Annotated in this window: 47 protein-coding genes, 1 tRNA gene and 2 pseudogenes (1 of these 50 cut by a window edge); 27 read left to right on the plus strand and 23 right to left on the minus strand. The window is 46.2% G+C overall.

Annotated elements, in window-relative coordinates; genetic code table 11:
- The 17 genes and pseudogenes from DXB83_RS12770 to udk all read left to right on the plus strand — a co-directional run.
- Positions 1–621: the 3' portion of a sensor histidine kinase gene (locus DXB83_RS12770; protein ID WP_118640522.1), read on the plus strand. It extends 423 nt beyond the left edge of the window; only the last 621 of its 1,044 coding nucleotides appear in the window; its start codon lies beyond the left edge, outside the window; its stop codon occupies positions 619–621.
- A 31-nt stretch (positions 622–652) separates the two neighbouring features.
- Positions 653–1,717: an FUSC family protein gene (locus tag DXB83_RS12775; protein WP_118697719.1), complete on the plus strand. Its 1,065-nt coding sequence runs from the start codon at positions 653–655 to the stop codon at positions 1,715–1,717.
- Positions 1,707–1,877 (plus strand): annotated as a pseudogene (locus tag DXB83_RS12780) (CDP-alcohol phosphatidyltransferase family protein); the annotation flags it as partial. The gene DXB83_RS12775 and the pseudogene DXB83_RS12780, both read left to right, overlap by 11 nt.
- Before the next feature lie 353 nt (positions 1,878–2,230).
- The gene (locus DXB83_RS12785) at positions 2,231–2,410 is read left to right on the plus strand and encodes a hypothetical protein (protein WP_055225919.1); all 180 of its coding nucleotides are present in this window, start codon (positions 2,231–2,233) and stop codon (positions 2,408–2,410) included.
- Positions 2,394–3,077, plus strand: a complete 684-nt coding sequence (locus DXB83_RS12790; protein ID WP_117510613.1) for a Crp/Fnr family transcriptional regulator — start codon at positions 2,394–2,396, stop codon at positions 3,075–3,077. Before DXB83_RS12785 ends, DXB83_RS12790 begins: the two co-directional genes overlap by 17 nt.
- A gap of 216 nt (positions 3,078–3,293) precedes the next feature.
- Positions 3,294–4,928, plus strand: coding sequence for a hydroxylamine reductase (gene hcp, locus DXB83_RS12795; protein WP_118697720.1), 1,635 nt, complete (start codon positions 3,294–3,296; stop codon positions 4,926–4,928).
- A gap of 215 nt (positions 4,929–5,143) precedes the next feature.
- Complete coding sequence (locus DXB83_RS12800; RefSeq protein WP_022462474.1) at positions 5,144–5,473, plus strand: cupin domain-containing protein; 330 nt, start codon at positions 5,144–5,146, stop codon at positions 5,471–5,473.
- Positions 5,474–5,706: 233 nt separating this feature from the next.
- Positions 5,707–5,970, plus strand: a complete 264-nt coding sequence (locus DXB83_RS16530) for a hypothetical protein (protein ID WP_118595968.1) — start codon at positions 5,707–5,709, stop codon at positions 5,968–5,970.
- Between the two features lie 432 nt (positions 5,971–6,402).
- Positions 6,403–7,056, plus strand: a complete 654-nt coding sequence (locus tag DXB83_RS12810; RefSeq protein ID WP_118697723.1) for a YczE/YyaS/YitT family protein — start codon at positions 6,403–6,405, stop codon at positions 7,054–7,056.
- A gap of 174 nt (positions 7,057–7,230) precedes the next feature.
- Positions 7,231–8,076: a purine-nucleoside phosphorylase gene (locus DXB83_RS12815; RefSeq protein ID WP_118697724.1), complete on the plus strand. Its 846-nt coding sequence runs from the start codon at positions 7,231–7,233 to the stop codon at positions 8,074–8,076.
- 80 nt (positions 8,077–8,156) lie between these two features.
- Positions 8,157–9,467 carry an amidohydrolase family protein gene (locus DXB83_RS12820; RefSeq protein WP_118697725.1) on the plus strand — a complete coding sequence of 437 codons (1,311 nt, stop codon included), beginning with the start codon at positions 8,157–8,159 and terminating at the stop codon, positions 9,465–9,467.
- A gap of 105 nt (positions 9,468–9,572) precedes the next feature.
- Positions 9,573–10,745, plus strand: a complete 1,173-nt coding sequence (locus DXB83_RS12825; RefSeq protein WP_055225931.1) for a BMP family lipoprotein — start codon at positions 9,573–9,575, stop codon at positions 10,743–10,745.
- Positions 10,746–10,913: 168 nt separating this feature from the next.
- Entirely contained in the window at positions 10,914–12,461 is a 1,548-nt protein-coding gene (locus tag DXB83_RS12830) for an ABC transporter ATP-binding protein (RefSeq protein ID WP_442857935.1), read from the plus strand.
- A gap of 18 nt (positions 12,462–12,479) precedes the next feature.
- On the plus strand, positions 12,480–13,601 hold the full coding sequence (locus DXB83_RS12835; protein WP_022461586.1) for an ABC transporter permease: 1,122 nt from the start codon (positions 12,480–12,482) through the stop codon (positions 13,599–13,601).
- The gene (locus tag DXB83_RS12840) at positions 13,601–14,536 is read left to right on the plus strand and encodes an ABC transporter permease (protein ID WP_055225933.1); all 936 of its coding nucleotides are present in this window, start codon (positions 13,601–13,603) and stop codon (positions 14,534–14,536) included. The genes DXB83_RS12835 and DXB83_RS12840 overlap by 1 nt, the downstream gene beginning before the upstream one ends.
- A 248-nt stretch (positions 14,537–14,784) precedes the next feature.
- Entirely contained in the window at positions 14,785–15,426 is a 642-nt protein-coding gene (deoC, locus tag DXB83_RS12845; RefSeq protein WP_022461750.1) for a deoxyribose-phosphate aldolase, read from the plus strand.
- A gap of 13 nt (positions 15,427–15,439) precedes the next feature.
- Positions 15,440–16,068, plus strand: a pseudogene (gene udk / locus DXB83_RS12850) (uridine kinase).
- An 87-nt stretch (positions 16,069–16,155) separates the two neighbouring features.
- Here udk and DXB83_RS12855 read toward each other — a convergent pair.
- The 5 genes from DXB83_RS12855 to DXB83_RS12875 form a co-directional block, all read right to left on the minus strand.
- Positions 16,156–17,034: a DUF3881 family protein gene (locus tag DXB83_RS12855; protein WP_055225936.1), complete on the minus strand. Its 879-nt coding sequence runs from the start codon at positions 17,032–17,034 to the stop codon at positions 16,156–16,158.
- A 39-nt stretch (positions 17,035–17,073) separates the two neighbouring features.
- The gene (gene serS, locus DXB83_RS12860) at positions 17,074–18,363 is read right to left on the minus strand and encodes a serine--tRNA ligase (RefSeq protein WP_022461753.1); all 1,290 of its coding nucleotides are present in this window, start codon (positions 18,361–18,363) and stop codon (positions 17,074–17,076) included.
- A gap of 179 nt (positions 18,364–18,542) precedes the next feature.
- Positions 18,543–19,058: a DUF4446 family protein gene (locus DXB83_RS12865; protein ID WP_055225938.1), complete on the minus strand. Its 516-nt coding sequence runs from the start codon at positions 19,056–19,058 to the stop codon at positions 18,543–18,545.
- Positions 19,059–19,069: 11 nt separating this feature from the next.
- The gene (locus DXB83_RS12870) at positions 19,070–20,002 is read right to left on the minus strand and encodes a ParB/RepB/Spo0J family partition protein (protein ID WP_118697727.1); all 933 of its coding nucleotides are present in this window, start codon (positions 20,000–20,002) and stop codon (positions 19,070–19,072) included.
- On the minus strand, positions 20,002–20,772 hold the full coding sequence (locus tag DXB83_RS12875; protein WP_022461756.1) for a ParA family protein: 771 nt from the start codon (positions 20,770–20,772) through the stop codon (positions 20,002–20,004). Before DXB83_RS12875 ends, DXB83_RS12870 begins: the two co-directional genes overlap by 1 nt.
- 2,007 nt (positions 20,773–22,779) lie before the next feature.
- On the opposite strand from DXB83_RS12875, the gene DXB83_RS12885 reads away from it, so the two are divergent.
- A complete protein-coding gene (locus tag DXB83_RS12885) occupies positions 22,780–23,742 on the plus strand; it encodes an alpha/beta fold hydrolase (protein ID WP_117814430.1) in 963 nt (320 codons plus the stop codon).
- Between the two features lie 120 nt (positions 23,743–23,862).
- On the opposite strand, the gene DXB83_RS12890 is transcribed toward DXB83_RS12885, so the two are convergent.
- Genes DXB83_RS12890 through DXB83_RS12905 form a run of 4 tightly spaced genes read right to left on the minus strand, consistent with a single transcriptional unit; the run spans position 23,863 to position 28,948 of the window.
- On the minus strand, positions 23,863–25,449 hold the full coding sequence (locus DXB83_RS12890; protein WP_118697729.1) for a DUF4340 domain-containing protein: 1,587 nt from the start codon (positions 25,447–25,449) through the stop codon (positions 23,863–23,865).
- A complete protein-coding gene (locus DXB83_RS12895; protein WP_243108929.1) occupies positions 25,449–26,966 on the minus strand; it encodes a GldG family protein in 1,518 nt (505 codons plus the stop codon). Before DXB83_RS12895 ends, DXB83_RS12890 begins: the two co-directional genes overlap by 1 nt.
- 12 nt (positions 26,967–26,978) lie before the next feature.
- Complete coding sequence (locus DXB83_RS12900; RefSeq protein WP_022462025.1) at positions 26,979–27,842, minus strand: ABC transporter permease subunit; 864 nt, start codon at positions 27,840–27,842, stop codon at positions 26,979–26,981.
- Positions 27,839–28,948 (minus strand): ABC transporter ATP-binding protein, encoded by a 1,110-nt coding sequence (locus tag DXB83_RS12905; protein WP_118697730.1) that lies wholly within the window; start codon positions 28,946–28,948, stop codon positions 27,839–27,841. The genes DXB83_RS12900 and DXB83_RS12905 overlap by 4 nt, the downstream gene beginning before the upstream one ends.
- A 310-nt stretch (positions 28,949–29,258) precedes the next feature.
- Between DXB83_RS12905 and DXB83_RS12910 the strand changes: the two genes are divergently transcribed.
- Positions 29,259–30,599 carry an ArnT family glycosyltransferase gene (locus DXB83_RS12910; RefSeq protein WP_158581114.1) on the plus strand — a complete coding sequence of 447 codons (1,341 nt, stop codon included), beginning with the start codon at positions 29,259–29,261 and terminating at the stop codon, positions 30,597–30,599.
- A 415-nt stretch (positions 30,600–31,014) separates the two neighbouring features.
- Here DXB83_RS12910 and DXB83_RS12915 read toward each other — a convergent pair whose 3' ends face one another.
- The 14 genes from DXB83_RS12915 to rpmH form a co-directional block, all read right to left on the minus strand.
- Positions 31,015–33,417 carry a hypothetical protein gene (locus tag DXB83_RS12915; RefSeq protein WP_118697732.1) on the minus strand — a complete coding sequence of 801 codons (2,403 nt, stop codon included), beginning with the start codon at positions 33,415–33,417 and terminating at the stop codon, positions 31,015–31,017.
- A gap of 67 nt (positions 33,418–33,484) precedes the next feature.
- Positions 33,485–34,090 (minus strand): zinc ribbon domain-containing protein, encoded by a 606-nt coding sequence (locus DXB83_RS12920; RefSeq protein ID WP_117805245.1) that lies wholly within the window; start codon positions 34,088–34,090, stop codon positions 33,485–33,487.
- Between the two features lie 43 nt (positions 34,091–34,133).
- Positions 34,134–34,616, minus strand: a complete 483-nt coding sequence (locus tag DXB83_RS12925; protein ID WP_117814435.1) for a hypothetical protein — start codon at positions 34,614–34,616, stop codon at positions 34,134–34,136.
- A gap of 32 nt (positions 34,617–34,648) precedes the next feature.
- Positions 34,649–34,990, minus strand: a complete 342-nt coding sequence (locus DXB83_RS12930; protein ID WP_117805247.1) for a hypothetical protein — start codon at positions 34,988–34,990, stop codon at positions 34,649–34,651.
- Positions 34,991–35,027: 37 nt separating this feature from the next.
- On the minus strand, positions 35,028–35,387 hold the full coding sequence (locus tag DXB83_RS12935; RefSeq protein ID WP_117805248.1) for a hypothetical protein: 360 nt from the start codon (positions 35,385–35,387) through the stop codon (positions 35,028–35,030).
- 221 nt (positions 35,388–35,608) lie between these two features.
- Positions 35,609–36,232 carry a recombinase family protein gene (locus DXB83_RS12940; RefSeq protein WP_117805249.1) on the minus strand — a complete coding sequence of 208 codons (624 nt, stop codon included), beginning with the start codon at positions 36,230–36,232 and terminating at the stop codon, positions 35,609–35,611.
- A 317-nt stretch (positions 36,233–36,549) separates the two neighbouring features.
- Positions 36,550–37,275 carry a 16S rRNA (guanine(527)-N(7))-methyltransferase RsmG gene (gene rsmG / locus DXB83_RS12945; protein WP_118697733.1) on the minus strand — a complete coding sequence of 242 codons (726 nt, stop codon included), beginning with the start codon at positions 37,273–37,275 and terminating at the stop codon, positions 36,550–36,552.
- Between the two features lie 124 nt (positions 37,276–37,399).
- The gene (gene mnmG, locus DXB83_RS12950; RefSeq protein WP_118697734.1) at positions 37,400–39,271 is read right to left on the minus strand and encodes a tRNA uridine-5-carboxymethylaminomethyl(34) synthesis enzyme MnmG; all 1,872 of its coding nucleotides are present in this window, start codon (positions 39,269–39,271) and stop codon (positions 37,400–37,402) included.
- Positions 39,272–39,401: 130 nt separating this feature from the next.
- Positions 39,402–40,790, minus strand: coding sequence for a tRNA uridine-5-carboxymethylaminomethyl(34) synthesis GTPase MnmE (gene mnmE, locus DXB83_RS12955; protein WP_118697735.1), 1,389 nt, complete (start codon positions 40,788–40,790; stop codon positions 39,402–39,404).
- Positions 40,791–40,961: 171 nt separating this feature from the next.
- Positions 40,962–41,786, minus strand: coding sequence for an RNA-binding cell elongation regulator Jag/EloR (gene jag / locus DXB83_RS12960; RefSeq protein WP_118697736.1), 825 nt, complete (start codon positions 41,784–41,786; stop codon positions 40,962–40,964).
- 13 nt (positions 41,787–41,799) lie between these two features.
- A complete protein-coding gene (yidC, locus tag DXB83_RS12965; protein WP_117802685.1) occupies positions 41,800–43,095 on the minus strand; it encodes a YidC/Oxa1 family membrane protein insertase in 1,296 nt (431 codons plus the stop codon).
- Between the two features lie 23 nt (positions 43,096–43,118).
- Positions 43,119–43,328, minus strand: a complete 210-nt coding sequence (yidD, locus tag DXB83_RS12970; protein ID WP_022462271.1) for a membrane protein insertion efficiency factor YidD — start codon at positions 43,326–43,328, stop codon at positions 43,119–43,121.
- Entirely contained in the window at positions 43,325–43,672 is a 348-nt protein-coding gene (rnpA, locus tag DXB83_RS12975) for a ribonuclease P protein component (RefSeq protein WP_022462272.1), read from the minus strand. Before rnpA ends, yidD begins: the two co-directional genes overlap by 4 nt.
- Before the next feature lie 98 nt (positions 43,673–43,770).
- The gene (rpmH, locus tag DXB83_RS12980) at positions 43,771–43,905 is read right to left on the minus strand and encodes a 50S ribosomal protein L34 (RefSeq protein ID WP_005952426.1); all 135 of its coding nucleotides are present in this window, start codon (positions 43,903–43,905) and stop codon (positions 43,771–43,773) included.
- A gap of 707 nt (positions 43,906–44,612) precedes the next feature.
- On the opposite strand from rpmH, the gene dnaA reads away from it, so the two are divergent.
- The 8 genes from dnaA to DXB83_RS13020 all read left to right on the plus strand — a co-directional run bounded on the left by dnaA (position 44,613) and on the right by DXB83_RS13020 (position 54,412).
- On the plus strand, positions 44,613–45,953 hold the full coding sequence (gene dnaA / locus DXB83_RS12985; protein WP_118697737.1) for a chromosomal replication initiator protein DnaA: 1,341 nt from the start codon (positions 44,613–44,615) through the stop codon (positions 45,951–45,953).
- Between the two features lie 342 nt (positions 45,954–46,295).
- Positions 46,296–47,405 (plus strand): DNA polymerase III subunit beta, encoded by a 1,110-nt coding sequence (gene dnaN, locus DXB83_RS12990; RefSeq protein ID WP_022462274.1) that lies wholly within the window; start codon positions 46,296–46,298, stop codon positions 47,403–47,405.
- Between the two features lie 122 nt (positions 47,406–47,527).
- Positions 47,528–47,737 carry an RNA-binding S4 domain-containing protein gene (locus DXB83_RS12995; RefSeq protein ID WP_022462275.1) on the plus strand — a complete coding sequence of 70 codons (210 nt, stop codon included), beginning with the start codon at positions 47,528–47,530 and terminating at the stop codon, positions 47,735–47,737.
- A gap of 40 nt (positions 47,738–47,777) precedes the next feature.
- Positions 47,778–48,875 (plus strand): DNA replication/repair protein RecF, encoded by a 1,098-nt coding sequence (gene recF, locus DXB83_RS13000; RefSeq protein ID WP_118697738.1) that lies wholly within the window; start codon positions 47,778–47,780, stop codon positions 48,873–48,875.
- Positions 48,876–50,807: a DNA topoisomerase (ATP-hydrolyzing) subunit B gene (gene gyrB, locus DXB83_RS13005; protein WP_022462277.1), complete on the plus strand. Its 1,932-nt coding sequence runs from the start codon at positions 48,876–48,878 to the stop codon at positions 50,805–50,807. It abuts the gene before it with no gap.
- A 30-nt stretch (positions 50,808–50,837) separates the two neighbouring features.
- Positions 50,838–53,345 carry a DNA gyrase subunit A gene (gyrA, locus tag DXB83_RS13010; RefSeq protein WP_118595954.1) on the plus strand — a complete coding sequence of 836 codons (2,508 nt, stop codon included), beginning with the start codon at positions 50,838–50,840 and terminating at the stop codon, positions 53,343–53,345.
- A gap of 74 nt (positions 53,346–53,419) precedes the next feature.
- Positions 53,420–54,124 carry a lysophospholipid acyltransferase family protein gene (locus DXB83_RS13015; protein ID WP_118697739.1) on the plus strand — a complete coding sequence of 235 codons (705 nt, stop codon included), beginning with the start codon at positions 53,420–53,422 and terminating at the stop codon, positions 54,122–54,124.
- 200 nt (positions 54,125–54,324) lie between these two features.
- Positions 54,325–54,412, plus strand: a tRNA-Ser gene (locus DXB83_RS13020).
- Positions 54,413–54,878 lie beyond the last annotated feature (466 nt).

Here is a 54,878-nt window from a genome sequence, read left to right on the forward strand (position 1 = left end):
GCCATTGAAGGATATACAATGCTGCTTCAGGGAGAAGAACTGTCTCCGGATCAAGAGGAATATGTAGAAAAAATCTTATTTAACACCCAAAGACTTTCCGGATTGGTTGGTAATATTTTGCTGTTATCCAAGTTAGAGAATCAGAATATACCAATGAAAAAAACAGAATATCGTCTGGATGAACAGATCCGCCAGGCATTTCTTTCATTGGAAACAAAATGGACAGAAAAAGAAATTGGTTTTCAGGTAGAATTGGAGGAAGTTAAATATACTGGGAATGAAGGACTTTTTATGCATATCTGGATAAATCTTTTGGATAATGCGATTAAGTTCAGCCCTTCAAAGGGGACAATTACGATGTTTCTGAAACAAGAACAGGATTCTGTTAAGTTCATTCTGGAAGATGAAGGACCAGGAATAGAGGATGATGTAAAATCCAGAATATTTGACAAGTTCTATCAGGTAGATGGATCTCATAAAGCAGAAGGAAATGGCCTAGGTCTTGCACTTGTAAAACGGATTGTAGATAGTGCCGGAGGAACAATCAAAGCAGAAAACCGTGAATATGGTGGATGCAGATTTGTTGTAGAGCTTCCAATACAGAAAGATGAGGCCATATAAGTTTAAGAAAAACAGATAGAGGAGGAATTACATGACATTTTATCAGGAGTTGCAGTTAAATCAGGCAGGTTCTAAAAACCTGTTGAAAAAGAGTGAAACACTAAAAGAAAAATCATATCATATGTGGGTATATCTGGTGAAGATAGCTGCTACAATGGCATTTTGTTTTTGCTTTGTTAGTATTTTCAGTATCCTATTTGGAAATGAGAACAGCATTGTAGGTGTAGTAGTCTTATTATGTCTCATGGTGTTTAGAAATGCGGATCTGGGGATCCACACCGGACAATCTACGATGCTTTTGGCTTTGTTCTTTGTAATTATGACTGTATGTCCGCATTTAGCAAATCAGTTTTCACCGGTATTGGGAATGCTGTTAAATATTGCGGCACTGGCTGTGTTGATTCTGTTCGGATGCCATAATCCATTCATGTTTAATCAATCTACATTGGTTCTTGGGTATCTGCTGCTATATGGTTATGATGTTACGGGAAAAAGCTATCAGATGCGATTAGTCGGAATGGCTTTAGGTGCAGCACTTACCTGCCTCGTATTTTATCGAAATCATAAAAACAGAACTTATAAAAGAAATCTGAAAGATCTGATACAAGAATTTGATATCACTTCTTCCAGAACAAAATGGCAGATATGTCAGATTTTATGCGTACCGATTGTCCTTTGCATTGCAGAACTTTGTAATATGCCACGTGCAATGTGGGCTGGTATTGCGGCCATGTCCACGATTTTGCCGTTTATGGAAGATATGCACTACAGAGTCCGTAAAAGGATTGTCGGAAATATTGCAGGTGTTATATGTTTTACAGTATTATATTTTCTGCTTCCTTCGTCAATCTATGCATATATAGGAATTCTTGGTGGAATCGGTGTAGGATTTTCAGCACAATATGGCTGGCAGGCAGTATTTAACACATTTGGTGCTTTAGCCATTGCAGCAGAGACTTATGGACTACAAGGAGCGGTTAGTCTTAGAGTGATTCAAAATGTTTTTGGTGTTGTGTTTGCTTTAGCATTTTGTGTTATATTTTATTGGTTTATGTCTAAAAAAAAAGAAAGTAAGGTGACCGTACATGCAAAGTGAAGTGAATCAGGAAGAAAATTTGAATAGAATTATTACGGTTCCTAATCTTCTTTCTTTTTTTCGGCTTTGTCTGATTCCGGTAATTATATGGAGTTATTGTGTAAAGAAAAATCCTCTGTTAGCTGGTGAAATCTTATTGCTGTCTGAGCTTCCCGATATGTTCTGGTAAAGACTTGGACCATGGCAGAAGCTCTGTTAGAAAATCAGTTTTTTTATCCTCCACATGTTTAGGGATTTCTCTGAGCAGATGTCGAACTTTCCTATTATATAAGAAAATTCCGCATAGCCGCTGATGATAATGAGCTACATATCTTCCCGGATTTTTCTCAGCACCGAGCAGACTTCCAGTTCAAGTTCTTCCCCCAGGATCCTACCTTCCATCCTTTCTTTTCTGTCATACCCTGCTGTAAGTATAGCATAGACTTTTGTTTCCGACATTAAAAATTCCATCGACATCCGTTTCTGCACACGGTATAATAGGTATCATGTAAAGAAAAAGGAGGTTGTTTTCTTATGTTATCCTGCACCTACGAAGTAGTCGCCATCGATGGTGATTACGCGCATTTACGCCGCAATGACATCGAACCGGAGGACAATGAAATGAAACTGGTTGCCCGCGCACTGCTGCCGCCGGAAATTATGGAGGGCAGTATTTTGAAATACGAGATGCTGCAGTATGAAATCATTGGCTGATGCTGTTTTTCCGGCCGAGGTGTTTTCTCTCCCGCTCTTTCATGGCATCTCGGAAACCGGGCGGACGGCTCTTGTTTCGAGCGGGTGGCTGCGGACGTGTTCGTTTGAGAAAAACCAGACCATTTATCACATGGGTGACCGCGTGTCCGAACTGGGGATTGTGCTGTCCGGCAGCGTTTTCGTGGAGAATACGGATCTCTGGGGCAACCGCAGTATCTTAAGCAAGATCACCCCCGGCCAGGTATTTGCCGAAACGTATGCCTTCTGTCGGGAGCCGATGATGGTGAATGTCACGGCAGCCGAAGCCTCGACGGTTCTCTTTTTCAATCTTCGAAACCTCGACCAGACCGCCGATGGTGATGATGCATGGCTGTCCCAGCTTCGCAGTAACATGCTCCGCATCTCCATGCAGAAAAATCTTACCCTCTCCAAACGCATTTTCTGCACTACACCAAAGACGATCCGCGAGCGCGTGCTGGTCTACCTCGCCGCGCAGTCTGCCAAAACCGGCGCCGACACCTTTACGATCCCCTTCGACCGCCAGGGCCTCGCCGACTACCTGAACCTCGACCGGAGCGCCCTCTCCAAAGAACTCGGAAAAATGCAGAAAGAGGGAATCCTCGAATTTCATAAAAACAAATTTACGCTGCGTCATCCGTCTCTCTAGGCGGTACCGCAGCGTAAATTTTTTACCGTTTCATCGTTTCAAATGCTTATTTTTCATAAACGAATATACACAAAAAGTATTTTTCCGTGGTTATAACCACATACTTTTCCTGTTATATCCGATATTCTGTACGTGTAAATTATGAAACTCCGCGCAGATCTGTTTTTCCCTCTGCGCTTAACCCCTCGGAAATACCCTACAGGAGGAACTATTTTTATGGAACAGAATATGTTTTGCTACCAGTGTCAGGAAACTGCCGGCTGCTCCGGCTGTACAAAATCCGGTGTCTGTGGAAAGCGCCCGGAGACAGCGGCGCTGCAGGATCTGCTGATCTGGACGACGAAAGGACTTTCCGCCGTGACGACACAGCTCCGCCGCGAAGGAAAAACCGTCGATGCCAGCGTCAATCATCTCATCACCGAAAACCTGTTTACGACCATCACAAACGTGAACTTTGATGATGATACGATCCGCGCACGAATTGAGGCAACGCTTGAGACCAAAGCGCTTCTCGCTCAGCTTGCCGACTGCTCCGCTCTGCCGGAAGCCGCCCTCTGGAACGGCACAACCGATGAGTTTACCGCAAAAGCGGTTACCGTCGGCGTACTTTCCACGGAAAATGAGGACATCCGCTCTTTACGCGAGCTCATCACCTACGGTCTGAAAGGACTTGCCGCGTACACCAGCCATGCCAATGTTCTCTTAAAAGAAAACGAGGAAATCGATGCCTTCCTGCAGCGTGCTCTCGCCGCAACGCTCGACGATTCCCTCTCCGCAGAGGAACTGACGGCTCTCGCACTCGAGACCGGCTCCTACGGCGTGCAGGGAATGGCACTGCTCGATGAGGCCAATACTTCCGCTTACGGCAATCCGGAGATCACCACCGTCGATCTCAGTGTCGGCACCCGCCCGGGTATTCTCGTCTCCGGCCACGATCTGCGCGACCTCGAGATGCTGCTCGAGCAGACCGTGAACACCGGCATCGATGTTTACACCCACTCTGAAATGCTGCCTGCACACTACTATCCGGCGTTCAAAAAATATGAACATTTTAAGGGAAATTATGGTAACGCCTGGTGGAAGCAGAAAGAAGAATTTGAAGCCTTCAACGGCCCGATTCTGATGACGACGAACTGTATCGTGCCGCCGAAGGACAGCTACAAAAACCGTATTTACACAACCGGAGCGGTTCGTTATCCGGGATGCCCGCACATCGACGGCGTCATCGGTGAGACAAAAGATTTCTCTCTGCTCATCGAACAGGCAAAGCACTGCGCACCGCCGACGGAACTCGAGCAGGGAACCATCGTCGGAGGCTTCGCCCATGCACAGGTACTCGCCCTGGCAGACCAGATCGTCGATGCCGTGAAATCCGGCGCGATCAAAAAATTTGTTGTCATGGCTGGATGTGACGGCCGTGCAAAAAGCCGCAGCTATTACTCTGATTTTGCACAGGCACTGCCGAAAGACACCGTGATTCTGACCGCCGGCTGTGCAAAATACAAATACAACAAGCTGAACCTCGGCGACATCAACGGCATTCCGCGCGTCCTCGATGCCGGCCAGTGCAATGATTCCTACTCTCTTGCCGTGATTGCACTGAAATTAAAGGAGGTCTTCGGCCTCGACGATATCAACGATCTGCCGATCATCTACAATATTTCCTGGTACGAGCAGAAAGCTGTGATTGTTCTTCTGGCGCTGCTGTCTCTTGGTGTCAAGAACATCCACCTCGGCCCGACACTCCCGGCATTTTTAAGTCCGAATGTCGCAGCTCTTCTCGTTGAAAACTTCGGCATCGCCGGAATCGATACCGTTGAAAACGATATGGAATTGTTTTTCGGGAAATAAAGAAAACCCCTTGCTTTCTTTCATTTTTCCACGTATACTGTATATGTTCAGACAAAAATATCTTTGAATTTGGGCATATCAGAAAACGGACCTCAGATTCCATTTCTATACATGCCCGACACCGATGAGTCATCTCATCTTAATCACACATTTTTAGAACGTGCCTGGGATTTTTTTCAGACACGTTCTCATTCTATCACGGAGATTTATAAATTATGAGCATCATGAAAAATATCAATAAAGCCAAGGTTATGGTCTTAAAAGATCAGGTTTCCTACCAGGAAGGCCAGATCGTCAGCAAAACACTGGTACAGAATGAATCCGTCAGCATCACCTTATTTGCCTTCGACAAAGGCGAAGAAATCAGCACCCACGAGTCCGGCGGCGACGCCTTCGTCACCTGCCTCGACGGAACCGGTGAAATCACCATCGACGGCGTAAAATACGAACTCCACGAAGGCGAATCCATCGTCATGCCGGCAAAACATCCGCATGCAGTGTATGGCAAAGAGCAGTATAAGATGCTTCTGGTAGTGGTATTCTAACGTATCCTTTTTGAACCAATTATTGATATGCCTGGCAAAATAAGGCAGCATGCCTCAGGATTTCCTGTGATATGCTGCCTTGCCTTTTTATTCATTTACGCCTTTTCTATTAGGCATTCATTCTTTTTGGTCTTTTTATCATAATTAATTCCAACCAGTAGAATATCTCCAATATACGGTTCCAATGATGCAATGTACTTTTTCTCTTTGATCTGATCCGTCTCCACCCACAGATGGGCTATGAGCTCCTCAGCAAATGGGATTCCACAAGACCATACGCCGAGGCGGCGCTCTACCACCATCTCTGGTACGACGAAAAAGGCGGCTATCCGCGCGAGTATACCCATAAAGGCAACGACAACGCCATTCTCTACCAGATCCTCACCTGCGCCGATTGTCTCGGTGCGGCAACCGATTCCGTCGGGCGGCTGATCACCGTGGAACGCGAACAGTTATACCGCGAAGTCTTCGGTAAAAACGTGGAGCTGGTTCTATAACTTTGGTTTCTGTTTATGGCGTTAATTCGTATATCCGTATATTGTAGTTCTTTTCAAGCTTCTGTCCGTCTCGCGTGGACACATTGTAGAATGCACAAATTTCATTCAGCCCACATGTTCATTTCGTTAATTTATTAATGAACGTATTTTTTCAGCTTTATGTTTTATGTTAATTTGTGTTCCTTTATCGTTCATCGTTTTGTGAACATCAAGTTGACATCATTAAAAGAAAATAGTTTACATTTTGGGAAAAATATACTAAAATAACAGAAACGGTCAAATCTCCGCCGAAAAAAAACGGCGGAGATTTTTCTGGAAAGAAGGGCGAAAAACGTGTTTGAAAGACGATCGAAAAATTTCGAAGAAAATGCGTAGAAAATCCGCCCGAAAAGGTGAAAAACCAAGCATAAATCACAGGGAGGAACTCATACTATGAAAGAAATCATCCAGGGCTTCTACCAGAAGAAACATTTCTGGACCCGCCTGATTCTGGTCATCGCTGCCGTCATCCTGATGGGCTTTGCGCTCTCATGGCTGCTTCTCGTCGATCTCGGCACCGATCCGTGTACCTTGTTAAACCAGACCATCTCCACCCGCCTCGGCATCAGCATCGGAAACTGGCAGGCGCTCTTCAATACCGTCCTGCTCATCTTCGTTATCATTTTCGGCGGCAGAAACTTAGGCTTCGGAACCTTCGCAAACATGTTTCTCGTGGGATATTCCATCGACTTTTTCTCCTGGATCTGGGCGAAAGTCCTTCCGGCAGACCTCTTCACCTCGATGGGTGTGCGAATCGCCGTGCTGATCCCGGCGCTGATCCTGTTTATCCTTGCCGCATCCTTCTATATGGATGTTGATATGGGAACTGCACCATACGACGCAGTATCCTTCATTATCTCCACCCACCTGCCGAACGTTTCGTTCCGTGTGATCCGCATCGTCTACGACTTCGTTGTCACCGCGATCGCCGTTCTGCTCGGCGGAAAACTCGGCATTGTCACCGTGCTGATGGTTATTACCCTCGGTCCGGTCATTGAATGGCTGGGAAATATCATGAAACAGCATCTGAATATTTTTGATGACTGAAATCATTGCTTTTCCGCGCTTTCTATACTACAATAGAACCACCAGATGATCTTTTTTCTAAAAGAAAAGCCTGCCTCCGGGACTCACATCTCTGTGGCAGGCTTTTCTTCCCTGAAAATAGCCGAAAAAAGACTCAAAAAGCAGAAAATCATTTATATTAAGGAGGTTTTTCCTATGAGCAACACCCCAAACCCTGTTTACGAAAAACTGATGAAATGCTACGAGAGCTTCCGCTCCCAGATCGATTTCCAGCCGGAAGTCGCACTGATTCTCGGTTCCGGCCTCGGTGATTTTGCGAATGATATCCGCGTTACCGCAACCCTCGATTACCATGATATCGAAGGCTTCCCGGTTTCCACTGTTCCGGGCCACGCGGGCCGTTTTATCTTCGGCTACGTCGGCGATGTGCCGGTTGTCTGCATGCAGGGCCGCGTTCATTATTATGAAGGCTATCCGATGACCGACGTCGTTCTCCCGACCCGCCTCATGAAGCTGATGGGCGCAAAAGCACTGTTCTTAACCAACGCCGCCGGCGGCATCAAACAGGGCACAAAGCCAGGCTCTCTGATGCTGTTAAACGGCCAGATCGCCTGCTTCGTTCCATCTCCGCTTATCGGACCGAACATCGACGAGCTCGGCACCCGTTTCCCGGATATGAGCCAGATCTACGACCTTGAATTCCAGAAAATCGCACGGAAAGCCGCAGCCAGCCTTGATATCGACCTGATGGAAGGCGTTTATCTGCAGCTCACCGGCCCGCAGTACGAGTCCCCGCAGGAAATCACCATGTGCCGCACCCTCGGCGCAGACGCGGTCGGCATGAGCACCGCCTGCGAAGCCATCGTTGCACGCCATATGGGCATGCGCGTTATCGGTATTTCCTGCATTACCAATCTTGCCGCCGGCATCTCCCCGCAGCCTCTGTGCCATGCGGAAGTTCAGGAGGCAGCTGACATGGTTGCACCGCAGTTCAAAAAACTCGTTGCCGCAACGATTCAGGGCATCGCAAAGACACTGTAAACACACAGCGGCCGGGGTCTGTTAAAAAAAACAGGCCCCGGCCGCTGAAAACAGCACGTAAAATAAAGGAGAGATCTTTTTTGAATACACGTTTTTACAACGCCAAAATTCTCGTACTCGACGCTGAAAACCATTTTTCCATCGCCGAAGACGAACTTCATGTCACCGGCGACACCATCACCTATATCGGACCTGGTAGAAAAGCAGATCCAGATGCCGCAGAGACCACTGTCTTCGACCGCGAAATTGACGCCCGCGGCAATCTCCTGATCCCGGGCTTTAAAAACGCACACACGCACACCCCGATGACCTTCCTCCGCTCCTACGCGGACGATCTCCCGCTCCACGAATGGCTCGAACGCCAGGTCTTCCCGAACGAGGCAAAGCTCGCCGGGGACGACGTTTACTGGCTCAATATCCTCGGCATCATGGAATATCTGACGAGCGGCATCACCTCCAATTTCGACATGTACATCCAGCAGAAAAACAGCATCGCTGCCACGGTCGACACCGGATTCCGCACCGTTCTTACCAGCGGTCTCAACAACTTCGTCGACAGCCCGGAAATTCTCGAAGAGATGTATAACTATGTCAACGAACTCTCCGACCGCACCTCGTATCTGCTCGGTTTCCACGCCGAATATACGACCGGCGGCCCGCTTCTTGAAGACGTTGCCAAACTCGCCGAAAAATACCATTCCCCTGTCTGGACACACAACGCCGAAACAAAAAGCGAAGTCGAGGGCTGTAAAGAGCGCTGGGGACTCACCCCGACACAGCTGATGGAACGCTTAGGCATGTTCCAGTACGGAGGCGGCGGCTACCACTGCATCTGGATGGAGGACCGCGATTTTGAGATCTTCCGTGACCGGAAACTGACGGCCGTTACCAATCCCTCCTCAAACCTGAAGCTCGCCTCCGGCATCTGCCCGCTGAAGCGTTTTTACGATAACGGCATCAACCTCGCCATCGGCACTGACGGGCCGGCCAGTAACAACTGCCTCGATATGTTCCGCGAAATGTTCCTGACCACCGGCCTTTCCAAAGTCCGCGAGATGGATGCCGCAGGAATCCCGGCCGACGCCATTCTCTACATGGCAACCGCAGGCGGCGCGCACGCCATGCAGCTTACTGACTGCGACCGTCTCGCTGCCGGCAAAAAGGCCGATCTCGTCATGATTGACCTCCATCAGCCGAACATGCAGCCGGAGAATAATCTGATCAAAAACCTCGTTTACAGCGGCAGCAAACAGAACGTAAAGCTTACCATGGTAAACGGTCAAATCCTCTACGAAAACGGCGAATTCCATATCGGCTTTGACCCGGAAGAAATTTATGCAAGATCCAACGCCATTATCCGAAGAATTTCCGGCTCGCATGCAGATAATTAGTGGATTTCACGCAGTTTTTCCTTTGCTTGACATACTTTTTTCTTCTATATTATAATGTAGCCATACACGCAAAAACGCTGTACCTCTTGAAAGGAGAATACTATTATGAAAAAGAAAGTAGTTAGCTTACTGCTTGCAGCCGCCATGACAACTGCTGCACTCGCAGGATGCGGTTCCTCCAACGGATCCTCTTCCTCCGACGCATCCACAGGCGCCGATTCCACCAGCGCAACTTCCGCTTCTGCTTCCACAGACGGAGAAAAAAAAGACGCCGCAGGTGAGAAAATTGCCATGATCACAGACTCCGGAGATATCACCGACGAATCCTTCAACCAGATCACCTGGGAAACTGTATGCGCCTACGGCGATGCAAACGGCGTAGAGTACGAGTACTACAAACCGGCAGAGGATACCGATGAAGAGCGTATCAACTCCATCGATCTTGCTGTTTCCGAGGGTGCTACCGTTGTTGTAATGCCAGGTTACCTGTTCGGACCTGCCATCGCTGAAGAGCAGGACACCTATCCGGATGTAACCTTCATCGCAGTCGATGTTACCGAAGGTGATATTGTAAAAAACGGCAAAGCTGTTGATCTCGGAAAGAACGTGTACATCTGCTCCTTCGAAGAAGAGCAGGCCGGCTACCTGGCTGGATACGCTGCAGTAAAAGACGGCTACACAAGTCTTGGTTTCCTCGGCGGTATCGCTGTTCCGGCCGTTATCCGTTTCGGTTACGGTTATGTACAGGGTATCAACGCTGCTGCTGAAGAAGACGGCGTAGATGTAAACGTAAAATATTACTATGGCGGCCAGTTCTACGGCGATGACTCCATCACCGCCCGTATGGAGGGCTGGTATGCAGACGGAACACAGGTTGTATTCGCCTGCGGCGGCGGTATCTGGACATCTGCTCTGGATGCAGCTGAGACACACGACGGAAAAGTTATTGGTGTAGACGTTGACCAGCGTTCCAAAATCGGCGAGCGCTGCCTGACTTCCGCTATGAAAGGTCTTCCAAGCGCCATCAACAACGCTCTGGATTCCTACTTCAGCGGAAACTTCTCTGAACTTGGCGGAACTGCTCAGCAGCTTGGACTGAAAGACGGAGATTACATCGGCCTTCCTACCGATTCCGAATCCTGGGGATTCACAACCTTCACACAGGATCAGTATGAAACTGTACTGGCTGGTATCCGCGATGGTTCCATCGAAATCTCCAGCGATACAGAAAATCAGCCGGAAGTAGGTTCTCACGTAACCGTTGATTACATCAGCTAATGTGCATACTGTTTCTGTAACAATATGCCTTTTGGGGAAGAGAATATTATTTCTCTTCCCCTTTTTTTCTGTCACACAAAATGCTATACTAGACATAATGAAAGCCCGCAGTTCTGCCCTGTTTTCCATGCCTTCGGCAGTCCTGCAAAACCACGCTTGAAAGGGAATATGTATATGGAAAATGAGTACATTATTGAGATGTTGAACATCACCAAAGAATTCCCGGGTATCAAGGCGAACGACAACATTACATTACAGCTCAAAAAAGGAGAAATCCATGCTCTGCTTGGAGAAAACGGTGCAGGAAAATCAACCCTGATGAGTATTCTTTTTGGTCTGTATCAGCCTACCTCCGGAATCATCAAGAAGAATGGGCAGGAAGTCCATATCAACACGCCGAACGACGCCAACGATCTCAACATCGGTATGGTGCACCAGCACTTTAAGCTGGTCGAATGTTTCTCGGTTCTCGACAACATCATCCTCGGCGTAGAGCCGACCAAAGGCCTTTTCCTCGAGAAAAAGAATGCCCGTGCAAAAGTCATGGAGCTGAGCGAGAAATACGGTCTGATGGTCGATCCGGACGCTCTGATCTCGGATATCACCGTCGGCATGCAGCAGCGTACCGAAATTCTGAAAATGCTCTACCGTGACAACGAAGTCCTGATCTTCGACGAGCCGACCGCGGTTCTGACGCCGCAGGAAATCGACGAGCTGATGAAGATCATGAAGAACCTCGCAAAAGAAGGAAAATCCATCCTCTTCATCACCCATAAACTCAACGAGATCATGGAAGTTGCCGACCGCTGTACGATTCTCCGCAAAGGAAAATACATCGGAACCGTCAACATCAGCGAAACTTCCAAAGAAGAGCTCTCCCGCATGATGGTCGGAAGAAACGTCAGCTTCTCCGTCAACAAAAAGCCGTCAAAACCGGGCGACACCGTTCTGAAAGTAGAGCACATGACCGTACCGAGCAAGGTGCACGGAAACAACGCCGTCAAAGATGTTTCCTTTAATGTAAGAAAAGGCGAGATTGTCTGCATTGCAGGTATCGATGGAAACGGCCAGTCCGAGTTCGTTCAGGGCCTCACGGGACTGGAAAAAGTATCCGGCGGTAAAATTCTGTTCAACGGACAGGACATCACGAAAGCTTCCATCCGCGACCGCTCCAAGATGGGCATGAGCCACATCCCGGAGGACCGCCATAAACACGGCCTCGTGCTGGATTACTCCATCGAGCAGAACGTGGTGCTGCAGCGTTACTGGCAGCCGGAATTTGAATCCTTCGGCTTTATCAAATCAAAAGCCGTGCGCGAATATGCCGAGCGCCTGATCGAGCAGTACGATGTCCGCAGCGGCCAGGGTCCTGTGACCATCACCCGCAGCATGTCCGGCGGAAACCAGCAGAAAGCGATCATCGCGCGTGAGATCGACAAAGATCCTGATCTTCTCGTTGCGGTACAGCCTACCCGTGGTCTTGATGTCGGAGCCATCGAATACATTCACAGCCAGCTCGTTGCACAGCGCGACAAGGGAAAAGCCGTTCTTCTGGTTTCTCTGGAACTGGATGAGGTTATGGATGTTTCCGACCGTATTCTTGTTATGTACGAAGGAGAGCTGGTCGGCCAGCTGGATCCGAAAACCGTTTCTGTCGAAGAACTCGGTCTCTACATGGCAGGTGCAAAACGGGATCCTGTTCCCGAAGAAGTATAAAAGAGAGGTAAGAAAAGCATGAACGAAAAAACGAAAAACGCTCTTCTGTCCATTGTCGCTTCTCTTGTATGTATTGTGATCGGTCTTCTTGTGGGATTTATCATTTTATACTGCATCAACGCGGAGAACGCAGTGGATGGATTTACACGAATCATCAAAGGCGGCTTTTACTTAAAGCCGAAAGGAATCGGAAGTGAAATCGCTCAGTCCGCTCCCCTGATTATGACCGGACTTTCGGTTGCATTTGCTTTTAAAACAGGTCTGTTCAACATCGGTGCTGCCGGACAGTACACCGTCGGTGTCTTCGGCGCCCTGTATTTTGCCATCATCCTCCACATGCCATGGTATGTATGCCTTCTGGCTGCTATGGTCTGCGGAGCCATCTGGGGAGCAGTTCCTGGTATCTTCAAAGCATACTTCAACGTAAATGAAGTTATTACTTCCATCATGTTCAACTGGATTGGTCTTTATCTTGTCAATGAGCTGATGTACAACACCATCCCGGGCATGTATGATCAGAAGACCACACGTACTTACAAATTAAGCTCCGCTTCTCCGAAATCCCTGATTCCGGACTGCGGCATGAACTCCATTTTCCGTACCAGTTCCACAACGATTGCGATTTTCATTGCGATTGCCATTGCGGTCATCATCTACATCGTTCTGAACAAAACAACCTTCGGCTATGAGCTGAAAGCCTGCGGGTTCAATAAGGATGCTGCCAAATACGCCGGCATCAATGAGAAGAGAAACGTTGTTCTCTCCATGACCATCGCAGGTGCGCTTGCCGGAATCGGTGCAGGCCTCTACTTCCTCTCCGGTGCATCCGAGTGGAACCCGCAGGTATCGACAGCACTCCCGGCCATCGGATTTAATGGTATCCCGGTTGCGCTTCTTGCACTTAGCAACCCGATCGGCGTTATCTTCGCTGCTCTCTTCGTTGCTCATATTTCGGTCGGCGGTGCTTACCTGCCTACGAAATATTATCAGCCGGAGATCGCGGACCTGATCGTTGCCGTTATCATTTACCTTTGCGCATTCGTTACCCTGTTCAAGGGCATCGTTGCAAACCTGTTCAAGAGCAAAAAAGAGCAGAAAGCAAATGCCAATGCAGACAACGGAAAGGAGGAGAAGAAATAATGTTCCTTTTAATTAAATTTACCTTACTGTACGCCGTTGTTCTGATGCTCGTTGCGATGGGCGGTATGTTCTCCGAACGAAGCGGTGTCATCAACATCGCGCTGGAAGGAATCATGGCGATCGGCGGCCTTGCCGGTGTCTTCGTCCTGGTTCTGTTCCCGGACCTCCCGGCTCCTGCACTTGTGGCACTTTCCATTCTGGCGAGCGCCGTATCCGGTATGATCTACTCTCTGCTGCTTGGCTTCTCCGCCATCACACTGAAAGCAGACCAGACGATCGGCGGAACCGCGCTGAACATGCTGGCTACTGCCATTGCCATCGTCCTGGTAAAAGCATTCAACAACGGCTCGGATGCCGGAAACGGTGCAGCTTCCGCAAAGCTGAACTACACCAACGCCGCTTTCATTTACAAGATCGGACCATTTACCGTGAACATCTTCCTGTTCATCGGCATCATCCTTCTGATCTGCAGCTACGTGTTCCTCTTCAAAACGAAATGGGGACTGCGCCTGCGTGCCTGCGGTGAGCATCCACAGGCAGCCGACTCTGTTGGTATCAACGTATACCAGTGGAGATACACCGGTGTTATCATCTCCGGTGCACTCGGCGGTATCGGCGGATTTGCCTACATCGTTCCGTCCGTTACCACCTGGAACTTCGAAGTCGGCGTAGCCGGTGCCGGATTCCTTGCCCTCGCTGTTATGATCTTCGGTCAGTGGAAACCGTTCCACATTGCCGGAGCAGCCGTATTCTTTGCGGTATTCCGTTCCCTGGCAAACATTGCGGACTCCACCGTCCTCTCCCATCTGGGACTGTCCAAGAACATTTACAACATGATGCCGTTTATCGCATCCATGATTATTCTCGCCTTCACATCCAAGAATTCCCAGGCTCCGAAAGCCGAAGGTATTCCATACGATAAGGGCGCAAGATAATATGTAACTATTCAGAGCCATGTGAAATGGAAGAAAAAATTGCGAATCATGCTTGCATGAATGAGCGGTTTTTTCTGGAATTTCATATGGCGAGCAGCCACATCGAGATGCAGCGCAGCGGAATCGAGATGTGGCTCTGAATAGTTACAATTTTTAAAGGCAGAGCCGTTAAATCCGAACTGTGTTTTTTCGGCTCTGCCTTTTCTCTATCATTCTAATTTATTTTTCATCAAAGAAAGGAAAAAATTATGCTGAACACCAAATTATTTGACCACACTATCTTAAAAGCAGACGCAACCGAAGCACAGGTTGCAAAGATCTGCGACGAGGCACTTGCACATGATTTTGCTTCTGTCTGCGTCAACCAGTACTACACCAAATTCGTTGCTGAAAAGCTCAAAGGATCTGACGTCAAAGTCTGCACCGTTGTCGGCTTCCCTCTGGGCATGTCCGATACCCGTGTAAAAGCGTTTGAGACCCGTGCGGCCATCGAAGACGGTGCACAGGAGGTTGATATGGTCATCAACGTCGGAGCCCTCAAAGACGGCAAATACGACTTCGTACGCTCCGATATCCAGACCTTAAAAGAAGTATGCGGCAAGGACATCGTTCTGAAAGTCATCATCGAGACCTGCCTTTTAACCGATGAAGAGAAAGTAAAAGCGTGCGAGCTCGCAAAAGAAGCCGGCGCTGACTTCGTAAAAACCTCCACCGGATTTTCTACCGGCGGTGCAAAAGCGGCTGATGTTGCCCTGATGAGAAAGACCGTAGGCCCGGATATGGGCGTAAAAGCTTCCGGCGGAATCCACAACGCAGACGAGGCACAGGCTATGGTAGATGCCGGCGCAAGCCGTCTCGGAACAAGCGCAACACTGGCTATCATCGGATAAAAAGGAGTTTCTTATGGATACGATACTGATAGGAATTGCCGGAGGAACCGGCAGTGGAAAAACGACACTGGCAGATAAGCTGGTAGAAAGTTTTGGACGCGATGAAGTGAGCATTCTGCGCCATGACAACTATTACAAACGCCATGACGATATTCCTTTTGAGGAGCGTGCCAAATTAAATTACGATCATCCCGATGCCTTTGATACCGACCTGTTATGCCAGCACATTCTCGAGCTGAAAGCGGAAAATCCATCGAGATGCCGGTTTACGATTATGCCATGCATAACCGCTCGGATAAAACGATTCTGGTCCATCCTGCCCCGGTTATCGTGCTCGAGGGCATTCTCCTCTTCGTTGAGAAGGATCTCTGCGATCTGATGGACATCAAAGTCTTTGTCGATACCGATGCGGACGTGCGGATTCTCCGCCGGATCCTGCGCGATGTAAAAGAGCGCGGCCGTTCCCTGGACAGCGTTGTAACGCAGTACCTGACGACCGTAAAACCGATGCACGAGCAGTTCGTAGAGCCGAGCAAGCGCCGTGCCGACGTGATCATCCCGGAGGGCGGACAGAACACCGTTGCTCTTGAAATGCTGATCGAGCGGGTGCGTAAGCATCTGAATCTGGTGCAGAACCAGTAAACATCCGTTTATCGCTATAAAAATCTGCAAAAAAAGAACGAGGACTGAATTTTCTCTTTTTCCGTCCTCGCTCTTTTTATTTTTCCCTTACAGATGTTCCAGCATTCCCTGCAGCCAGATCTGGCCTTTGAAACGTCTTCCCACTTCCGGTACTCCAAATAAATCCTTTTCGTTGATACAGATGTCTATCGGCACATCGTTGCAGACGAGGCCGAGCTCATACACCTGCTCGCCCGTTACCGCGTTCTTCGTTGTATTCATCTCCGTAATTTCACCCATCACGCTGTACTGGTCACATTCGAGACCGCTTGGCATGAAAAAGCTATCTACAATAGAAAAGACATCTTCCTTCGTCAGACGCTGGGAAATCATGGCATATGTGTCAATATCATCCATGGTGAGACTTTCCATCGCATCCTCATCCCCGTTTCTGGCAGCCGAGATCAGTGAATTCTTCTGCTGCGTGCTGCGGCGCTCCTTCTCGACCTGTTCCGGGTCTTTCTGGATCGGAAGCAAAATTGTTCCTTCCGCTGCAAGACCGGAGACAGAAAGCGGGAGCGGAAGCGGCTGCAGCGCATTTTTCTGTTTCATCTCAAGATATTCCGCTGCATGCGTCAGATAAAAGATCATCGTGATGCCAAGCCGCATATCGTCGCAGGCGCCTGCAAACGATTCCTTATCGACGTGGCGCTCCACCGATACCTCCTCGTAGGAGCTGATCTGCCCGCCCTCGAAATAGGGATAATAATATTCCATCTGGAAACGGTTGTTCTCATCAATTTCCCCACAGACCGTGATACCACAGTCATACGCATATTCTTTCGAAAATTCAGCAAAAAGGTGGTGTTCTTCTGTTTCCACAATCTTTTTACGGTCGTAGTTTTCTACTACATCACGAAGAATCTCCTGGAGTTCCTTCGTCGTCTTGATCTTTGAAAATCCAATAGTTTTCAGGTAAGCGTGCATAAGAACACCTCCTCTCATTCCTTTGTATTTCTTATGCGATTAGTGTTTCGGAACCAGTTTTTCTTTTCCGCCCATGTACATACGAAGAACTTCCGGAATGCTTACGGTTCCGTCTGCATTCAGGTTGTTCTCCAGGAATGCGATCAGCATACGCGGCGGAGCAACTACGGTGTTGTTCAGGGTATGTGCCAGGTATTTCTTTCCGTCCTCGCCGTTGACACGGATTTTCAGACGTCTTGCCTGTGCATCACCAAGGTTGGAGCAGCTTCCTACCTCGAAGTATTTCTTCTGACGCGGAGACCATGCCTCAACATCGACAGATTTTACTTTCAGGTCAGCCAGGTCACCGGAGCAGCACTCCAGAGTACGAACCGGGATATCCATGGAGCGGAACAGGTCTACGGTGTTCTTCCACAGTTTGTCATACCACATCATGCTGTCTTCCGGTTTGCAGACAACAACCATCTCCTGTTTCTCGAACTGATGGATACGATAAACACCACGCTCCTCGATGCCGTGTGCTCCTTTTTCTTTACGGAAGCACGGAGAGTAGCTGGTCAGGGTCAGAGGCAGTTTCTCCTCCGGGATGATGCTGTCGATGAATTTACCGATCATGGAGTGCTCGCTGGTTCCGATCAGGTACAGATCCTCGCCCTCGATTTTGTACATCATGGACTCCATCTCAGCGAAGCTCATAACACCGTTTACGACGTTGCCGTGGATCATGAAAGGCGGTACGCAGTAGGTAAATCCGCGGTCGATCATGAAATCTCTTGCATAAGAAAGGATGGCAGAGTGGAGGCGTGCAATGTCGCCCATCAGATAATAGAATCCGTTTCCTGCAACTTCTCTTGCTGCATCCAGATCGATTCCGTCGAAGGACTCCATAATGTCGGTGTGATACGGGATTTCAAAATCCGGTACAACCGGCTCGCCGAAGCGCTCTGCTTCTACGTTCTCACTGTCATCTTTTCCGATCGGTACGGAAGGATCGATGATGTTCGGGATCACCATCATGATCTTCTTGATTTCTTCTTCTACTTCTTTTTCTCTTGCAGAAAGAGCCTCGATGCGGGAACCGTCAACAGCTACCTGTTTCTTTACTTCCTCAGCCTCTTCTCTCTTGCCCTGGCCCATCAGTGCGCCGATCTGTTTGGAGATTTTGTTTCTTTTTGCACGAAGTGCTTCTACTTCCTGTTTGATGTCACGGTTTTCTTTGTCCAGCTCGATGACTTTATCAACCAGCTCCAGTTTCTGATCCTGGAATTTATTTCGGATATTCTGTTTTACAACTTCCGGGTTTTCTCTTAAAAACTTAATGTCTAACATAATTTCCTCCTAGTAGATCTTATCCCCTCATTTTGGCGGGATTCTTTTTGTTCTTTCCAGCCCGGAACCACTGCCGTTTTTCCAGCATTTATGCGGGTTTGGCGCGTTCCAGTACCATCATATAACAGTATATGCATTTTTTCAAGCGTTCTTTCATGCTGTTTTTCTGCGGTCCGCTTTTACATCAGATCGATCGAATTCATCGTAATTGCCTGGCGCAGCGCGTCGATTTCCTCGGTGCTCAGCATGATATAGGACTCGCCTTTTACGATCTCTTTCAGATATAAAAAGCAGTTGTCACGGCTGTGGATTGCATTCAGGATAAAACCTGTGTTTTCTTTGTCGAGCATTGCCAGCGCAAAACTCATCTTTCCGCCCACATCGTCAAACGCATCATATTTTACGATTCCGTATTTGTTCAGCGTCATGCCCTGGATCTTTTTCAGATCCGCAAGATTTTTTTTCGTCAGCTCATTCTGCTTGTTCAGTTTGTCAATTTCCTTGAACCGCTGATGAAACAGCTTTTCGAGTGACTGGGCGTCTTTTCCCTTCATAAAGCTTCTGTACTTCTGGTTCAGTCTGCTCAGACGCAGCGACATGCTGACCGTCATAATCATCATCACGATAATCAGTACAATCAGAAGAAGTACAACAACGCCAAGGTCAATTCCTACCTTACTAAATAAATCGCTCATTATTCTACCTCTTACTGTATTGATTCAAACAGATCCATGATTCTCTCGAGCTCTTCCTGGGAATAATACTCGATCTCGATCTTTCCTTTGTGCTTTGCCCCGCGGTGAATGGAAACCTTCGTACCAATGATACTCTTAATTTTCTCTTCCAGACTTTCGTAGATGGCTTCCTCTTCCAGATTGACTTTCTTTTCTTTCTTCACCTTCGGATTCAGGATCTCTTTGACCAGGCGCTCGGTCTCACGGACACTGAGCTTTTCATCGAAGATTTTCATTGCCGTATTGTACTGGAGTTCTTTATTCTCCAGCGCCAGCAGCGTACGCACATGACCGGTTGTCAGCATTTCATCGACAACCATCTGCTGTACCCTGTCATCCAGTTTCAGGAGACGCATCGAGTTTGTAACCGCCGTTCTGCTCTTGGAAACGCGCTCTGCGATTTCATCCTGGCGGAGATGGAACTCTTCCATCAGGCGTTTGTATGCGTGTGCCTCCTCAATCGGGTTCAGAGATTCTCTCTGAATATTTTCAATCAGGGAAATCTCGACAACTTCCTGCTCGGTAAAATCTTTGATGATGACCGGTACTTCTTTGATTCCGGCAAGCTTTGCAGCCCTCCATCTCCGTTCCCCTGCGATGATCTCATAATAATCATCTTTTTTCTGCACCAGAATCGGCTGCAGAACTCCGAACTGTTTGATGGATTCCGAAAGTTCGATCAGGCCGTCCTCGTCAAAGGATTTTCGCGGCTGTTCGCGGTTCGGTTCAATTTCGGAGATTTTCAGTTTCATCTCAACTGGTTTTTCGACTACTTTTTCAACAACCTTCTCGACTACTTTGACCTCCGGTTTTGCCGGTTTCTCTTTTGCTTCTGCTTTGGCCGAATGTCCCGGTGAAATCAGGGAATCCAGGCCCTTGCCTAATCCTCCTCTTCTCGCTGCCATTACTCTTCATCCCCCCTGTGAATCACTTCGTCTGCCAGGAGACGGTAGCTCTCTGCACCGGTGGACCGCTTGTCGTAATAGTTGATCGGCATACCGTAGCTCGGTGCCTCCGCAAGGCGGACATTTCTCGGAATAATGGTTTTGTAGATATTCTGATCCAGGCTGTCTTTTACGTTTTCTACTACCTGCAGAGAAAGATTCGTTCTCGCATCGTACATGGTAAAGACAACGCCTTCCATCTCCAGTTCCGGATTCAGACGCTCCTGCACCAGCTCAATCGTGTGCATAAGCTGGGATAAGCCCTCCAGTGCGTAATATTCACACTGAATCGGCACCAGAACGGTGTCCGCGGTGGTCATCGCGTTGATTGTCAGCATATTTAAGGATGGCGGACAGTCAATAATAATGAAGTCGTACTGATCGCGGACCTGATCAATTGCGTTTTTCAGGATGAATTCTTTGTCTTCCACCCCGATCAGCTCGATCTCCGCTCCGGCCAGATTGACATTGGAAGGGATAAGGGAAAGATTATCAAAATTCAGAGGAATGATGCAGTCCTCCAGTTTTGACTCTCCAAGAAGCAGCTCATAGATGGTATTTTCCACTTCATTTTTCTCTACTCCCATTCCGCTGGTGGTATTTCCCTGCGGGTCCATATCAATGGTCAGAACTTTTTGTCCCATTTCTCCTAAACAGGAAGAAAGGTTAATTGCGGTGGTAGATTTACCTACGCCGCCTTTCTGGTTTGCAATTGCAATTGTTCTTCCCAAAATATGTATTGCCTCCTTTCATCTTTTTGTTTTCCATTTGCAGTTTTTCCTTTTTACAGGAAATGACCTGCCGGCACTTCTTTCAAAAAAATGATTCATGCGGCAGGTGTTTTGGCATATAGATAGGAAAAATCTCCTTTTCTATGCCAGTCTATCTGAGGAATTCTTCAGATTCTATCTCAAAATTGCCCCAATTTGGGACAAAGATATTTTATCATACTACGCCGGATTTTACTACTGGAAATGTTTCACGTGAAACATTTTCTGCATTTTTGCATGATTAGGCGGTGTGAAACATAAGAAAATTGGAGATTTTTGGCGATGTTTCACGTGAAACATTTTGAAAAGCACTGTTTTACAATAATTTTTCTCGGTTTTTACGCTGTTTAAAGGCTTTTTGGAATTTTTTCAGCGATGATTTTGCATTTTTTGATGGTTTCCAAGTAATTCTGCAATGTCAGAACATTTTTTTCTGTTTCACACAGTTTTTATAAAATGTTTCACGTGAAACATTTTAATTTTTGACGTTTTTGAGGTATAAATATACTGGAAACGTTATTTTAATCGTGTGATGCTCTTTTTCAAGGAAATCTCAGGTGATTAGGAAGAAAAAATCAACTTATCAGGATATTATTGATACATAGATTAGGAATCAAAACTGTTTATGGTTGTTCGGTGATCGTAAATGTCTCTTTTGTATATAAAATGTATTTTTATTCACCAGGGCTCTGTTTTTTCATCGTTCTTCCTCGCTTTTTTCAAATTTTCAGCATTTTTCTCTTTATTTTCATCAGTAAGAGGCATAATCCGTGAGACATCCTCTTTTTCATTTTTTCTCCAGTTTTTCTCTTTCCGGGCGGTTTTTCTTTGATTTTTTTTATTTTACAGGCCAAGCTGCACATTTTCTGTTTTTTATCGATTTATTTGATTTCACTATAATTTTTCTGTTTTTATGGTTTTAATATTTTTCTCTCGCTGCCACGTTTTTTATCCTCTTTTCCATCTTTCTGGCTTACCTTTCTCTTTTTTTTGTAAACAATCTCACTTTTTCTCTTTTATCAACATTTTTTATTCCTTCTCTCCGTTTTTTATCCCTCATCGCCATTTCACACCATTTTCTTGTCTTTCACTGCCTCTCCCTCCCGTTTTTATTCTTTTCGCCCATGTCTATACTACATTTTCCCCTTTTCAGTCGTTTTTTGCCTTTTCTCAACTCATTTTTATCTTTTTTTGCTTTTTCGCCTCTTCCATCGTTTTATACCCTCTTTTTGCCATTTTTTAGATCGTCCTTCATTTTTTCGTTTCTACTTATGTCACTTTCCCCGTCTCATTTTTCACGTTTCACGTCTCTCAAAATGTTTCACGTGAAACATCGTTTTTTACGATTTTCGGTCTTCGGCGATCAGTGAGAAGCGATTTGCTTCCCGGCTTTCCGAAAATCACTCTCATTTTTCACCTCTCTTATTTTTAAAATAATCGTATTTTCTATTCTATTTTTGATTTTCTCCGTCTTTTCTACATTTTTCCTGTATTTTCGCGTGTTTCACGTAGTTTTTCGTCTCTGTTTTCTCTCTTTTATTAAATTATTTAATTATATTTTTATATTTTCGTATGAATTGAACTTTTACATTCGTTTTTTCGGATTTTCCAAACCATTTACTAAACGCATTTTGGGACCATTTTTTCATGGATTTTTACCAATCTGGAAGGATTTTATCCCATAGTGCCGTTTTCATGCTTTTATGTGTATTATTGCATCATTTTTTTCTCTGTTTTTGCAGTTATGTAAACCATTTAAATATGCCATTCGCCAGTAGTTGACATAACGTAGTTCTCCTGGAATTGTCTACGCTTTTCGTCAAATTGCGCCTTATTTTCGTCTCTTTTTCTCATTTTTCCCTTAATTTTTGCATTGTATCTTTCCCTTTTTTCGCTTATAATAAGCTCAACACAACGTTTCGAACCGATTCCTCCCCTCCGGGAGACCCCTGAAAGGAGTTTTATCATATGAAACACAGCAAAAAACTGGTCACCTTGAGTGTCCTCACTACGATGTCCGGCGCAGCGATTTACTTTCTGAATAAAACGCTCGATACCGCCGCCGTAAGGAAAAACCTGCTCGCCTCGGCTGAAAAAGAGATCTTTTCCTGGCAGTTCGGCGATATTTTTTACACAAAAAAAGGCACCGGAACCCCGATGCTCTTACTTCATGACTTACATTGTGCCTCCAGCGGCCGCGAATGGCAGTATATTGAGGATACTCTCGCAAAGGATCACACCGTCTACACACTCGATCTTCTCGGCTGCGGCCGTTCCGACAAGCCGGCGATCACGTACACGAACTTTTTATACGTACAGCTCATCGTCACCTTCATCAAGCAGGTCATCGGATGTCCAACCGACGTAATTGCATCCGGTTTATCCGGTTCTTTCGTCGTAACCGCCTGCAATACAGCCCCGAAATGCTTTGGCCGAATCATGATGATCAACCCGACCGACCTTGCCAAGCTCAACAAAATCCCGGATAAACGCAGCCGCTTCCTGAAACGCATGATCGAGCTCCCGCTCGTCGGAACGCTGCTGTACCACACGCTCACCGGCCGATCCAACATCGAGCTTTTATTCACCGAGAGCTACTACCACAACCCGTTCCACCGCTCGCCGGAGGACGTAGACGCCTTCTATGAGTCAGCCCACCTCCAGAGCAGTGCCGGAAAGTACCTTTTTGCAAGCCTTGCGGGCAATTACGTGAACCTCAACATCGGCCACGCCTTAAAGCACATTGACAACAGCATCTTCCTCATCGGCGGCGAGGAAGAGCCGGGCATCGCAGAAACCTTTGCGCTGTACACGGCACTCAACACTTCCATCGAAACCCAGATCCTGCCAAAAACAAAGCACATGCCGCAGATGGAGGCCCCACAGGCCCTCTTAGACCAGATCCAGATCTTCTTCGCACCGGTACAGTAATACCCCCTTCTGCTCCCGGCCTCGAGCGAAAAAATGAGACAAAAAAAACGGAGGATTTACTGATTTTTTCACTCTCAGTAAATCCTCCGTTTTCAATTTTAACCAGATTTTAATGACTCTTTATTCCGCTGATTCTGACGTGCTGTCTGAAGAACTGTCATCTTCCGTCTTTGCCTCAAGCAGTTTCCCGTAATTTTCCAGCATGGTCTTCACGTTATTTTTATTCACAAGAGACGGAACTCCGTCCTCATCTACCGTGTAATAGAAGCTCGAATCATACGGGCTGTAAGCGAATGTCAGGTCGCCGTCTGTCATATGGAAGACAGCGGTAAACTCGGCATCCTTGGCCTGTACGAGGCTCTCATCCTTCGTCTGCGCCTTCAAGCCAATGAGTGAAGAATAGAATGTGGTAAACGTTGATTTATCAATCGTTTCATCGCCGCAGGTGTAACTGATTTCCTGTGTTGTGGAATCGCTGTCGTCATCCTTTTTCTCTTCCACATGGCGTACATACGTCTTCGTCTCGCCGTTATACGTAATATCAAGGCTCGTCAGATCCGATACATTTTCCATGCCGATATACATGTTCCAGAAATCAGATGCCTTCTTTCCGGTGAAGGTTTCAACGTTCGAAGCCGTCATCAGATGAACTTCATTCGAGCCGTCCAGCTTCACGTAGTAAGAACCGCCGTCCTCATTTGCATTGCCGACATACAATACCAGATCTTTCTCCACCGTAACGGTTGTCGTTTCGGAAGAAGAGCTCGTTGCAGTGCTGTCGCTTGATGCAGAATCTGTTGTGGAATCCGAAGAAGTATCTGCCGTTGTTGTATCGTCAGCCTCAACCTCCTGCTCTTCCGTGTAATGCACGCGAATCGTCGTCTTTGGCTGATCCAGTCCGTACTGGGAAAGATCCGATGCGTTGTACGTAACAAGATCTCCAAAGCTAAGAGATGCCACTGCACTTGTCATGGTGCCGATCGAATCCGCATCACCGCCATGTGCCGCTCCATCTGCGTCCACAACCTGCCATTCATCCGTCTGGAGTGCCGAATCAGCAGCGCTTACTTCTTTTGTCAGCGTATATCCGTTCTCACCCTCCACCTGCAGCTTCGTAATGTTTTCCGCCGTCACAGATGGCATGGATTCCGTTGTCGCCCACTCCATCATATCGGACGGGAACATCGTTCCAAGCGATGTGCTTACCAGATAAACCTTACTCGTATCATCGTTCAGATAAATATAGTATCTGCCCGAGCTGTTCTTATCTCCGACATGAATCGTCGTTTTCTCGTCTCCCGCAGTCACTACAACCTCCTGAGACGGCGTCTCGAGCCCAAAATCGGCCATAGAATCGATTTCATCGCCTTCAATGACTCTTTCTGCTGTCATGCTGCTAAGAGAGCTTAAAACGCTCGTTATCTTGCCCTCATCCAATGGGAATCCATCCTCCTGATCGTATGTCCAGATATCGGTATCATCGTCTCCTGCTGTTTTCGTAAAGGACACCGTCTCTCCGTTGATCTGGAACGAAAGTGCTGTTACATCATCTTTTGAAAAATCAACCACTTTTTCGGCGTCTGCACCAGAATCCGAACTGCCGCTGTCCGCATCGGCGGTGCTGTTTTTCTTTGTCAGCACCACCAGTACGGCAAGAAGCAGTACCAAAAGGATCAGGCAGGCCGCCATCTTTCCTTTTTTCTTCATCACTGTTTTCTCCTCTTCATCCAGATCATCACGCCAATCACAACAAGTACCAGCGGAATTCCCGCAATGGTAATAATAGACCAGGTGTTAACTGCCCCCTGTGTAAATACCAGGTTTGTATAGCTTGTGCTCTTGCTTGGAATAACAACGGTCTGCTCCACATCACACATGGAGGTCAGTGCAGTCGCTGCCAGCTTTGAGTTCGCACCGCTGATTGCCTGGTCAATCTGGCTGCTCAGCATCGATGCACTCGAGAAATAAATGATCTGTGTCTCTTTATCATCTACGGTCTCTGTGATGGAAACGCCAAGGTCAAATGCGCCCGTCTCACTGTCCGCGCTCTTCGACCAGGTGCTGTTCTCCGGATCATTTTCAATATAAGCGTCCTCGGTGGTCGTCAGAAGGCTCTTGATCGTAATGGTATCACGATAAGAATCGAGCTTCTGAATTGCCTGTGCAACCGGCATCAGAATGTAATTACTCTTTACTTCGGTTGTAATGTCATCACTCTGAATGTTCGGCAGCAGATAATACGGCATCTGCGGATAATAATGCTGGGAATCGGTCTCCACAACAATTCCTCTGGAGCGTTTCACGCCGTAATTTTCCAGAATGGAATCCAGATTTGGCATATCCGTTCCGGTATAGCTGGTGAACATCAGAAGTTTTCCGCCGTTTTCCAGGTAGGTAATGACTTTATTTGCCTCATCCTCGGAGAAATCGGTGGTCGGGGACATGATCACAAGCTCCTCGGCATCCTCCGGGATATCGTCTGTCATCAGGGCAAGATTACTGATTTCCACATTGTTTTTGTTAATGGCATCACTAAAGTTTGTAGAGAGATCACTCTCGGAAGCCTCGCCGTGGCCGGTTACCCAGTAAACCTTCGGGTTGTTTTCACTCGTCACATACGTGATGGCGCTGGTAATCTGACCCTCGCCGTCAAAGCCGGTTGTCTGTGTCTGATAGGTCTGATAGTTTGTGGAAGTCTCCCACATATCACTGTTGCTGACCACCTTGCTCTTATCGCCGCATACGACAATTACACTGTTTGCAGCTACCGTCTGATCGGTATACTGACTCGTAAATTTCGGATACAGATCCGGGTCTTTTGTCTCTACTTTGATATGGTCAGAAAGCTCATCGTAGTGCTCCAGCAGCTTCTCGATGGTGTCATCCTCACTGCCCTTCTGCACAATATAATACAGGGTAACGTCTTGATCGAGATCCTTTAATGCCGTTTTCGTCTCATCTGTAATGGAGTACATTTTCTGCGTACTCAGGTCAATCTGTGTTTTGCTGGTCGGAATCTGCGCCACAATCAGGTTAATAACCACAATCACAGCCAGAACAATCACCGTCATAATCGAAGAATAAGAGCCCTGTTTCAGATGCTTTTTCTGCTCCTCGCCGGTAAACACTTCCTTCAGATGTTCTTTGGAGAACGTCTTTTTCAGCTTTTCTTTAATATTAAAATTCATTTTATGCTGTTTCTTTTCTTTCTTTTCGCTGCTCATCGTCTCCACCTCCTAATTCCAGCGTTTCTTCTGCAGGGACTGCATTGCAAGGAAAGTGCAGATTGCAATGACGGACAGGTAGTAAACAACACCGCCGATGTCCAGAATACCGTTCACAAAGTTATCCATATGGCCTGCCATGTTGAATACACCGAGCAGATCCTGGATTTTGCCCTCGAGAAGGGTGGATTTTGTGAAGTAAACTGCCGTCAGCGCGCCTTCGCCGATCACGGCAATCACACCTGTAATGATCGGGTTTTTAATCATACTGCCGATCCAGAGGCATACCAGTGCAATGATGATAAAGAAAGCAAAGAAAGAGCTTCCGGCTCCTTCCGGGAAGAAGTTTGCGATACCGCTCTCCACGTAGCACAGGAACAGGATCACAAAGCCGACAACGGCTGCGATGACCTGGCTCTCGGTGATGGAGGAAACGAACACACCGACCGAAATATAGGCTGCTCCCAGCAGGAAATAGCCAAGGATCGAAGTGTAGGATACAGCGTAGGAAACTGTTCCGTGGGTTCCAAGAAGCAGCGGATACAGGCACATAATCAGCACTGGAATCACATAAATGGTGAGAAGTGCCAGATATTTTCCAAGGATAATATCGGAAATTTTTACCGGTGCGGTAAGGAGCAGCTGATCCGTCTTATTTTTCTGCTCCTCCGACAGGACACGCATTGTCAGAACCGGTACTGCGATCAGCAGAATAAATGCGGAATTCTGCAGCGCGTATCCGATCTCCGGGTAACCCTGCTGCAGGTTGATGGCCGTAAAATACAGGCCGAACAGCGCCAGAGTAAACGCCATAAACAGATATCCGATCATGCTTGTCAGATAGCTTTTTAACTCTTTTTTATAAATCGCCGTCATTGTGCGTCTCCCTCCTCCTGTTTTGTTTCAGCGGCTGATTCCGCTGCATCTGTGCTTTTTTCTTCAGACGTTTCCCCGACAGCCGTTTTGTCTGCTTCTGGTTCACATTCTTTTTCACATTCTTTTTGTTTCAGCTGTTCTTTCTCTGCTTTTTTCAGCTTTCTTGCAGCCTTTCCGGAATCATCGGTCAGCTCCAGGAAGACGTCTTCCAGAGACATCGAGGAGGAAGTCAGCTCGAGGATCGGACAGTTGGCCTTTGCCAGTGCATAGAACAGCTCCTCGCGGATATCCCTATCCTTTTCCGTGGTAATTTTTACCTTAATCTGCTCCTCATTCGGCGTATTTTCATATTGGATCTCTTTTGCATCGAGCGCATTAAGCGCCGGAACCAGCTGCTTCCTCGTTCCGTGAACGGTACATGTAACCGTGTTTGATCCAAGCATCAGTTTACTTAAGTTTTCCGGGGTGTCGCTCGCAACAAGCTGTCCCTTTGCAATAATCATGACGTAATCGCAGACAGCGCTGACCTCGGAGAGGATGTGGGAACTTAAGATAACGGTATGTTTTTTACCCAGTGATTTGATCAGGTCGCGGATCTCAATGATCTGCTTGGGATCCAGGCCTACCGTCGGCTCATCGAGGATGATGATCGGCGGATAACCGAGCACTGCCTGTGCCAGTCCGACCCTCTGTCGGTATCCTTTCGACAGGTTCTTGATCAGACGGTTCTGCATATCGGTGATCTTCACCAGATTCATGACCTCAAGAATCTGTTTCTTTCTCTGATCCTTTGGAATTTTCTTTAATTCCGCCACGAATTTCAGATATTCCAGAACGGTCATGTCCGTGTAGACCGGCGGCAGCTCCGGCAGATAGCCGATGCATTTCTTTGCCTCCTCCGGCTCCTCCAGGATATTGTGGCCGTTGATCAGCACTTCGCCCTCCGTAGATGCCAGATAGCCGGTGATGATGTTCATGGTCGTTGATTTTCCGGCACCGTTTGGGCCAAGGAAACCATAGATTTGGCCTTCTTCTACGGTAAAACTCAGGTTTTTGACAGCTACGTGGTCGCCATAGCGTTTCACCAGGTTTTTAACCTCTATCAATGTTCCTTCCTCCTTGTTTCTTAAAGCAGTCCCAGCCCGCCCTTGGGGGTGAAAGAGCCGGAGATGCTCTCATTTTCTAAAGACACTTTATCTTATTCTGAAAATGTGATAATTTGCTGGAAAATTTGTGAAAAAACAGTGAAGCCATGGAGCAGTTTGTTTGTTTTTCGACGAAAAATCAATTTCTTTTACCATAAGAATCATGTATACTATAACGTATCCGCGGACGGACGCTTTTCCATTTTTGTTCCTCCGCGAAACATTACGCCGGACTTTTTCCCGTCCGGGACTGGAGATTTTAGGAGACTCTATGAATAAAAAAGACTACTACTGGGCCAAGTATATGCTGATTTTCGGCTTTTTCTGCATCTCTTTTGGCACCTCGATTTTCCTGAAAACCGAACACGCCCCCGATGAGGCGATGCGGATGCTGATTCCGGAATACATCGTCTCACACCACACACTGCCGAACGGCATGGAAGAATCGGTGCGCCATCCGCTGTGGGGATTCTCCTATGCGCTGTATCCGTATCTGACCGCGATCATCAGCTCCGTGTTTATGGCCATTACATCGCTGTTTACGAAAAGTGCAGCGGCTCTTTTAACTGCCGCCCGCCTCACCAGCGTCCTTTCCGGCACCGGCACACTGATCGTTGTGTTTCTGATCGGCGAAGAGCTCTTTGAACGCCGCGAATCCGCACTGCTCGGCGGTATTTTCGTCGGTTTTCTGCCGCAGTTTGTGTTCCTCTCCTGCTATGTGAACAACGACTCGTTCGCCGTTTTCACGGTCGCACTGATCATCTATTTCTGGATTCGCGGCATGAAAAGCGCATTCTGCAAAAAAGACTGTATCGGCCTTGGAGCAGGCTGCGGACTCTGCGCGCTGTCGTACTACAACGCCTACGCGTATCTGCTCTGCAGCATTCTTCTATTCTTCGCGCTGATGATACATTTCAGGAAACCAGCAAAGGAGATCTTCGCCAAAGCTCTTCTGGTCTTTGCCATCGCCTTCCTGATCGGCGGCTGGTTCTTCATCCGCAATGCCGTCATCCACGACGGAGACCTGCTCGGCATGCGCACCACAAATGAATCCGCATCGCTGTATGCCACTGAGGAGTACAAACCGAAAAACCGCCAGACACCGGCATCCGAAGGCTGGAGCTTTAAGCAGACGTATTTACAGACCCCGGAGGGACGCACCTCCAACTGGCTGTTCTCCACCGTCAGCAGCTTCATCGGCTCGTTCTCCTACATGACCGTCCATCTTCCGATGGTGCTTTACCTGCTGTACGGTGCGCTGATGGCGTTCGGATTCCTGCTGTTTCTGTTTCTTGCCATGATCCCGCACTGGCTCCGCAAAAAGCCGCAGCTTCTCCTCTTTGTGATGCTGCTCCTCGCCTGCCTGATCACGCTGTTCATGGACATGTACAACACGTATTTCAGCGACTACCAGTCGCAGGGCCGCTACCTGATGCCGGCGCTTGTCCCGCTGATGGTCTGGATCGATGACGGCTATTCTTCACTCACTGCAAAACTTCCCGCTGAGTGGAAACGCGCCTCCTGCCATCTGACACTCCTGCCGGGAGCAGTCTGGCTTGTACTGTTTCTCATCAGCTACATCGGATTTCTGATTCCGGGCTGCTGTGGATAACGAAGAAACAGGTGCTATCTCTTTTTCTCAGATAGCACCTGTTTCTTCGTTACAAGCTTTTAGTTTTTAGATATGTTTCATCCGGTCTTTCCTTTCACTTTCTTTGTTTCCTTTTAATTGCTAAAATAGCTATAACACCAATTGCCAGAATCCCAATTCCTAAAATAATTACCAACATCTTATTTTGATGTTTCACCGGCTGATCTGCAACATCAAGGACAATATTGGTTTCTCCTTGTGCATCGTCAGTTTCGATATAAGACGAATCAGCAACTGTGGAACAGTAAATCTCCAGTGTCTGGCTGATCGGAATATTTTGTTTTCGTAATTCTACACCATAACTGGATATGACCTTTATTTGCTTTTTTATACTTGATTTAATACATTCTTTTTTTGTTACACAATGCCCTACAATTTATTTTTTTCTTTTCCTCAAATATACTAATATTCCAGCAAAAACTAAAATGCTTAATATTACTAACATAATCTCTTTTCTTAGACTCTCCTCTATCAATGTATAAACGCTAAAATGTGATGTTTCAAATATAAATTCTCCATTTTTTATTTTCACATCCATTTCTGTTAAGGATCCATCCGCTTCCACCCTGTAAATTTTTGTTTTTCCAAGATAGGCAAAAAGCTTCATTTTTTCTGGAATTGGAATATATACCTGCACATTTTGTTCTGGCTGTATTTCTTCTCCGCTTTCCATAAGTGAAATATTGTATGTGTAAGATGTTCGATCTTTAATCGCATTGTAAGCCGCTAAATTTGTTTTCTTTAGTTCCTCCAATTTTTCAGAATCCAACTCCACTTTAAAAACGCTCAACGATGTTTCATCTGAAAATCCATTTTTGCTCTCCACCCTGATCTGCTGCGATGCCCGAAATCCTTTTTGATTTTGAATATAAACAGAACCCACGCCCTGCGACCTGATAAAATTCATATGCTGCAAAAATTCATTTTCAACTTTTCCCATAACAAATATTGCATCTAAAGCTTTTCCTGCCGGACCAGATACAAAATGAAATATTTTTTCGCCAATACTCACACCGAAATCTTTAGCTGTATCCTCAATGACCTCCATCAAATCAAATTCATTTAAATTTTTTATAATGGTTTCGCTAAATGAACCCAACGATTCTGTCGAAAAAAATACTTTATCTGAAACACCTTTACATAAATTTTGCGGAAGCTCGCTTCCATCTTCAATTAAAGTCACAAATGTTTTACTTTCCAGCAGTTTTTTAGTCAATGCTTTGCTAAATACTTCACTGTCCACATCAAAATTTTTGATCGTCTTTGCCAGTTTGCCAATGCCAATCAGGAGATCCGCTGAATTTATAATATTGACCACTGCCGAATCCTGTGGATCATTGCTGATTTTAATATACCCATCTTTTGGTATTTCTATCTTGACTGACGTCTTTTTTGAAAATCCACTTTTCTGTCGATAACTTCCTATTGTTCCATCTTTCAAATCAGAAATCAATCCACTTGTGTTATCCCACAATGCACCTTTCATACTCGTATTACTGGAACTCATCTTTTTAATCAAAATCACATCTTTTAAACGTCCATTTTCATCATACGTCTCTACACTTCCATATATGTAACTGCTGTTGTATACATCAAACGATACACTTGCTGTCCTATTATCTTTATTTATTTCATATGCATAATTGTCAATATATAAACCATTCATATTATAAATATTGGTAGCATATTCTTTTTCAATATATTGTACAGGCACAGCATTTACCGTATAGGAATACTCATGGTCTTTATACACTGTAACTGGAATCTCACTCATATACCCTGTATTTGTGTCTTGAAAAAACACATGTGCCGTTCCCGTCTGAATTCCTTTCCATTCTGTATAACGTCGTTTATCTGCCACACCTGTTTTTTTTAGTTCAAGAACTGATGAATCATCTACCCAAAATGTAATTCCTGAAACATCATCCATCAGTTCTCCATTGTTGAAAATTCCAGCACTTAACGTAATGATATTATCTTTACAAATACTCAGACTGGTATAATCTGAATAAACCGCTAATCCATCTTCTGGTGTGCTTTCCTCCTCATTCTTCTGCTGTTCCGTTTCCTCTGCTCCACCCTGATCGAGACTTAAAAATTTATATTTTACTGTATACTGCATATCCGCATCATATCCCTGATACTGCATAGATGCCTGAAAGTCCATAAGAATTTCATCAATCTTTCCTGTTGTTTTATCTATGGTTATTTTTGTTTCTACATCGCTGTATTTTAAATTTTCTACTCCCTCTACCATCTGAGCAGCGGCTACTCCTATCTCATTCGCTTTCTCTGCCGGAATTGTAAAGGTAATCTCATTTCCAGAAATTTTACTCTTTTTCACCATATTCTGCGTTAATGAAGAGAACTGAAAATAATTTGGATTCATCTCAACATCTACCGTTTTGCTTACTGGTTCCTTATATTCATAATGAGCCGTCCCATCTCGATACGTCATATTCCATATATATTTTTGTCCAAGTACAGCCATACTGGCAGAGCCTGTCATTTGAACTGCAGAACTGTCATTCTCATCATAACCAGATACCTCTGTAACTGCATCCAATGTAACTTTCGTTTTCGTTTTTGCTTTTCCCTGGATAATTGTCATATCTGCATCCATATCCAGTTCTTCTTTCCAGTTTCCTGACACGACTGTTTTCTGCATTGCTTCCTGATATGCCAGAAAAGCATCTTTCCCTTTTCCATATACCGTAATCGGAAATACTTGAAACCCTATTATCAACGCGATCAAAATATTCCTCATTTTCTTTTCCATTTGTGCTCCTTTCAAAAAAGGACCCCGTATAAAACATACAGAGTCCTTTTTTCATCTGATTTTTCTTCTAAAACAGGTTTCCCATTGTATACAGATCTAAATACCAAGAACGATCTACTTTTATTACAGATATTTCCAGAGAATTGCTTACTTCTGTTTCATCTCCTTTCAAAGTAAACTCAACCTCTACAGTTTTAGCTGCAGATACTTTTACGTTTATATCTTCATAATTGCTTTTTAAATCATCCAGGTCATCATCTGTCACATCTTCAACATTTGTCATTTTATAAGACAGTTTCCAGTCATCTCCCAGCGATTGATCCAAGGAATCCACTTGTTTCTTGAGAGAATCATTCGCCTCATCTACCAACTCTGTTTTGCTATATCCTGTCTCCTCTAATGCTTTATCTACTACCTTTTCCGGAAGCAATTCTACAATAGATTGTGCATCTACCGCAAACTGCGACGTTACAAATGTATCTATTGTCTTTTTGTAGCTTCTTCCCCCAAGTGTATAAACAAGAAGTACGACTGCTACAATCACACACACTGCTAATACAATACCCTTTTCTCTGTTTTTTTTTGCAGGTGACTTTTCATTTAGCGCTTTTCCACATTTACTGCAATATTTTGCCCCATCTGGATTTTCTGTTCCGCATTTTTTGCAAAGCATTTATTTCCCTCCACATTTTGAAATTTTTATCACGAACACTATTTTATTTGGATCCAGATTGCCACATTCTTTGCATCCCTTCCATAATTTCGTTCAGCTCTTGTTTTCGGCTCTGAACTTGGTATGCAGATACCCGCATACATAAAATAAATGGTGCATCCAGAATCAAGAAAAACAATGCCATGATTCCGATTCCATTAATGAGCATTCCTGCCGCCGCTACCAGCATCAATACTGACATTATTATTCCTACAATTTTAAATCCTTTAGCCCGTTTTTGGTATGCTTCTATCTCTGCCGTAAGTTCATCTGGATTTCTAAATTTTCTTCCACATTTTTTACAGATCCAATATGTCTTCTGTTGTAAACCACTCGCTCCGGCTAATACTCCAGCTTTCGTACCAGCAAATACAGAAACACCCATTCCGCTTGCTACAGCACCTCCTATATCCCGATCTCCTATAATATTTAAGTCTTTTTCTCCACACCGTGGACAACAAATTTTTACATATGTAGCTGTTCCCATATCCTTCCTTCTCTCTTAATTTATTTTTTTATCTATTTTTTTGCTGTTAATGGCCGAAACGATTGAATTGTAATTCCCCGATATTCCAGGATGCCTTCATCTCCTACTGCAATAAATATGGTGTCTGCATGAAAACTTCTAAGCTTTTTACGCTCTCCATTTTCAAATTCAACCACATACCATTCAATGTTTCCTTTTTGTACTGGTTTCTCAAGAATTTTTACTTTCGATTTTTCCAGTGGCTTGGAATTGTCCTTTGATTTCAAAATAAAGTATCCAATCCAGGAAGCGATTCCTATCACTAAAACAACTATAACAAACGCAAAAATATCTTTATCAGAAAAACTGCTGCCACCGATACGTATATATGTCATTTAATTTTTCTCCTTCTTTTCAAACATGAACCATAAATTATTCTTTAAATTCGCTATAGGGAATCGGATCATCATCAAGCCTGTTCGAGTAATATATCACACTTACATCTTGGGCTTTTCCTTGCAGATACAGAAAAACTGAATCTGATTTCCATACTACTGAGTTGCCGTTTGCCAAATTTCCCACATGAATTATTCCACTTGCTGCACCACTTAAGCTGATATTCTCTGTAGATGTAAAATCAAATAAACTCTCTACAGTACTGCCCTCTGGAACTTGAACCACAATGCTGCCATCTGTAACTTCTTTGGTTCCCGATGTTGACTTACCACATCCAATTAGCATCATCATGCTTAAGACCATTAAAAACAAATACATCTGTTTTTTTCGTGTCATAACACATTCCTCCTGCTTCTATATCTTTGGTTTTGGATTTCGATTTTTTCTTTTTCATCCCCCCTACCTAATCCCCCGTTTTCAGAAAGTGTACTTTTGCAGATCAGAAAACACATTCTATTTCTTTATATATTTTCACTAAAATACATTGTTTTTTTCTTCCTAATATTGTATAATACAACAAAGTAACTTGAATTTTCAGAATTTGCAAAAGTACACATTTACAAATTCTGCTCTCCTGTCATTTGCTTTTCATCTTCCATTTTTCTTATCTTCCCATAAAACGTCCCAACCGGCATGTCACATGCTTTCGCAGCTTCCTTTAACGTTATCTTTTTTTCTCTCCATTCCCTATGAACTTCATCAAAATTATCCGGTACCGACCGCGACGGTCTGCCAAATTTCACTCCTTTTGCTTTTGCAGCTGCAATTCCTTCTGCCTGCCGTTGACGAATATTTTTGCTTTCACTTTCTGCCACAAAAGACAACACCTGTAAAACAATATCGCTCAAAAAGGTTCCCATCAGATCTTTTCCCCTTCGAGTATCGAGCAATGGCATATCAAGGACAACAATATCAACACCTTTTTCTTTTGTCAGCACACGCCATTGTTCCAAAATTTCCTCATAATTTCTTCCCAGTCGATCAATACTTTTTATATACAACAAATCATCTTTCTTTAATTTTCGTATCATTTTACGATATTGCGGACGGTTAAAATCTCTGCCCGACTGCTTATCCAGATAAATATTCTTTTCCAAAACACCAATTCGTTTCAACGATAATAACTGCCGATCTTCATTTTGATCTCGGCTACTTACTCGTATGTAACCATAAATATTCATAGCGTGTTCCCTTCTTTATAAAATTTTGCATCACAGAAAATTTTACATGCTCGACGTGAATCTTGTGATCACAAAATTTCATCAACTTCTCTTTTCAAACACATTATAATAAAGCATCTCTGGGAACACATATTTTTTATATGATGGTCTATTATGTTCACTTATCTGACCATTATTCTCCCAACAAAAAAGCAAGGCAGCATGCCACAAATTTCTCTGTGGTATGCTGCCTTGCTTTTTTATTCAAAATTTTGCGCGTCTAACTCATCATTGAAGTAACGAGAATGCGACTCTCAGTTTTCAAAATATACTATTCTTTACTGAATCGGCTCCTTCGCCGGTGTTCCCGCTTTTCTCGGATACTTCTTCGGCGTTGCCTTCACCTTCTCGATGCAGACAAACGATCTCTCATCCTCGGTTCCCGTAAGCTGGAAGTAAACCGGCTCTTTTGCTTCGCCGCCGAGCACATGAATCGCTTTTTGAGCTGCGGCAAGCTCCTCATTCAATTTGCCCGATTTATACGAAACAAACCGTCCGCCCACCTTTACATACGGCAGACAGTACTCCGAAAGCGAGCTTAAATTCGCCACCGCGCGTGATACCACGAGATCAAACTGCTCCCGGTAATCCTTCTGGCGTGCGAAATCCTCAGCTCTTCCGTGAACCGCCGTGATTTTCGAAAGGCCAAGCTGTCCGATCACCTCATTCAGGAATTTCACCCTCTTATTCAGTGAATCCAGCAATACAACTTCCACCTCCGCAAACGCGATTTTCAGCGGGATTCCCGGAAAACCGGCTCCCGTTCCCACGTCGAGAATGCGTCCCGCCTGTTCCACATCACAGACCTTCACCAGCGACAGACTGTCGAGAAAATGCTTCGTAATCACCTGATCGAACTCCGTAATCGCCGTCAGATTCATAAACGAATTCCACTCTACAAGCAGCTCATAATACTGCAGAAACTGCGTCTTCTGCTCCTCGGAAAGTGTGATTCCAAGCTCAAAAAGGCCGCGCTCAAATCCTTCAAGATTGTATTCTTTCATGTTGTTCTCCGTTCTACTCTATTCTTCCAAGTGCCCGCTGCACTTTTTGTTCCTGTCCACGCAGTATCAAAACACTTGCTGTTTCGCTGCATAAGAATGTAATTCAGGCATGCATATCTGTCCTTTATTTATGTCCCAGATACACCAGCAGAACCGAAATATCCGCCGGGGAAACGCCCGAAATACGTGACGCCTGGCCGATGTTGATCGGACGGTACAGGTTCAGCTTCTGTTTCGCCTCGATGCGCAGGCTCTGGATCTCGTCGTAATTGATATTCTCCGGGATCTTCTTCTCTTCCATCTTCTTAAACTGCTCCACCTGCTTCATCTGGCGCCTGATATAGCCGTCGTACTTGATGTTGATGTTGACCTGCTCCTGCACATCCTCCGGCAGCTTGGGTCTTTTCGGATCTACTTCCGCCAGCATCTTATAATTCAGCTCCGGCCGGCGGATCAGCTCTGCGAGCGAACTTCCGCCGGAAAGCAGCGTTGATCCATACTCTTCCAAAAGCTCATTGATGTTCGAGCTCGTTCCCACATACGTATTCTCCACGCGCTCAATCTCTTCCTGAATCCGCTGTTCTTTTACTTTCAGTGCCTCATACTGCTCCTCGCTGATCAGACCCACGCGGTAGCCGTATTTGCGCAGACGCAGATCCGCGTTGTCCTGACGGAGCAGCAGACGGTATTCCGCGCGGCTCGTCATCATACGGTACGGCTCATGGTTCTCTTTCGTCACAAGGTCGTCGATCAGAACGCCGATATACGACTCCGAACGGTCGAGCACCAATTTCTCTTTTCCCTGTACGCGGAGCGCTGCGTTGATACCCGCGATCAGACCCTGTGCCGCAGCCTCTTCATATCCCGAACTACCGTTAAACTGGCCGCCGGAAAACAGATTTTTGATCGCCTTGAACTCGAGGGACGGCAGAAGCTGTCTCGGGTTGATGCAGTCGTACTCGATCGCATACGCATTCCGCACGATTTTTGCATGCTCCAGACCCGGCACGGTGTGATACATCGCAATCTGCACATCCTCCGGCAGCGAGCTTGACATGCCGCCGACGTACATCTCGTTCGTGTATCGTCCCTCCGGCTCCAGGAACACCTGATGGCGGTTTTTATCGGCAAATTTTACAACTTTATCTTCAATGGATGGACAGTACCGCGGGCCTGTTCCCTCGATCATGCCGGAATACAGCGGCGACCGGTCGAGGTTTTCGCGGATAATTTTGTGCGTTTCTTCATTCGTATACGTCAGCCAGCAGGATTCCTGATCGATCTGTACGCTCTCCGGATCGGTCGAGAATGAGAACGGCACAACGCGCTCATCGCCAAACTGCTCTTCCATTTTCGAAAAGTCAATGCTCCGCTTGTCAATACGCGCCGGTGTTCCTGTTTTAAAACGCACCATCTCCACGCCGTTCGCTTTCAGGGAATCCGTCAGATGCGTCGCCGCCTGCAGGCCGTTCGGGCCGGTATACGTGCTCACATCGCCGTAAATGCACCGTGCATTCAGATAAACGCCGGTACAGAGGACGGCAGCCTTACAGTGGTAAACCGCGCCGGAAACGGCCTTTACACCCGTCAGAACACCGTCTTCCACGATCAGCTCCGCAATCTCCATCTGGCGGATCGTCAGATGATCGGTATTTTCAAGAACCTCGCGCATCGACTGGCTGTACGCCCGCTTATCCGCCTGCGCACGCAGCGAATGCACCGCCGGTCCCTTCGATTGATTCAGCATTTTCGACTGAATAAACGTTTTGTCAATATTTTTACCCATCTCGCCGCCGAGCGCATCGATCTCTTTTACGAGGTGTCCCTTCGACGTGCCTCCGATGTTCGGGTTGCACGGCATCATGGCGATGCTGTCGACACTTACCGTAAATACAACCGTTTCCAGCCCCATCCGCGCTGCCGCAAGTGCTGCCTCGCATCCCGCATGGCCTGCGCCGATGACGGCAATATCAATTGTTTCTTCTAAAACTGCCATTTTTCTTTTATCCTCTTTCTCTATCTACAGCTTTGGATTCTGTCTTAAGCTTTTTCTACTCTGTCAAAATCCGGCTGTCGTTCCTTGTAACTCTATTCCGGCAGATCTTCGTAATCTGTATTTGCTGCCTTTATTTACCTGTACAGAACTTGCTGAAAATCTCATTCACAAGGTCCTCTCCCACCGCTTCACCGATGATCGAACCCAGCTCCTCATACGCATTCATAAGATCAATGGAAAAGAAATCCTCCGGCATACCCATTTCGATACTTTCTGCCGTCAGTTCCAGACTCTTTTTTGCTGCAAAGAGTGCCTGCTTGTGGCGCGCATTCGTAATGTAAACCTCATCGTTGAACGAAATTTCGCCCTGGAAAAACATCTTTTTCATCTGCTCCTCCAGCTCTTCCATTCCTGTCTCTTCCCGCGCGGAAATGCTGATGACCGGAGCGCCTGTTTTCTGCTCCATCTCCTCTTTTTCGATCACAGCAGTCAGATCCGACTTATTCAACAGCACAATCGCCTTGCGCCCTTTCAGGATTTCCATGATTTTTGCATCATTCTCATCAAGCGGCACGGATGCATCCACCACGTAGAGAATCAGATCCGCGTCCTTTGCATGCTCCAAAGCACGGTCCACACCGATTTTCTCGACCATATCCGCCGTTTTTCGGATCCCCGCCGTATCCAGAATCCGAAGGGAAATGCCCTTTAAAACCAGATTTTCCTCGAGCACATCGCGTGTCGTTCCGGCGATATCCGTCACAATCGCTTTTTCCTCGCCTGCCAGCAGATTTAAAAGCGATGATTTTCCGGCATTCGGCTTTCCAAGGATCACCGTCTTGATGCCCTCCTGGATCATCTTGCCCTCATCCGCAGATGCAAGCAGCTTTTCCACCTGCTTTTTCTGCTCCGCAACAACCTGGGCCAGCCGCTTTGGATACCCGTCCAGGCTGATGTGCTCCGGGTCGTCGAGCGCTGACTCGATAAATGCGATCTCGTAAATCAGCTTCTCGCGGATTGCCCGGATCGCCTTTTTCACCGTTCCGCGAAGCTGGCTCTCGGAGCTTTTTAAGGCATAGGCACTTTTCGCCGAAATGACATCCATGACCGCCTCGGCCTGCGTCAGATCCATCCTTCCGTTCAGAAACGCCCGTTTCGTAAACTCGCCCGGATCTGCTGCCCGCGCACCGGCATTTAAGACTGCCTCGAGCACTTTTTTCACCGCCAGCACCCCGCCGTGACAGTCGATCTCGACGGTATTCTCGCCCGTATATGTTTTCGGCCCTTTCATCACCATGACAAGGACCTCATCAATCACTTCCTCCCCTTCGGTAATCCAGCCATAATGAATCGTATGGGATTTGACCGCGGAAAGCTTTTTTCCTTCTTTTTTTGCACGGAATACGCGGTCTGCCACTTCGAACGCATCGTTTCCGCTGATTCTTACAATACCAATTCCCGCCGGCGCCATCGCTGTGGACACTGCGGCAATTGTATCATCCAAATGAAATCCTGCCATTGTTTCCAGTCCTTTCTAAAACCTCTCTTTTTGGGGATCCCAGTATTCAGATCCACATCTTTTCTTTCCTTTCGCATGGCTCTGAATAGTTCCATTTTATCAGAAAACCAGAAAAGACGGTACCCCGTATTTTACACAGGTACCGTCTTTTTGCATATTTTTTACGCTTTCTTATCGTTTCGGCGCTACAACAACGTGACGATATGGCTCGCTGCCCTCGCTGTAGGTCTCCACAAATTTATTTCCCTGCAATGCAGAGTGGATGATTCTTCTCTCGTAAGGATTCATCGGCTCCAAAGAAACCGGTCTTCTGGTCTTTTTCACTTTGTAAGCGATGTTTCTTGCCAGGTTTTCCAGTGTTTCTTTTCTGCGCTTGCGGTAATTTTCCGTATCAAGTTTGACACGAACGTAATCCTTCTGCTCTTTATTGACTACAAGGCTGGTCAGATACTGAAGGGAATCCAGCGTCTGTCCTCTTTTTCCGATCAGGATGCCCATATCCTCACCGGCAAAATCAACTTCAAGAGAACCATTCTCGGCATTGTACTCCATCTGGATCTCAACCGGGAGCTCCATGGCTTTGAACACGCCGCTTAAGAACTCAAGTGCCGTTGCCTTGATCTGGGCGATTTCCTCGTCTGTTCTCTGAACTACTTCACGCTCTTCTCTTGGCTCGGAGCGTCTTGCAGTTTCTGCCTGACGCGGAGCAGATTTTCTTTCCGTTTCTTTCTTTACAGCTTCTTTTTTCGGCGCTTCTTTTACCGGTGCAGGAGCTGCCTCTTTTTTCTCTGGTTTCTGGGGTGTTTCCGGTTCTTTTTCCGGTGCGGCTTTTACAGCGGCACGGATCACAGCCGGTTTACTTCCGATTCCAAAGAATCCGGAACTGCCTTCGCTGATGACCTGGATCTCCAGTTTATCGCTGGCAGCCTGAAGCTCGATGCAGGCTTTTGTAATGGCGTCGTCCACGGTTTTTGCGGATACTTCGATAAACTCCATAAAGATTTACCCCCTATTTTTTCTTTTTGCTGTTCTTTTCATCAAACTGTTTTACCATGTTTGCTTTCGCAGCGATGCTTCCGGCGCGGTATTCCTGATTGCTGTTGTAATACTCAGTCGAAGCCTTTCTTGCTGCCTCTTTTTCCTCAGCAGACGGCTCTTCGTTCTCCTGTACCTGAATATTACGCACACTCTGCGTTGCAGCCTGTGTGATTTTCTGCGGCGGAAGGCCGGCTTTTTCTCTCTTCTTTGCCGCTTTTTCCTGGTTTTTGCGGATCACCTCATCCATGTCGATCGAGGACATATGGCGGTTGATGATAACCTGCTGTACACTTCGAACGAGCGCACCGGCGATCCAGTAAATACCAATACCGATGGAGAATGATAAACACATAAATGCGGAGAAAACAGGCATTACCGTGTTCATGGTCTTCATGGAATTTTCCATGGAGTTTGCTGTCTTATTTCCGTTGTTGGAAGATGGTGCCTGCGGCATCAGCTTGTAGTTCAGCCACTGGGTAAACCATGCCAGAATCGGCACCAGAATTGCTCCTGCAATCAGAAGCGCAGATCCGTTTGCCATACCCTCGCGGATGACATCCATCGGAGACTGTGTGATATTAAATCCAAGGAACATGTTGATATGCTTGGACTCCGCGGCGGTTTTTGTAATGGTATCCGCAATACCGGAGAACTCGCTGATGTCAGCCAGCTTCGTCCACTGGGACGGTTTCAGCACATAAAACATGTCCAGAAGGTTATTTTCGGTTAATGTTTCACTTACTTTACTGTACATGGTAACACGGTTATCTGTGATAAACTGTGTCAGGATGTCAGAATATCCTGATACACCCATCATCTGTGTTGTCAGTCCCTGGAATACATTGCGGACACTTCCGATATATCCCGGAATATGATAGATAACCTGGTACAGTGCAAGCAGAATCGGCATCTGAATCAGCAGTGTACTGCAGCTTCCTGTCGGGGAGACACCGTATTTCTGATAAACTGCCATGGTTTCTTCAGATTTTTTCATCTGAGAAGCCTGGTCTTTTTTGTTCTGATATTTCTTTTCAATTCTCTGCAGATCCGGCTGCATTACGCTCATCATCTTCGACATCTTCTGCTGCTTGATCTGAAGCGGCGTCAGAACGAGATAAATGATAATCGTATACAGAATAATCGCAATACCGATATTCGGAATTCCAATTTTTTCCAGACAAAAATAAATTCCATTGATCAGCCAGCCGAGGATCTGGCATACCCACCCGATAATCGGCCACGTTGATTTACTCAGTACGATATCCAAAACGTCTTTTCCTCCTTATTTATCTACGGCACAGGGTCGTAACCTCCGTGTGAAAACGGGTTACATCTCAGTATTCTCCATAATGCCAGCAGACTTCCTTTGAAAGCACCATATTTCTGAATCGCTTCCAGCCCGTACTGCGAGCAGGTCGGCGTATAAGGGCAGTGCACCCTCTTCAGAGGAGACAGGTACTTCTGATAAAACCGGATACCTTTTATCAATACCGTCTTCATTTTTCTGTTTCCTTTAATATATGATGCAGTTTTCCCAGATGCAAAAGTGCTCCCTCTATCTCGAAATACGTACAGTTTTTTGCATTAACTCTTGCGATCACAACTACATCCATTCCACACTGAAATTCCTCTTCATGCAGACGATAACTCTCCCGGATCAGTCTCGCCAGATGGTGGCGCACAACGCTGTTTCCAACCTTTTTACTTACTGAAATTCCAATCCGGTTCCGTCCCAGCTGATTTTTCTTCACATACATGACCAGAAATCGGTTTGCAAACGATGTTCCCTGCTTATAAACCAGCTGAAAATCTCTGTTTTTTTTCAGGCTTTCCGAATATTTCATGAATCCATTCTTTCCTTCATGATTTGTCTAAATTTTCTTTTCCTTGAATAGCTTTAGATAGAAGAAAAGACCACATAAATTTTATGCGGCCTTTGGTTTTATGCTGATAATTTTTTTCTTCCTTTTAATCTTCTTGCAGCTAAAACTTTTCTTCCACCTTTTGTGCTCATTCTTGCTCTGAATCCGTGAACTTTAGCTCTGGATCTTTTTTTCGGCTGAAATGTCATTTTCATAAGATAAGGCACCTCCTTTAAATTCTAATCAATAACTGCCTGCGAGGCAGTATTTCACTACATGTATGACAGAAAACATCATTTCAATTATATTCATAAACCCCCATTTCGTCAACCCTAAAATCAATAATTTTCGCAGTTTTTTCGGGAAAAATGCCGCTCTGACGCGGTTTTCCGGTCTGCCGCTGCCCGTGCCTTCCGTGTGCTGATTTTCAGTTTATCCACAACTTATCCACACTGTCCGCCGCACGCGTACAAATACCAGTTCGATTTTTGTGCTTTCCACACGATATCTTGTAACCGTAATCAACATTATCCACAATCTGTGGATAACCTTGTGGATAACTTTCGGTTTTGCTGTGTACAACCTGTGGGCATTTCCAATTTTTCCAGTATTTACGCCATGTATAATGTGTATATAAGTTTTCCAGACTTTACACATTTCGGTTTTTCCAGCCCTCTATCCACAATTTTATCAACATAAGATTCCCTGTTATCCACAAACTATCCTCCATTTCATCAACAGGAAAATTTTTTACACATTCTGTGGATAAAAAAATAATTATCCACATTTTTGGGTTGAATAAAACGGCATTTTATTATATCATATAGAAGTAAAAATGCGACTATTCGGGGAAAATTTCGTTTTCCAGACAGAAGTTATCCCCAAAAAGCAATGATTATAGAAGCGGAGCGACAGAAAAAGCATGGAAATCGTACAAGATAAATGGAAAGAAATACTGCAGAGAGTGCGGGACGAGCACGAATTATCTGAGATCTCCTTTACCACATGGATTGAACCACTTACGATCCATTCCGTAGAGGACAATCTGATCACAATCCTGGTTCCATCCGAAAAAATGGGCCTCGATTACGTGAGCAAAAAATATACTCTTCCTATTAAAGTAGCAATCGCGGAAATCACAGGCATCAACTATGAAATCCGCTTTATTCTGCCGGAAGAAGTGAAACAGGAAAAAGCTCCTGCTCCCGTCCAGAAAAATCTTTATGTGCCAAACCTGAATCCAAAGTATACCTTTGATACCTTCGTGGTCGGCAGCAATAACAAATTTGCCCATGCAGCTTCTCTCGCCGTGGCCGAATCCCCGGGAGAAATCTACAATCCGCTGTTTTTATACGGTGGTGTTGGACTGGGCAAAACCCATCTGATGCATTCGATCGCACATTTTATTCTTCAAAAGAACCCGTCTTCGCGGATTCTCTACGTAACGAGTGAAGAATTTACAAATGAAGTCATCGAGGCCATCCGAAACAGCAACAACACCGCAATGACCAAATTCCGTGAGAAATACCGCAATATCGACGTACTTCTCATCGATGATGTGCAGTTTATTATAGGAAAGGAATCAACACAGGAAGAGTTTTTCCATACCTTCAATACGCTGCACGGCGCCAACAAACAGATCATCCTTTCTTCGGATCGTCCCCCGAAAGACATGGATATCCTGGAAGACCGCATCCGTTCCCGTTTCGAATGGGGACTCCTTGCCGACATCCAGAGCCCGGATTATGAGACGCGAATCGCCATTCTCCGAAAGAAACAGGAATTAGACGGCTATTCCGTCAGCGACGATGTGATCGAATACATCGCTTCCAATATTAAATCGAACATCCGTGAGTTGGAAGGCGCTCTCAACAAAATCATTGCATACGCAAACCTTGAAAAACGTGAAATCAACATTGATCTTGCAGAGCAGGTGCTGCGCGACATCATCTCCCCGAACGAGAAGAAGGTGATCACGCCGGAATTTATCATCGACACCGTTGCAGATCACTTCGATATTACGCCGTCCGACATTGTCGGCAGCAAGCGGAGCAGCAAAATCGTATTCCCGCGCCAGATCGCCATGTATCTGTGCCGCGAAATGCTCGATGCCCCGCTGACCGGAATCGGAAAAATGATGGGCGACCGCGATCATACCACTGTCATGCACGGCATTGAGAAGATCGAAAAGGAAATGAGTGCTAAAGACAGTGTCCGCAACACGGTAGACATCTTAAAGAAGAAGATCAACCCGTCGAAATAGGCGGAGCCTTTGTAACTCTGTCAAAACGGTTAAAAACGATTTACATTTATATAAGAAGAAACTCATCGGTTGACAGGCCCTTATTTATACACAAACCGATGTGGAAAGCCTGTGGATGAATTGTGGACAAATTTGGGGCCTGAAGTTATCAACATTTCATACACAGGTTCACGTTCGATTATTCACAGAGTTATACAGATCGATTTTTCCAGTATTTCCGCATTCTTGACGGGGTTTTCCACATATCCACAGCCTCTACGACTAAGACTACGGATTTTTACTATATTTTTTCTTTATAAGCAGACTCACCAAGCAGTGAGGAAAGGAGAGTTATCCACAATTATGAAATTAGTGTTTGACAAAGCAGACCTTGTAAAAAGCGTCGGTATCGCTATGAAAGCTGTCTCCGGTAAAACAACCATGCCGATTCTGGAATGCATTCTGATTGATGCATCTTCCAACGTGATCAAATTTACCTCCAACGATATGGAACTCGGAATCGAAACCATCGTCACAGGTATGATTCTGGAACGCGGTATTGTTGCTCTGGATGCAAAGATTTTTTCTGAGATCGTAAGAAAACTTCCGGATAATCAGGTTACAATAGAAACAGATGAAAATCTGGTAACCACGATTACGTGTGAAAAAGCAAAATTTAACATTCCGGGACAGTCAGGAGAAGATTTTTCCTATCTGCCGATTCTCGAAACTTCTGATTGTGTTTCCATTTCCCAGTTCACCTTAAAAGAACTGATCCGTCAGACCATTTTCTCCATTGCAGCCAATGAGAACAACAAACTGATGACCGGTGAGCTTTTTGAAATCAAAGATAACACACTTCGCGTCGTATCTCTGGACGGACACCGTATTGCGATCCGCAGAATTGAGCTGAAAGATTCGTATCCGGACCGAAAAGTCGTTGTTCCGGGAAAAACCCTGAACGAAATCAGCAAAATTCTGTCCGGCGAGATGGATGATCAGATTGATATTTACTTCTCGGAAAACCACATTATGTTCAAGTTCGATGATACAACGGTCGTTTCCAGACTGATCGACGGTGAATATTTCCGCATCGACCAGATGCTTTCGAGTGATTACGAGACAAAAGTGACGATCAACAAAAAAGAATTCTTAAGCTGTATCGACCGTGCGACGCTTCTTGTCAAAGAAGGCGACAAAAAACCGATCATCATCGACATCCAGGATGGAGCGATGGAACTGCAGATCAATTCCGCGATGGGTTCCATGAAAGAAGAGATCGATATCAACAAAGAAGGCAAGGATATTATGATCGGTTTTAACCCGAAATTCCTGATCGATGCACTTCGTGTTATTGACGACGAGGAGATTTCGATTTATCTGGTCAACCCGAAGGCTCCATGTTTTATCCGGAACGAAGAAGAGAGCTATATCTATCTGATTCTGCCGGTAAACTTCAATTCCGTGAGATAAATCACATAAGTTTGAAATCTGCCAGAACCTTTTCTGAAAGAACTTTCAGCGGTTTTACAGCCACACAGGTTGAAAACTGCGAACTTACGTGAGGAAAAGGCACGGCAGTGCAGGAGGAAAAAATGGAAATTATTACGCTGCGTGAAGATTACATCAAACTGGGCCAGGCATTAAAAGCTGCTGCTCTGGTAGAAGACGGCGTGGAAGCAAAGCTCGTCATCAAGGACGGCGAAGTGACCGTAAACGGTGAAGTAGATACCCGCCGCGGCCGCAAGCTCTATGACGGAGATGTTGTCTGCTACAATGGAAATGAGATACAAATTAAAAAATAAGGCTTAAAAACTTAAGCTGATTTTTCACGGACGAGTGCTCATGTATATCAAATCTTTAGAACTGAAGAACTATCGGAATTATGAGAGTTTATGCATAAATATCAGCCCCGGAACGAATATTCTCTACGGCGACAATGCCCAGGGAAAGACGAATATTCTCGAGGCTTTATATCTCGCGGGTACGACAAAATCGCACCGCGGCAGCAAGGACCGCGAAATCATCCAGTTTGACCGGGAGGAAGCCCATATCCGGATGATGGTGGAGCGGAACGGCAGCACGCATAAAATCGATATGCATCTGAAAAAAAATAAATCCAAGGGAATCGCCATCGATGGAGTTCCGATCCGCAAAGCGTCGGAACTTTTTGGCATTGTAAATATTGTGTTTTTCTCTCCGGAGGACCTGAATATCATCAAAAATGGTCCTGCGGAGCGCCGGCGTTTCCTGGATAGCGAAATTTGTCAATTGTCAAGACTATACATGATCGAGCTTGCCAATTATAATAAAGTGGTGGCGCAGAGAAACAAGCTGCTTAAAGAGATTTCGTTTTCCGGCAGAATGGCGGATACGCTCGAGATCTGGGATGAGCAGATGGTCCGCTATGGAACAAGCATTATTTCCGAGCGGAAAAAATTTATCAGCCGCCTGAATGATATTTTATCCGAGATCCATCAGAATCTGACCGGAGGAAAGGAGCAGATTCTGATTACCTATGAACCGAATGTGTCCGAGGAAGGGTTTTCCGAAGAGTTAAAAGCCGGAAGAGAGCGTGATCTGCGTTTCGGACAGTCCTACACCGGGCCGCACCGGGACGATTTCTGTGTGCGGGTCAACGACATTGATATCCGTAAATACGGTTCCCAGGGGCAGCAGAGGACGGCGGCGCTTTCGCTGAAACTGGCGGAGATCCGTCTGGTCGAGGAGGAAATTCACGATACACCGGTTTTACTGCTGGATGATGTTTTGTCGGAGCTGGACGGCAGCCGGCAGAATTATCTTCTGCAGAGCATTCACAGCATACAGACACTGATTACCTGTACCGGACTGGACGAGTTTGTCGAAAATCATTTTGAGGCAAACAGCGTATTCCAGGTGGTCGAGGGATCTGTGTTTCACAAAGAAACAGGAGGAATCTAAATGAGTACAGAGAACATGGAAAAGACAGAGTATGGTGCAGACCAGATTCAGATTCTGGAGGGTCTGGAAGCCGTACGGAAGCGCCCAGGTATGTATATCGGCAGTACCTCCGCACGGGGACTTCACCATCTGGTCTATGAGATTGTCGACAACTCGGTAGACGAGGCACTGGCAGGATACTGCAAAAATATTGACGTTACGATTAACCCGGACAACTCCATCACCGTCATCGACGACGGCCGTGGTATTCCGGTCGGCATCAATCATAAGTCGGGCCTTCCGGCCGTTGAGGTTGTCTTTACGGTGCTGCACGCAGGCGGAAAGTTCGGCGGCGGAGGGTACAAGGTATCCGGCGGTCTGCACGGCGTTGGTGCATCCGTTGTAAATGCGCTGTCTAACTGGCTTGAGGTGCGCGTTTATCACGATGGAAAGGTTTACTTCCAGCGGTATGAGCGCGGAAAAACCATGAATAAGCTGGAGGTCATCGATACCTGTCCGATCGAAAAAACAGGTACCGAGGTCCGTTTCCTGCCGGATGACACGATGTTCGAGGAGACGGTTTATGATTACGACGTTTTAAAAACAAGACTCCGCGAGACCGCATTTCTGACCAAGGGACTGCGCATTGTTCTGCGCGATCTGCGCACGGATCCGGTAGTGGAAAAAGCATTCCACTACGAGGGCGGTATCAAAGAGTTTGTCAGCTACCTGAACAAGAGCAAAACGGCGCTCTACCCGGACATCATCTACTGCGAGGGAGAAAGAGACGGCGTTCTCGTTGAGGTTGCGATGCAGCACAACGATTCCTATCAGGAAAATACGTACGGTTTCGTCAACAACATTACGACGCCGGAGGGCGGTACCCATATCGTGGGCTTCCGGAATGCGCTGACGAAAACCTTTAATGAATATGCAAGAGCAAATAAACTGTTAAAAGACAGCGAACCGAACCTGACCGGAGAGGATATCCGCGAGGGTATGACGGCGATTGTCAGCATCAAAATCGAGGAGCCGCAGTTCGAGGGCCAGACAAAGCAGAAACTTGGAAACAGCGAGGCGAGAGGAGCAGTCGACAATATCGTGAGCACTCAGCTCGAGCTGTTCCTGGAGCAGAACCCGGCTGTCGCAAAAACGATCGTTGAAAAGTCCCTGCTTTCCCAGCGTGCGAGAGAGGCTGCAAGAAAAGCGCGTGACCTGACGAGAAGAAAATCCGCACTGGACGGTATGTCCCTGCCTGGAAAACTGGCAGACTGTACCGACAAGGATCCGAAAAACTGTGAGATCTTCCTGGTCGAGGGAGATTCCGCGGGCGGTTCCGCAAAATCCGCGAGAAGCCGTGCAACGCAGGCGATCCTGCCTCTGCGTGGAAAAATCCTGAATGTAGAGAAAGCACGTCTCGATAAAATTTATGCCAATGCCGAGATCAAAGCGATGATTACGGCATTCGGAACCGGAATCCACGACGATTTCGATATCACCAAACTGCGCTACGACAAGATCATCATCATGACCGATGCCGATGTCGACGGCGCGCACATCGACACACTGATGCTGACGTTCCTGTACCGCTTCATGCCGGAGCTGATCAAACAGGGCCACGTTTACCTGGCACAGCCGCCGCTGTTCAAGATTGAGAAAAACAAAAAAGTATGGTACGCATACGATGACGATCAGATGAATCAGATCCTCAATGAGATCGGACGCGGAGATAATAAGATCCAGCGTTACAAAGGACTGGGAGAGATGGATGCGGAGCAGCTCTGGGAGACCACCATGGACCCAGAACGCCGTGTTCTGCGCCGCGTTGTGTTCGATGAAGAGTATTCTTCTGAAATTGATCTTACCTTCAATACGCTCATGGGCGACAAGGTAGAACCGCGCCGTGACTTTATCGAAGAGAGAGCAAAATACGCAAACAACCTGGATATCTAAAAAGTCCTGTGAACTGAAGTGGAGGAAAAGATGGAAGATAATGTTTTTGATAAAATTCACGAGGTCGATCTGAAAGACACGATGGAGGAATCCTACATCAACTATGCGATGAGCGTAATTGCATCCCGTGCACTTCCAGACGTCCGCGATGGCTTAAAGCCGGTACAGAGACGTATTCTGTACTCCATGAGTGAACTGAACAATACGCCGGATAAGCCGCACCGTAAGTGCGCGCGTATCGTCGGTGATACGATGGGTAAATATCACCCGCACGGCGACAGCTCTATCTACGGAGCACTCGTCAACATGGCACAAGACTGGGCAACCCGTTATCCGATGGTGGACGGCCATGGAAACTTCGGTTCCGTCGACGGCGACGGCGCTGCGGCTATGCGATACACCGAGGCACGTTTAAGCAAAATCTCGATGGAGATGCTGGCGGATATCAACAAAGACACCGTAGACTTCGCCCCGAACTTTGATGAAACCGAAAAAGAGCCTGTTGTTATGCCGGCCCGCTACCCGAACCTTCTGGTAAACGGTACTTCCGGTATCGCAGTCGGTATGGCAACGAACATCCCGCCGCACAATCTGCGCGAGGTGGTAAGTGCCATTGTAAAAATTATTGATAATATCATCGAGGAGGACCGTACGACAGATCTCGAGGAGATTCTCGGCATTGTAAAAGGCCCTGACTTCCCGACCGGAGCAGAAATCCTCGGCACCCGCGGCATCGACGAGGCTTACCGTACCGGCCGCGGTAAAATCCGTGTTCGTGCGGTATCAAACATCGAGACACTGCCGAACGGAAAGAGCGAGATCATCGTAACCGAGATCCCGTACATGGTAAACAAGGCGCGCCTGATCGAGAACATCGCCGCGCTGGTAAGAGATAAAAAGATCGACGGCATCACCGGCATTGCGGACCACTCCAACCGTGAGGGTATGCGCATCTGTATCGAACTGCGCCGCGACGCCAATGCAAACGTCATCTTAAACCAGCTGTACAAACATACCCAGATGCAGGATACCTTTGGTGTGATCATGCTTGCACTGGTAAACAATCAGCCGAAAGTCATGAACCTTCTGGAGATGCTGACGTATTATCTGCAGCACCAGGAAGAGGTTGTGACGAGAAGAACGAAATACGACCTGAACAAAGCGCAGGAGAGAAGCCATATTCTGGAAGGACTCTTAAAAGCGCTTGACCATATTGACGAAGTGATCCATATCATCCGTGCATCCGCGAATGCGGCAGAGGCGAAGAAGAACCTGATGGAACGCTTCGATCTGAGTGATGCCCAGGCCCAGGCAATCGTAGATATGCGTCTGCGCGCTCTGACCGGTCTGGAACGGGAGAAGCTCGAGAACGAGTACAAAGAGCTGATGGCGCGCATCGAGCAGTTAAAAGCCATCCTCGCAGACCGCAAGGTGCTTCTTGGCGTTATCCGCAGGGAGATTCTGACCGTATCCGAAAAATACGGCGATGACAGAAGAACTTCCATCGGCTTTGATGAGTACGATCTCTCCATGGAGGATCTGATTCCGCGCGAGAATACCGTCATCACCATGACGAAACTGGGCTATATCAAACGTATGACCGTTGACAACTTCCGCAGCCAGAACCGTGGCGGCAAGGGAATCAAGGGCATGCAGACCATCGAGGACGACTACATCGAGGAGCTTCTGATGACGACGACCCATCATTACCTCATGTTCTTTACGAATACGGGAAGAGTCTACCGTCTGAAAGCATACGAGATTCCGGAGGCGTCCAGAACCGCAAGAGGAACGGCGATTGTCAACCTTCTCCAGCTGCAGCCGGGAGAGAAGATTACCGCTGTTATTCCAATGCGCAAATATGAGAAGGGCCATTATCTGTTTATGGCAACGAAAAAGGGACTGGTGAAGAAGACGCCGCTCGAAGAGTACGAGAACGTCAGAAAAACGGGTCTTGCTGCCATTGCGCTCCGCGATGATGATGAACTGATTGAAGTTAAGACAACTGATAACGAGAAAGAGATTATTCTGGTAACGAAATTCGGCCAGTGTATCCGCTTCAAGGAAAACGATGTGCGTACGACAGGCCGTGTTTCCATGGGTGTACGCGGCATCAACCTTCTGGACGGCGATGAAGTAGTCGGCATGCAGATCTGCACGCAGGGAGACTATCTCCTTGTCGTATCCGAAAACGGCATGGGCAAACGGACGCCGATGGCAGAGTTTACCGTACAGCTCCGCGGCGGCAAGGGTGTCAAATGCTATAAGATTACCGAAAAGACCGGAAACCTGATCGGTTCCAAGGCAGTCAATGAGGATAATGAGATTATGATGATTACCACAGAGGGAATCATTATCCGTACACCATGCTCCGGCATTTCTGTTATGGGACGGATCACGTCCGGTGTCAAGCTGATGGATGTGGACGGTGAAATCAAGGTTGCCAGCATTGCAAAGGTAAGAGACAAAGAGGCATCCGAGGAGACTCCGGTTTCGGTGGAAGAGACCGAAAGTGCTTCTGAGGAAACGAAGGAATAATACAGCGTCGCAAAACGTGTCTGAGAGAAAAAAGCTCAGGCACGTTTTTCTCGTTTGGGGAAGGGGAGAAAAATATGAAACGAATTTTACTGATGGTGCTGCGGAATCTGCTTCTGGTTCCGTGGATGTGGTGCCGGCTCTGTTACCATGCAGCGCATCCGGACAAGTACAGTCTGGAAGAGCACTTTAAAATGCTGCGCTTTATTGTACAGCGGGCGAACAAAGGCGGAAACGTCATTGTGGAATCCTATGGAGCAGAAACTCTTCCGGAGCAGGACGGTTTTGTGATGTATCCGAATCACCAGGGACTGTACGATGTGCTGGCGATCGCAGGAGCGTGCTCGCGTACCTTTACGGTTGTTGCCAAAAAAGAAGTAGAGCATGTTCCGTTTTTAAAGCAGGTCTTTGCCTGTATTCATGCGCTGTTTATGGAACGGGAAAATCTGCGGCAGTCGATGCAGGTGATTAATGAGGCAGCGGATGTTGTAAAAGACGGGAAAAATATCATTCTGTTTCCGGAAGGAACGAGGAGCAGGAAGGGAAACCAGCTGCTGGAGTTTAAAAGCGGCAGTTTTAAGATTGCGGTAAAAGCAAAATGTCCGATTGTGCCGGTTGCGTTAAAAAACTGTTTTGTTCCGTTTGACTCCAATACGATTCGTCCCGTAACAGTCGAAGTTCATTTCCTCGATCCAATCCCGTATGAGGAGTACCAGGGAATGAAGACGACAGAGATTGCCGAGATGGTAAAGAAGAGAATTGAAGCGGTTGTAACCGCATAGCGGTAAAAAAAGAGCGTATCATGCGCTCTTTTTTTACCGTTATAAGGGACTGGCAGGGCTCTGTAAAGCGTATTTTCTATTATGGTAAGAAAAAAACAAAAAAATCGAAAAAATGGGTTGACAAGAATGTAAGGTTTTTGTATAATAAACCATGCGTCACGAATGAGTGACCACACATATCATTTTATATTTAGGCATTTGGAGAAGTACTCAAGTGGCTGAAGAGGCGCCCCTGCTAAGGGTGTAGGTCGGGTAACCGGCGCGAGGGTTCAAATCCCTCCTTCTCCGTTTAAAAGCCAAAAACAAAATGATATTTTTTGTGGAAAAAGTTCTTGACAAACAGTTTCACATCTGATAAGATAGCAGAGTTGGTGATAGGTTTGAAAAAACTAATCCAAAAAATAAATTAAAAAAGTTCTTGACAAAAGCGAATGAGTTTGATAAAATAAACGAGTTGCTGATCGAAAGAACAGCGAAGAAGTTAAAAAACTTCAAAAAATAAATCAAAAAAGTTCTTGACAAACGAAAAGCTCTGTGATAAAATAAACGAGCTGATCCGAGTCGGAACAGCAAAGATCCTTGATAATTAAACAATGAAACACATCCTCGAAAGTTCTGAATAAGTAATTCAAAACGATCGAAAGATCCTTTAAAACAGTAAAAGGGATAAATTAGCTAGTATGTTGATTTTGAACTTGGAACAAATCTTTTATCAGAGAGTTTGATCCTGGCTCAGGATGAACGCTGGCGGCGT

The sequence above is a fragment of the Blautia sp. OM06-15AC genome (genome assembly GCF_003481425.1).
Taxonomy (GTDB): domain Bacteria; phylum Bacillota; class Clostridia; order Lachnospirales; family Lachnospiraceae; genus Fusicatenibacter; species Fusicatenibacter saccharivorans.

Bases quoted from the DNA above. Each gene is read 5' to 3' on its own strand.
- DXB83_RS12825 (WP_055225931.1), top strand. From the start codon at position 9,573: ATGAAAAAGAAAGTAGTTAGCTTACTGCTTGCAGCCGCCATGACAACT.
- DXB83_RS12930 (WP_117805247.1), bottom strand. From the start codon at position 34,990: ATGACATATATACGTATCGGTGGCAGCAGTTTTTCTGATAAAGATATT.
- DXB83_RS12785 (WP_055225919.1), top strand. From the start codon at position 2,231: ATGTTATCCTGCACCTACGAAGTAGTCGCCATCGATGGTGATTACGCG.
- DXB83_RS12855 (WP_055225936.1), bottom strand. From the start codon at position 17,034: ATGCACGCTTACCTGAAAACTATTGGATTTTCAAAGATCAAGACGACG.
- rnpA (WP_022462272.1), bottom strand. From the start codon at position 43,672: ATGAAATATTCGGAAAGCCTGAAAAAAAACAGAGATTTTCAGCTGGTT.
- DXB83_RS12925 (WP_117814435.1), bottom strand. From the start codon at position 34,616: ATGGGAACAGCTACATATGTAAAAATTTGTTGTCCACGGTGTGGAGAA.
- DXB83_RS12915 (WP_118697732.1), bottom strand. From the start codon at position 33,417: ATGGAAAAGAAAATGAGGAATATTTTGATCGCGTTGATAATAGGGTTT.
- gyrB (WP_022462277.1), top strand. From the start codon at position 48,876: ATGAGTACAGAGAACATGGAAAAGACAGAGTATGGTGCAGACCAGATT.
- serS (WP_022461753.1), bottom strand. From the start codon at position 18,363: ATGTTAGACATTAAGTTTTTAAGAGAAAACCCGGAAGTTGTAAAACAG.
- DXB83_RS12885 (WP_117814430.1), top strand. From the start codon at position 22,780: ATGAAACACAGCAAAAAACTGGTCACCTTGAGTGTCCTCACTACGATG.
- dnaN (WP_022462274.1), top strand. From the start codon at position 46,296: ATGAAATTAGTGTTTGACAAAGCAGACCTTGTAAAAAGCGTCGGTATC.
- DXB83_RS12810 (WP_118697723.1), top strand. From the start codon at position 6,403: ATGAAAGAAATCATCCAGGGCTTCTACCAGAAGAAACATTTCTGGACC.
- hcp (WP_118697720.1), top strand. From the start codon at position 3,294: ATGGAACAGAATATGTTTTGCTACCAGTGTCAGGAAACTGCCGGCTGC.
- DXB83_RS12890 (WP_118697729.1), bottom strand. From the start codon at position 25,449: ATGAAGAAAAAAGGAAAGATGGCGGCCTGCCTGATCCTTTTGGTACTG.
- jag (WP_118697736.1), bottom strand. From the start codon at position 41,786: ATGGAGTTTATCGAAGTATCCGCAAAAACCGTGGACGACGCCATTACA.
- rpmH (WP_005952426.1), bottom strand. From the start codon at position 43,905: ATGAAAATGACATTTCAGCCGAAAAAAAGATCCAGAGCTAAAGTTCAC.
- DXB83_RS12895 (WP_243108929.1), bottom strand. From the start codon at position 26,966: ATGAGCAGCGAAAAGAAAGAAAAGAAACAGCATAAAATGAATTTTAAT.
- DXB83_RS12995 (WP_022462275.1), top strand. From the start codon at position 47,528: ATGGAAATTATTACGCTGCGTGAAGATTACATCAAACTGGGCCAGGCA.
- DXB83_RS12835 (WP_022461586.1), top strand. From the start codon at position 12,480: ATGAACGAAAAAACGAAAAACGCTCTTCTGTCCATTGTCGCTTCTCTT.
- DXB83_RS12800 (WP_022462474.1), top strand. From the start codon at position 5,144: ATGAGCATCATGAAAAATATCAATAAAGCCAAGGTTATGGTCTTAAAA.
- DXB83_RS12815 (WP_118697724.1), top strand. From the start codon at position 7,231: ATGAGCAACACCCCAAACCCTGTTTACGAAAAACTGATGAAATGCTAC.
- DXB83_RS12865 (WP_055225938.1), bottom strand. From the start codon at position 19,058: ATGAGCGATTTATTTAGTAAGGTAGGAATTGACCTTGGCGTTGTTGTA.
- DXB83_RS12900 (WP_022462025.1), bottom strand. From the start codon at position 27,842: ATGACGGCGATTTATAAAAAAGAGTTAAAAAGCTATCTGACAAGCATG.
- DXB83_RS12935 (WP_117805248.1), bottom strand. From the start codon at position 35,387: ATGACACGAAAAAAACAGATGTATTTGTTTTTAATGGTCTTAAGCATG.
- DXB83_RS12840 (WP_055225933.1), top strand. From the start codon at position 13,601: ATGTTCCTTTTAATTAAATTTACCTTACTGTACGCCGTTGTTCTGATG.
- mnmG (WP_118697734.1), bottom strand. From the start codon at position 39,271: ATGGCAGTTTTAGAAGAAACAATTGATATTGCCGTCATCGGCGCAGGC.
- DXB83_RS12870 (WP_118697727.1), bottom strand. From the start codon at position 20,002: ATGGCAGCGAGAAGAGGAGGATTAGGCAAGGGCCTGGATTCCCTGATT.
- rsmG (WP_118697733.1), bottom strand. From the start codon at position 37,275: ATGAAAGAATACAATCTTGAAGGATTTGAGCGCGGCCTTTTTGAGCTT.
- DXB83_RS12830 (WP_442857935.1), top strand. From the start codon at position 10,914: ATGTATATGGAAAATGAGTACATTATTGAGATGTTGAACATCACCAAA.
- gyrA (WP_118595954.1), top strand. From the start codon at position 50,838: ATGGAAGATAATGTTTTTGATAAAATTCACGAGGTCGATCTGAAAGAC.
- recF (WP_118697738.1), top strand. From the start codon at position 47,778: ATGTATATCAAATCTTTAGAACTGAAGAACTATCGGAATTATGAGAGT.
- DXB83_RS12940 (WP_117805249.1), bottom strand. From the start codon at position 36,232: ATGAATATTTATGGTTACATACGAGTAAGTAGCCGAGATCAAAATGAA.
- dnaA (WP_118697737.1), top strand. From the start codon at position 44,613: ATGGAAATCGTACAAGATAAATGGAAAGAAATACTGCAGAGAGTGCGG.
- DXB83_RS12775 (WP_118697719.1), top strand. From the start codon at position 653: ATGACATTTTATCAGGAGTTGCAGTTAAATCAGGCAGGTTCTAAAAAC.
- DXB83_RS13015 (WP_118697739.1), top strand. From the start codon at position 53,420: ATGAAACGAATTTTACTGATGGTGCTGCGGAATCTGCTTCTGGTTCCG.
- DXB83_RS12910 (WP_158581114.1), top strand. From the start codon at position 29,259: ATGAATAAAAAAGACTACTACTGGGCCAAGTATATGCTGATTTTCGGC.
- mnmE (WP_118697735.1), bottom strand. From the start codon at position 40,790: ATGGCAGGATTTCATTTGGATGATACAATTGCCGCAGTGTCCACAGCG.
- DXB83_RS16530 (WP_118595968.1), top strand. From the start codon at position 5,707: ATGGGCTATGAGCTCCTCAGCAAATGGGATTCCACAAGACCATACGCC.
- DXB83_RS12920 (WP_117805245.1), bottom strand. From the start codon at position 34,090: ATGCTTTGCAAAAAATGCGGAACAGAAAATCCAGATGGGGCAAAATAT.
- deoC (WP_022461750.1), top strand. From the start codon at position 14,785: ATGCTGAACACCAAATTATTTGACCACACTATCTTAAAAGCAGACGCA.
- yidD (WP_022462271.1), bottom strand. From the start codon at position 43,328: ATGAAGACGGTATTGATAAAAGGTATCCGGTTTTATCAGAAGTACCTG.
- DXB83_RS12790 (WP_117510613.1), top strand. From the start codon at position 2,394: ATGAAATCATTGGCTGATGCTGTTTTTCCGGCCGAGGTGTTTTCTCTC.